This window comes from Bacillus sp. LB7 (genome assembly GCF_030449715.1).
Classification (GTDB): domain Bacteria; phylum Bacillota; class Bacilli; order Bacillales; family Bacillaceae; genus Bacillus; species Bacillus paralicheniformis.
This window is the reverse complement of sequence record NZ_JASGCA010000022.1, coordinates 1-55,758: the sequence shown is the minus strand read 5'-3', so window position 1 is coordinate 55,758 and position 55,758 is coordinate 1. Positions and strand designations below refer to the sequence as shown.

General features: G+C 45.1%; 58 protein-coding genes, 2 tRNA genes, 1 rRNA gene and 1 pseudogene. 1 reads left to right on the top strand and 61 read right to left on the bottom strand.

Annotation, left to right across the window (positions count from 1 at the left end; genetic code table 11):
- Nucleotides 1-284 precede the first annotated feature (284 nt).
- The 47 genes and pseudogenes from lysS to metG form a co-directional block, all read right to left on the bottom strand.
- A complete protein-coding gene (gene lysS, locus QMZ64_RS20355; protein WP_265625142.1) occupies nucleotides 285-1,784 on the bottom strand; it encodes a lysine--tRNA ligase in 1,500 nt (499 codons plus the stop codon).
- 84 nt (nucleotides 1,785-1,868) lie between these two features.
- A complete protein-coding gene (dusB, locus tag QMZ64_RS20350; protein WP_020449833.1) occupies nucleotides 1,869-2,870 on the bottom strand; it encodes a tRNA dihydrouridine synthase DusB in 1,002 nt (333 codons plus the stop codon).
- Nucleotides 2,871-2,886: 16 nt separating this feature from the next.
- Complete coding sequence (locus QMZ64_RS20345; RefSeq protein WP_031304995.1) at nucleotides 2,887-3,096, bottom strand: helix-turn-helix domain-containing protein; 210 nt, start codon at nucleotides 3,094-3,096, stop codon at nucleotides 2,887-2,889.
- Nucleotides 3,048-3,548 carry a 2-amino-4-hydroxy-6-hydroxymethyldihydropteridine diphosphokinase gene (gene folK, locus QMZ64_RS20340; protein WP_265625143.1) on the bottom strand — a complete coding sequence of 167 codons (501 nt, stop codon included), beginning with the start codon at nucleotides 3,546-3,548 and terminating at the stop codon, nucleotides 3,048-3,050. The genes QMZ64_RS20345 and folK overlap by 49 nt, the downstream gene beginning before the upstream one ends.
- Nucleotides 3,545-3,907, bottom strand: coding sequence for a dihydroneopterin aldolase (gene folB, locus QMZ64_RS20335; protein WP_023855968.1), 363 nt, complete (start codon nucleotides 3,905-3,907; stop codon nucleotides 3,545-3,547). Before folB ends, folK begins: the two co-directional genes overlap by 4 nt.
- A complete protein-coding gene (gene folP / locus QMZ64_RS20330; protein WP_265625144.1) occupies nucleotides 3,900-4,757 on the bottom strand; it encodes a dihydropteroate synthase in 858 nt (285 codons plus the stop codon). The genes folB and folP overlap by 8 nt, the downstream gene beginning before the upstream one ends.
- Before the next feature lie 23 nt (nucleotides 4,758-4,780).
- The gene (pabC, locus tag QMZ64_RS20325; protein WP_265625145.1) at nucleotides 4,781-5,632 is read right to left on the bottom strand and encodes an aminodeoxychorismate lyase; all 852 of its coding nucleotides are present in this window, start codon (nucleotides 5,630-5,632) and stop codon (nucleotides 4,781-4,783) included.
- The gene (pabA, locus tag QMZ64_RS20320; RefSeq protein WP_265625146.1) at nucleotides 5,629-6,213 is read right to left on the bottom strand and encodes an aminodeoxychorismate/anthranilate synthase component II; all 585 of its coding nucleotides are present in this window, start codon (nucleotides 6,211-6,213) and stop codon (nucleotides 5,629-5,631) included. Before pabA ends, pabC begins: the two co-directional genes overlap by 4 nt.
- Entirely contained in the window at nucleotides 6,210-7,640 is a 1,431-nt protein-coding gene (locus QMZ64_RS20315) for an anthranilate synthase component I family protein (RefSeq protein ID WP_265625147.1), read from the bottom strand. The genes pabA and QMZ64_RS20315 overlap by 4 nt, the downstream gene beginning before the upstream one ends.
- A gap of 198 nt (nucleotides 7,641-7,838) precedes the next feature.
- Nucleotides 7,839-8,762 (bottom strand): cysteine synthase A, encoded by a 924-nt coding sequence (gene cysK / locus QMZ64_RS20310; RefSeq protein ID WP_265625148.1) that lies wholly within the window; start codon nucleotides 8,760-8,762, stop codon nucleotides 7,839-7,841.
- Nucleotides 8,763-8,837: 75 nt separating this feature from the next.
- Nucleotides 8,838-9,728, bottom strand: a complete 891-nt coding sequence (locus QMZ64_RS20305) for a peptidyl-prolyl cis-trans isomerase (RefSeq protein ID WP_265625149.1) — start codon at nucleotides 9,726-9,728, stop codon at nucleotides 8,838-8,840.
- A 52-nt stretch (nucleotides 9,729-9,780) separates the two neighbouring features.
- Nucleotides 9,781-10,650, bottom strand: coding sequence for an Hsp33 family molecular chaperone HslO (hslO, locus tag QMZ64_RS20300; RefSeq protein WP_265625150.1), 870 nt, complete (start codon nucleotides 10,648-10,650; stop codon nucleotides 9,781-9,783).
- Between the two features lie 11 nt (nucleotides 10,651-10,661).
- On the bottom strand, nucleotides 10,662-11,438 hold the full coding sequence (locus tag QMZ64_RS20295; protein WP_265625151.1) for a type III pantothenate kinase: 777 nt from the start codon (nucleotides 11,436-11,438) through the stop codon (nucleotides 10,662-10,664).
- 200 nt (nucleotides 11,439-11,638) lie between these two features.
- On the bottom strand, nucleotides 11,639-13,558 hold the full coding sequence (gene ftsH / locus QMZ64_RS20290) for an ATP-dependent zinc metalloprotease FtsH (protein ID WP_065644004.1): 1,920 nt from the start codon (nucleotides 13,556-13,558) through the stop codon (nucleotides 11,639-11,641).
- A gap of 96 nt (nucleotides 13,559-13,654) precedes the next feature.
- A complete protein-coding gene (gene hpt, locus QMZ64_RS20285; RefSeq protein WP_003178236.1) occupies nucleotides 13,655-14,194 on the bottom strand; it encodes a hypoxanthine phosphoribosyltransferase in 540 nt (179 codons plus the stop codon).
- A complete protein-coding gene (gene tilS, locus QMZ64_RS20280) occupies nucleotides 14,178-15,608 on the bottom strand; it encodes a tRNA lysidine(34) synthetase TilS (RefSeq protein ID WP_265625152.1) in 1,431 nt (476 codons plus the stop codon). The genes hpt and tilS overlap by 17 nt, the downstream gene beginning before the upstream one ends.
- A 102-nt stretch (nucleotides 15,609-15,710) precedes the next feature.
- Nucleotides 15,711-16,745: a protein kinase domain-containing protein gene (locus QMZ64_RS20275; protein ID WP_265625153.1), complete on the bottom strand. Its 1,035-nt coding sequence runs from the start codon at nucleotides 16,743-16,745 to the stop codon at nucleotides 15,711-15,713.
- Nucleotides 16,714-17,451, bottom strand: coding sequence for a vWA domain-containing protein (locus QMZ64_RS20270; protein ID WP_023855976.1), 738 nt, complete (start codon nucleotides 17,449-17,451; stop codon nucleotides 16,714-16,716). Before QMZ64_RS20270 ends, QMZ64_RS20275 begins: the two co-directional genes overlap by 32 nt.
- Nucleotides 17,452-17,527: 76 nt before the next feature.
- Nucleotides 17,528-20,017, bottom strand: a complete 2,490-nt coding sequence (gene spoIIE, locus QMZ64_RS20265) for a stage II sporulation protein E (protein ID WP_265625154.1) — start codon at nucleotides 20,015-20,017, stop codon at nucleotides 17,528-17,530.
- 210 nt (nucleotides 20,018-20,227) lie between these two features.
- Nucleotides 20,228-20,299, bottom strand: a tRNA-Glu gene (locus tag QMZ64_RS20260).
- A gap of 10 nt (nucleotides 20,300-20,309) precedes the next feature.
- A tRNA-Met gene (locus tag QMZ64_RS20255) sits at nucleotides 20,310-20,383 on the bottom strand.
- Nucleotides 20,384-20,535: 152 nt separating this feature from the next.
- Nucleotides 20,536-20,934 (bottom strand): S1 domain-containing RNA-binding protein, encoded by a 399-nt coding sequence (locus QMZ64_RS20250; RefSeq protein ID WP_003178226.1) that lies wholly within the window; start codon nucleotides 20,932-20,934, stop codon nucleotides 20,536-20,538.
- Nucleotides 20,935-21,013: 79 nt separating this feature from the next.
- A complete protein-coding gene (locus QMZ64_RS20245; protein WP_243944480.1) occupies nucleotides 21,014-21,391 on the bottom strand; it encodes an FtsB family cell division protein in 378 nt (125 codons plus the stop codon).
- Between the two features lie 16 nt (nucleotides 21,392-21,407).
- Complete coding sequence (yabQ, locus tag QMZ64_RS20240) at nucleotides 21,408-22,034, bottom strand: spore cortex biosynthesis protein YabQ (RefSeq protein WP_265625155.1); 627 nt, start codon at nucleotides 22,032-22,034, stop codon at nucleotides 21,408-21,410.
- The gene (yabP, locus tag QMZ64_RS20235) at nucleotides 22,031-22,339 is read right to left on the bottom strand and encodes a sporulation protein YabP (protein ID WP_011197470.1); all 309 of its coding nucleotides are present in this window, start codon (nucleotides 22,337-22,339) and stop codon (nucleotides 22,031-22,033) included. Before yabP ends, yabQ begins: the two co-directional genes overlap by 4 nt.
- A 76-nt stretch (nucleotides 22,340-22,415) precedes the next feature.
- The gene (locus QMZ64_RS20230; protein WP_003178218.1) at nucleotides 22,416-22,679 is read right to left on the bottom strand and encodes an RNA-binding S4 domain-containing protein; all 264 of its coding nucleotides are present in this window, start codon (nucleotides 22,677-22,679) and stop codon (nucleotides 22,416-22,418) included.
- Nucleotides 22,680-22,685: 6 nt separating this feature from the next.
- Nucleotides 22,686-24,155 (bottom strand): bifunctional methyltransferase/pyrophosphohydrolase YabN, encoded by a 1,470-nt coding sequence (gene yabN / locus QMZ64_RS20225; protein ID WP_265625156.1) that lies wholly within the window; start codon nucleotides 24,153-24,155, stop codon nucleotides 22,686-22,688.
- A complete protein-coding gene (locus QMZ64_RS20220) occupies nucleotides 24,145-25,737 on the bottom strand; it encodes a putative polysaccharide biosynthesis protein (protein WP_265625157.1) in 1,593 nt (530 codons plus the stop codon). The genes yabN and QMZ64_RS20220 overlap by 11 nt, the downstream gene beginning before the upstream one ends.
- A gap of 228 nt (nucleotides 25,738-25,965) precedes the next feature.
- The gene (gene spoVT, locus QMZ64_RS20215; RefSeq protein WP_065643997.1) at nucleotides 25,966-26,502 is read right to left on the bottom strand and encodes a stage V sporulation protein T; all 537 of its coding nucleotides are present in this window, start codon (nucleotides 26,500-26,502) and stop codon (nucleotides 25,966-25,968) included.
- Nucleotides 26,503-26,639: 137 nt separating this feature from the next.
- Nucleotides 26,640-30,173 carry a transcription-repair coupling factor gene (gene mfd / locus QMZ64_RS20210; RefSeq protein ID WP_265625158.1) on the bottom strand — a complete coding sequence of 1,178 codons (3,534 nt, stop codon included), beginning with the start codon at nucleotides 30,171-30,173 and terminating at the stop codon, nucleotides 26,640-26,642.
- A gap of 64 nt (nucleotides 30,174-30,237) precedes the next feature.
- Complete coding sequence (fin, locus tag QMZ64_RS20205) at nucleotides 30,238-30,468, bottom strand: anti-sigma-F factor Fin (RefSeq protein WP_265625159.1); 231 nt, start codon at nucleotides 30,466-30,468, stop codon at nucleotides 30,238-30,240.
- A gap of 56 nt (nucleotides 30,469-30,524) precedes the next feature.
- Nucleotides 30,525-31,091, bottom strand: a complete 567-nt coding sequence (pth, locus tag QMZ64_RS20200) for an aminoacyl-tRNA hydrolase (RefSeq protein ID WP_025809572.1) — start codon at nucleotides 31,089-31,091, stop codon at nucleotides 30,525-30,527.
- A 116-nt stretch (nucleotides 31,092-31,207) separates the two neighbouring features.
- Nucleotides 31,208-31,834, bottom strand: a complete 627-nt coding sequence (locus QMZ64_RS20195; protein ID WP_265625160.1) for a 50S ribosomal protein L25/general stress protein Ctc — start codon at nucleotides 31,832-31,834, stop codon at nucleotides 31,208-31,210.
- Nucleotides 31,835-31,914: 80 nt separating this feature from the next.
- Nucleotides 31,915-32,865, bottom strand: a complete 951-nt coding sequence (locus QMZ64_RS20190) for a ribose-phosphate diphosphokinase (RefSeq protein ID WP_043926224.1) — start codon at nucleotides 32,863-32,865, stop codon at nucleotides 31,915-31,917.
- 20 nt (nucleotides 32,866-32,885) lie between these two features.
- Nucleotides 32,886-34,256 carry a bifunctional UDP-N-acetylglucosamine diphosphorylase/glucosamine-1-phosphate N-acetyltransferase GlmU gene (gene glmU / locus QMZ64_RS20185; protein ID WP_265625161.1) on the bottom strand — a complete coding sequence of 457 codons (1,371 nt, stop codon included), beginning with the start codon at nucleotides 34,254-34,256 and terminating at the stop codon, nucleotides 32,886-32,888.
- 301 nt (nucleotides 34,257-34,557) lie between these two features.
- Nucleotides 34,558-34,851, bottom strand: a complete 294-nt coding sequence (spoVG, locus tag QMZ64_RS20180; RefSeq protein WP_003178198.1) for a septation regulator SpoVG — start codon at nucleotides 34,849-34,851, stop codon at nucleotides 34,558-34,560.
- A 179-nt stretch (nucleotides 34,852-35,030) separates the two neighbouring features.
- On the bottom strand, nucleotides 35,031-35,408 hold the full coding sequence (gene ridA, locus QMZ64_RS20175; protein WP_243944467.1) for a 2-iminobutanoate/2-iminopropanoate deaminase: 378 nt from the start codon (nucleotides 35,406-35,408) through the stop codon (nucleotides 35,031-35,033).
- Nucleotides 35,406-36,259 (bottom strand): annotated as a pseudogene (gene purR, locus QMZ64_RS20170) (pur operon repressor); the annotation flags it as partial. The gene ridA and the pseudogene purR, both read right to left, overlap by 3 nt.
- A gap of 56 nt (nucleotides 36,260-36,315) precedes the next feature.
- Nucleotides 36,316-37,185, bottom strand: a complete 870-nt coding sequence (gene ispE / locus QMZ64_RS20165; protein WP_265627874.1) for a 4-(cytidine 5'-diphospho)-2-C-methyl-D-erythritol kinase — start codon at nucleotides 37,183-37,185, stop codon at nucleotides 36,316-36,318.
- A 295-nt stretch (nucleotides 37,186-37,480) separates the two neighbouring features.
- A complete protein-coding gene (locus QMZ64_RS20160; RefSeq protein WP_003178189.1) occupies nucleotides 37,481-37,666 on the bottom strand; it encodes a small, acid-soluble spore protein, alpha/beta type in 186 nt (61 codons plus the stop codon).
- Between the two features lie 156 nt (nucleotides 37,667-37,822).
- On the bottom strand, nucleotides 37,823-38,083 hold the full coding sequence (gene veg / locus QMZ64_RS20155) for a biofilm formation stimulator Veg (protein ID WP_003178187.1): 261 nt from the start codon (nucleotides 38,081-38,083) through the stop codon (nucleotides 37,823-37,825).
- A 225-nt stretch (nucleotides 38,084-38,308) separates the two neighbouring features.
- Entirely contained in the window at nucleotides 38,309-39,190 is an 882-nt protein-coding gene (gene yabG, locus QMZ64_RS20150) for a sporulation peptidase YabG (protein ID WP_243944466.1), read from the bottom strand.
- 159 nt (nucleotides 39,191-39,349) lie between these two features.
- Nucleotides 39,350-40,228, bottom strand: coding sequence for a 16S rRNA (adenine(1518)-N(6)/adenine(1519)-N(6))-dimethyltransferase RsmA (gene rsmA, locus QMZ64_RS20145; RefSeq protein WP_243944464.1), 879 nt, complete (start codon nucleotides 40,226-40,228; stop codon nucleotides 39,350-39,352).
- The gene (gene rnmV / locus QMZ64_RS20140) at nucleotides 40,221-40,781 is read right to left on the bottom strand and encodes a ribonuclease M5 (RefSeq protein ID WP_265625162.1); all 561 of its coding nucleotides are present in this window, start codon (nucleotides 40,779-40,781) and stop codon (nucleotides 40,221-40,223) included. Before rnmV ends, rsmA begins: the two co-directional genes overlap by 8 nt.
- A gap of 167 nt (nucleotides 40,782-40,948) precedes the next feature.
- Nucleotides 40,949-42,145, bottom strand: coding sequence for a G5 and 3D domain-containing protein (locus QMZ64_RS20135; protein WP_165425809.1), 1,197 nt, complete (start codon nucleotides 42,143-42,145; stop codon nucleotides 40,949-40,951).
- Between the two features lie 244 nt (nucleotides 42,146-42,389).
- Nucleotides 42,390-43,157 carry a TatD family hydrolase gene (locus QMZ64_RS20130; protein WP_265625163.1) on the bottom strand — a complete coding sequence of 256 codons (768 nt, stop codon included), beginning with the start codon at nucleotides 43,155-43,157 and terminating at the stop codon, nucleotides 42,390-42,392.
- 85 nt (nucleotides 43,158-43,242) lie between these two features.
- Nucleotides 43,243-45,231: a methionine--tRNA ligase gene (metG, locus tag QMZ64_RS20125; RefSeq protein WP_265625164.1), complete on the bottom strand. Its 1,989-nt coding sequence runs from the start codon at nucleotides 45,229-45,231 to the stop codon at nucleotides 43,243-43,245.
- A 507-nt stretch (nucleotides 45,232-45,738) separates the two neighbouring features.
- Here metG and QMZ64_RS20120 point away from each other — a divergent pair.
- On the top strand, nucleotides 45,739-46,029 hold the full coding sequence (locus QMZ64_RS20120) for a transition state genes transcriptional regulator AbrB (protein WP_085959887.1): 291 nt from the start codon (nucleotides 45,739-45,741) through the stop codon (nucleotides 46,027-46,029).
- A gap of 49 nt (nucleotides 46,030-46,078) precedes the next feature.
- On the opposite strand, the gene rsmI is transcribed toward QMZ64_RS20120, so the two are convergent.
- The 14 genes from rsmI to rrf all read right to left on the bottom strand — a co-directional run.
- A complete protein-coding gene (rsmI, locus tag QMZ64_RS20115; protein ID WP_265627875.1) occupies nucleotides 46,079-46,954 on the bottom strand; it encodes a 16S rRNA (cytidine(1402)-2'-O)-methyltransferase in 876 nt (291 codons plus the stop codon).
- The gene (locus QMZ64_RS20110; protein WP_075752584.1) at nucleotides 46,929-47,222 is read right to left on the bottom strand and encodes a GIY-YIG nuclease family protein; all 294 of its coding nucleotides are present in this window, start codon (nucleotides 47,220-47,222) and stop codon (nucleotides 46,929-46,931) included. Before QMZ64_RS20110 ends, rsmI begins: the two co-directional genes overlap by 26 nt.
- A complete protein-coding gene (locus QMZ64_RS20105) occupies nucleotides 47,209-47,952 on the bottom strand; it encodes a tRNA1(Val) (adenine(37)-N6)-methyltransferase (RefSeq protein WP_243944460.1) in 744 nt (247 codons plus the stop codon). The genes QMZ64_RS20110 and QMZ64_RS20105 overlap by 14 nt, the downstream gene beginning before the upstream one ends.
- 64 nt (nucleotides 47,953-48,016) lie before the next feature.
- The gene (yabA, locus tag QMZ64_RS20100; protein WP_020449795.1) at nucleotides 48,017-48,379 is read right to left on the bottom strand and encodes a DNA replication initiation control protein YabA; all 363 of its coding nucleotides are present in this window, start codon (nucleotides 48,377-48,379) and stop codon (nucleotides 48,017-48,019) included.
- 14 nt (nucleotides 48,380-48,393) lie between these two features.
- Nucleotides 48,394-49,221: a competence/sporulation regulator complex protein RicT gene (gene ricT, locus QMZ64_RS20095; protein ID WP_003178162.1), complete on the bottom strand. Its 828-nt coding sequence runs from the start codon at nucleotides 49,219-49,221 to the stop codon at nucleotides 48,394-48,396.
- Between the two features lie 2 nt (nucleotides 49,222-49,223).
- On the bottom strand, nucleotides 49,224-50,213 hold the full coding sequence (holB, locus tag QMZ64_RS20090) for a DNA polymerase III subunit delta' (protein WP_152850009.1): 990 nt from the start codon (nucleotides 50,211-50,213) through the stop codon (nucleotides 49,224-49,226).
- 11 nt (nucleotides 50,214-50,224) lie between these two features.
- The gene (locus QMZ64_RS20085) at nucleotides 50,225-50,665 is read right to left on the bottom strand and encodes a YaaR family protein (protein WP_003178158.1); all 441 of its coding nucleotides are present in this window, start codon (nucleotides 50,663-50,665) and stop codon (nucleotides 50,225-50,227) included.
- An 11-nt stretch (nucleotides 50,666-50,676) separates the two neighbouring features.
- Nucleotides 50,677-51,006, bottom strand: a complete 330-nt coding sequence (locus QMZ64_RS20080; RefSeq protein WP_003178156.1) for a cyclic-di-AMP receptor — start codon at nucleotides 51,004-51,006, stop codon at nucleotides 50,677-50,679.
- A gap of 74 nt (nucleotides 51,007-51,080) precedes the next feature.
- Complete coding sequence (tmk, locus tag QMZ64_RS20075; RefSeq protein ID WP_265625165.1) at nucleotides 51,081-51,719, bottom strand: dTMP kinase; 639 nt, start codon at nucleotides 51,717-51,719, stop codon at nucleotides 51,081-51,083.
- On the bottom strand, nucleotides 51,716-53,158 hold the full coding sequence (locus QMZ64_RS20070) for an aminotransferase class I/II-fold pyridoxal phosphate-dependent enzyme (RefSeq protein ID WP_265625166.1): 1,443 nt from the start codon (nucleotides 53,156-53,158) through the stop codon (nucleotides 51,716-51,718). Before QMZ64_RS20070 ends, tmk begins: the two co-directional genes overlap by 4 nt.
- Before the next feature lie 130 nt (nucleotides 53,159-53,288).
- A complete protein-coding gene (locus tag QMZ64_RS20065) occupies nucleotides 53,289-54,482 on the bottom strand; it encodes a toxic anion resistance protein (RefSeq protein ID WP_265625167.1) in 1,194 nt (397 codons plus the stop codon).
- Between the two features lie 16 nt (nucleotides 54,483-54,498).
- Complete coding sequence (locus QMZ64_RS20060; protein ID WP_265625168.1) at nucleotides 54,499-55,116, bottom strand: 5-bromo-4-chloroindolyl phosphate hydrolysis family protein; 618 nt, start codon at nucleotides 55,114-55,116, stop codon at nucleotides 54,499-54,501.
- Nucleotides 55,117-55,327: 211 nt separating this feature from the next.
- Nucleotides 55,328-55,519, bottom strand: a complete 192-nt coding sequence (locus QMZ64_RS20055) for a sigma factor G inhibitor Gin (protein WP_020449787.1) — start codon at nucleotides 55,517-55,519, stop codon at nucleotides 55,328-55,330.
- Nucleotides 55,520-55,687: 168 nt separating this feature from the next.
- Nucleotides 55,688-55,758, bottom strand: a 5S ribosomal RNA gene (gene rrf / locus QMZ64_RS23400); the annotation flags it as partial.

The window sequence follows — 55,758 nt, the reverse complement described above, 5'->3', positions numbered from 1 at the left end:
GACTACGCACAACAAATGTGCGATTTATTTAATGAATTAACAGGTACGTTTGTCTTGTTTAGTTTTCAAAGATCATTATTAAAGCGACTTTTATATTATATCCAATCTCGGATATTAAGTCAAGAACTTTTTTTAAGTTCTTTTTTTCTTTCGCCGCCGTTTTGCGGCAACGAATAATAATATACCACCGTATTTATGATTGTGCAATACTTTTTTGAGAAAAAATTTAATTTGTTTTAAATGGGCAGCAGCCGCTTGTTACGCTGCTGCTGCCCAAACGTCAATTAACGATGTCTCATTTGCGGGAATAGTAAAACGTCCCTGATTGAAGGAGAATTCGTCAAAAGCATAATCAGTCTGTCAATACCGATTCCAAGACCACCGGTAGGAGGCATTCCGTACTCCAGTGCTTCGACAAAGTCTTCATCCATCATATGCGCCTCATCGTTTCCTTCTTCACGTTCTTTTAATTGCGCTTCAAAGCGTTCTTTTTGGTCGATAGGATCATTTAATTCAGTAAATGCATTCGCGTGTTCACGGCCTACGATAAACAGCTCAAAACGGTCTGTAAATCGAGGGTCTTCAGGGTTTTTCTTAGCGAGCGGAGAAATCTCCACAGGGTGTCCGTATATAAAAGTAGGCTGAATCAACGTTTCTTCAACTTTTTGCTCGAAGAACTCATTAATGATATGTCCTACTGACATGCTTTCAGAAATTTCAATTCCGTGTTCTTTCGCGAATGCTCTTGCTTCTTCAACCGATACTTCCTTCCAGAAGTCCACACCGGTGGCTTCTTTAACAGCATCGACCATATGAAGTCTCTTCCATTCAGGCTTGAGGTCAACTTCATAATCTCCGTATTGAACGGTTGTAGTGCCATGCACTTCTTGTGCAATATGAGCGATAAGGTTTTCCGTCAAGCTCATAATATCTTTATAGTCAGCATAAGCTTCGTAAAGTTCGATCATCGTAAATTCAGGATTGTGCCGTGTGGAAACCCCTTCATTTCTGAATACACGTCCGATTTCATAGACTTTTTCCAATCCGCCGACAATCAGCCTTTTCAAATGGAGCTCGATAGCGATCCTCATGTAAAGCGGCATATCAAGCGCATTATGATGCGTAATGAACGGACGGGCAGACGCTCCGCCCGGAATCGCGTGCATCGTAGGCGTCTCAACTTCTAAGTATCCGTGGTCATCTAAGTATCTTCTCATCGATTGAATGATTTTGCTGCGCGTAATAAACGTATTTTTGCTTTCCGGATTTACGATCAAGTCTAAATAACGCTGACGGTAGCGCTGTTCGATGTCTTTTAATCCGTGATATTTGTCCGGAAGCGGACGAAGTGCTTTTGTTAATAAATCAAAAGATGTAGCTTTCACAGACAATTCGCCTACATTCGTTTTAAACATGACGCCTGTAACGCCGACGATGTCCCCGAGGTCAGAGCTTTTAAACCATTCGTACTGCTCTTCACCGACACTGTCTTTTCTGACATAGATCTGAATCTGGCCCTTTAAATCCTGAATGTGCGCAAATCCCGCTTTTCCTTTTCCGCGCTTTGTCATCATCCGGCCGGCAATCGTCACTTCAATTGCTTTTTCCTCTAATTCTTCTTTTGAGAATTCATTATACGATTCAATGAGATCAGTTGATTGATGGGTGCGGTCAAAACGCTGCCCGAAAGGATCTTTCCCGTTTTCTCTCAATTGATTCATTTTATCGCGCCTGACTTGCAGCTGGTCGTTTAATTCTTCATGGTTATGCTCTTCATGACTCATCATATATCACTCCGTTACTTTTAGTCTTTCAGGAAAAAAGCAGAAAAACTGCCAGTGAAAACTGGCAGTGAGCAGAGGTCGGATTTATCCTACTTTTGCATCCTGAAGCTCTTTTGCCTCGGCTTCAATCGTAAACGCGTCTAAAAGCTGAACGAGCTCATCCCTCGTTTCGCAATGGTTGATTTCATTCCGGACCTTTGCGTTTCCTCTTATGCCTTTTAGATACCAGGCTGCGTGCTTTCTCATTTCGCGGACCGCAACATTTTCTCCTTTCAGCCCGATTAATCGGTCAAGGTGAAGTTTGCAGACAGACATTTTCTCACGCACTTTTGGCTCATCTTTCAATTCGCCTGTTTCCAAATAGTGAACCGTACGGTAAATCATCCACGGGTTACCCAGCGCTGCACGGCCGATCATGACACCGTCAACCCCTGTTTCATCAAGCATGCGTTTTGCATCTTGCGGAGTTTTGACATCACCGTTTCCGATTACCGGTATTGAAACGGACTGCTTCACTTCTTTGATAATATCCCAGTTCGCCGTTCCTTCGTACATTTGCACGCGGGTCCGTCCGTGAAGAGCGACCGCTTTTCCGCCGGCGCGCTCTACAGCTTTCGCATTCTCAACGGCAAAGATATGGTCTTCATCCCAGCCCATTCTCATTTTGACGGTCACCGGCTTGTCAACGGCCTCCACTACTGCTGAAACCATTTCATAAATTTTATTCGGATCAAGCAGCCATTTAGCTCCTGCATCACATTTTGTGATCTTTGGCACCGGACATCCCATGTTTATATCAATAATATCCGCAGTTGTGTTTTGATCAACAAACCTCGCCGCTTCGACAAGCGTTTCTTTTTCGCCGCCGAAGATCTGCAGGCTGAGCGGTTTTTCACGTTCATCGATATAAAGCATTCCCATCGTTTTTGCATTATTGTAAAGGATCGCTTTATCGCTGACCATTTCGGCGCAGACTAACCCCGCTCCGAATTCCTTAACCGTCAAGCGGAAGGCGGAGTTGCAGACACCGGCCATCGGCGCAAGCACAACCCTGTTTTTTAATTCTATATCACCGATTTTAAACATTTCTAGTCCTCCTTTCTTATTCTTCTGATGGAGATAATTCCTCCACTGTAATATTTAAAGTATTGGCTACATCCCTGAGCATGCTTTCCGACGGCATACGATTCCCGCGTTCTACTTCACCAAGCACAGAAACGGATATACCCAATGCTTTTGCAAACCCTTCTTGAGTATAACCCTTCAGCTTTCGGTATGCACGAATTCGTCTACCCCAGATTTCTGCTTCCATACTCTTACACCTTCTTGATTTTTCGCATGATTGACAGCTCCCTCAAGATCCGGATAAATCTCCAGCAGCGGGATGAGCACAAACAAACGTTCATGCATTCTAGGATGAGGAACGATAAGTTGCTCTGTCTCAATATTTTCACGATTATACAACAAAATGTCAAGGTCTGCAGTTCTCGGCCCCCATCTGATGTCGCGTTTGCGGCCGAGTTCTTTTTCAATACGCTGAGTCAACTCAAGCAATTCAAACGGTGAAAGAGATGTTTTAACAGCTGCAGCCATGTTTAAAAATAGATCTTGTTCTGTATACCCGACAGGATCTGTTTCATAAATCGACGAGATGTCCGTCACCTGTACAGACGGATGTTGATGGAGGAGAGAGACAGCTTTTTTTAAATATTCTTCCCGCTGGCCGATATTCGAGCCGAGCGCTATATATGCCGTGTTGTTCATTGTCGTTTCCTCGTCATCTCGATGGCCACCGATTTATAGTGTCCCGGTATAGGCGGATCAGGCTTGACGACTTTGACCGTACATTCCTGAACCGCTTCAAAATGCTTCAGCACCTTTGCGGCAATCGTTTCTGCGAGGGTCTCGACAAGGTTAACCGGCTCTCCCTCCACAACCTCTTTGCACAGCTTATACAGATCTGCATAGTTAATGGTGGCATCAATACGATCCGTTTTTCCGGCTTCGCTTAAGTCTAGAAAAGCTGTCAGATCAACGCGGAATCTTTGGCCAAGTTTGTTTTCTTCTTTGAAAACACCGTGATATCCATAAAACTCCATGCCCTCTACATACACTTTATCGATGATAAACGCCTCCTTTATCAATCATGGCATCCATCATTTTTGCCATCCTGGAAATTTGCTTGACGTCATGCACCCTGACGATATCGCACCCTTTTTGAATACCGAGGCATACCGTCGCGCCCGTGCCTTCCGCCCTCTCCTCAGGCGGAAGATCCAGGACGCGGCCGATAAATTTTTTGCGTGACGTCCCCAATAAAACCGGGTATCCGAGTTCGCTGAATTTCTCAAGCTGGTTCATGACCGCCAGATTGTCATGATACGTTTTGGCAAAGCCGATACCGGGATCAAGGACGATGTGATGATCTTGAACGCCTGCTGATTTTGCGATGCTCACACATTCCATCAAATCAGACAGCATGTCCGGGATCAAGTCGTTATAATTCCGTTCCTCGCGGTTATGCATCAAGATAATCGGCACATTATGAGCGGCCGCAACCCGGGCCATGTCAGGGTCTGCTTTCGCTCCCCAGACATCATTGATAATCGCTGCACCGGCATTAAGCGCTTCATCCGCCACTTTTGCTTTATAAGTGTCAACGGAAATCGGCACGTCGATTTCCTGAACAAGTTTTTCAATTACAGGTATGACCCTTGACAGCTCCTCATCGAGAGAAACCTTTTCCGCTCCCGGCCTTGTCGATTCTCCTCCGATATCAAGGATATGGGCGCCGTCTTCGATCATTTGCTTTGCATGAATGACGGCGCGGTCGATGCTGTTATATTTTCCGCCGTCTGAGAAAGAATCGGGCGTCACATTTAAAATCCCCATGATCAATGTTTTATCTTCATAAGACAATGTGTATTGCTTTGCGATCAGCTTCTTTGAACGCACCGCTGTTTGAAGCGCCATATCCTTCACCCTTTAATTGAAATTTAGTCTTTTGCTGCTTTTCTATCGTTAGTGTATGCCTCTTGCAGACGTTTCGACAAATTTCCATCCTTTCCCGGAAATTCAGTGCTGCCGATTCTCCGGAATGGAACGATTTCCTGTACGGAATTGGTCATCCATGCTTCGTCCGCAAAGAGAAGCTCCTTTAAAGGGTATACTCCCTGCATGACTTCGATTCCCATATCTTCAAGGCGCTCGATGACATAACGCCGGGTGACGCCGCCTAATATACCGGTATCAAGAGAAGGTGTATATACACAACCGTCTTTTTGCCAAAAAATGTTGGAAATGATCCCTTCGGCTACAGCTCCGCATTCGGTAAGAAAAATCCCTTCTTTGGCAGCGTCTGGTCCGAGCTCTCTTTTTCCGAACAGATTATTTAAAAAGTGATGTGATTTCAAGCGGAACGGACCTTCTGGCGTATTGCGTCGGACCTGTAAAATGACACCCTCCTTTTCAACCGGAACCGATTCAGGATGAAAAGGATTCATCATCACCATAACACCGGGTTTTTTGTATGAATCAGGAAAAAGACCTGAGTCACCGGGACCGGCAGATATATTTAACCGGACCTTGGCATCCAGATTCGGGGGCTGATTCAACTGAAGCAGCCTGTCAAGAATGGCAAGCACTTCGCTTTTTGTCAGCTCCAGCTCAATTCTCAGCTGTTCCAAAGCGTTGTTCAGTCTGTCCATATGCCGGTCTAAAAGGAAGGGCTCCCCTTCATAAAGGCGGAACGTTTCAAATACCCCGATTCCGTATAAAAAACCATGGTCAAAAGGAGAAAGTCTTGCTTCCTCCTCCTTCACATATTGACCGTTCAGGTAAATGATCATGTGTTCACTTTCTTTCGGTAAGTCTCAATAAAATTCTTCAGCATTTCTTTTCCGGAGGCAGTCATAATCGACTCCGGATGGAACTGAACGCCTTCAATGGGCAGTTCTTTATGCCTGATGGCCATAATCTCCCCTTCTTCCGTCCAAGCCGATGTCACAAAACAACCGGGCAGCGTATCCGGTTTGACGATCAACGAATGATACCTCGTGGCCGTAAGCGGATATTCCAAGTCTTTAAAGACCGTCAACCCGTCGTGCAAAATCTCGGAAGTTTTCCCATGCATTAACCGTTCCGCCCTGACAACATCGCCGCCGAAAACCTGGGCGATCGACTGATGTCCGAGACAGACTCCGAAAATCGGTATCTTCCCGGCAAAATGGCGGATCGCTTCAAGGCTGATCCCGGCCTCATCCGGACTGCAAGGACCGGGAGATATCATCAAAAAGTCAGGCGACATATCCTCTATTTCCTGAAGCGTGATCTCATCGTTCCGCTTGACGACTAACTCCTCGCCAAGCTCGCCTAAATACTGAACCAAATTGTACGTAAATGAATCGTAATTGTCGATCATTAGAATCATATCTCAGCTCTCCTCTGCTCTTTTTTCTCTTCTTCACTCAACTGCAGCGCCTTTTTCATCGCCAGGGCCTTTTTAATTGACTCTTTATATTCATGCTTAGGGTTGGAATCGATGACGATTCCAGCTCCGGACTGCATGAACGCCTGGCCCGCTTTCACATAAATCGTTCGGATAACGATATTAAAGTGCATATCCTGATTATATCCGAACCATCCTATAGAACCAGTATAAAGCCCCCGTCTCGTCGGCTCAAGCTCCTCTATAATTTCCATCGTTCTGACTTTCGGCGCTCCTGTAATCGTACCGCCGGGAAACACAGCATGGATGACATCCACGGCATCGCATTCGTCCCTAAGTTCACCGCACACGTTAGAGACGATATGCATAACGTGGGAATACTTCTCAATCACCATGAATTCATCGACCCTGACCGAACCGTACTTGGAGACCCTGCCGAGGTCATTACGCTCTAAATCAACGAGCATCACATGTTCGGCGCGCTCTTTTTCATTCATGATCAGTTCGTTCGCGAGCGCTTCATCCTCCGCTTCATTCGCCCCGCGGGATCTCGTCCCGGCAATCGGTCTTGTTTCAAGCCTGGTGCCCTTTTTCTTAATGAGCAGTTCGGGCGACCCGCAGATGATTTGAAAATCCGGGGTTTCCAAGTAGGACATGTACGGAGAAGGGTTGATTTCTCTTAACATCTTATACACCTCATAAGGAGGCGCAGACAGGCGCTCCGACTGGCGAACAGAAAGGTTCACCTGAAATACGTCGCCGCTTGCAATGTATTGCTTCACTTTCTCAACGGCCTGAGAAAAGCCGGTTTCTGTAAATGAGGCCGCGAATGACGGGCTTTTATTATCATTTGGTTGATGACCGCCAGCGGTCTTCGGATGTTCCGCATTCCACATTTGCTCAAGCCTGTCCAATTTCTCTTCCGCAGCGGCCGGCGTTTCTTCATCGGTGTGGGTAATCACCCAAAGCTGCTGCTGCTTATGGTCATAGACGGCTATATCATCAAATACGAGAAAGAATAAATCCGGCGTTTGCAGATCATCGATAGACAGGATTTTGAATTTCTCAATATATCGGGCATAGTCATAGCTTAGAAAACCGACAGCCCCGCCCTGAAAGTCGGGAAAATCTGCAACCGTCTCCGTTTTCAGCGTTTCAAACCACTGAGAAAACTGCAGAAACGGATCCCCCTCTTTGAATATGATGTCCCCTTTGTATTGAATCGTCGTGATGCCGTCTTTCCCTTTTGCTATTGCGACAGGGTCGAGCCCGGCTATGCTGTATTCTCCGCCTCTCGCGCTTTCGAGCAGAACGCGGTATTGCTTTCCTTTCGACAGGCTTTCAAATTGCTCTAAAAACCTTTGATTGGAAAATGGGAACGCTCTGGCTACAGGCCTTCGTTGTCTCATCATATCATTCCTCTGCCGTTAGTCTAATGTCCTTATTGTAATGCATATCTTTTTTCTAGGAAAAGAGAATTTCATTTCCAATATAGAAAAAAGTCCTTGAGCATGTTCACTCAAGGACACCGAGCTTTTAAAATGGCCTCGTCCGTGAATAACAAAAGGCCGCCGACATCGTCGGCAGCCTCCCGTTTCAGCTGGAGCCTATTCAAATTGATAAAGAGGCGTGCTTAAGTATCTCTCTCCGTTACTAGGAAGCACAGCGAGAACTTTTTTGCCTTTCCCAAGCTTTTTAGCGACTTGAAGAGCAGCATAAATCGCCGCGCCCGAAGAAATTCCTCCGAGAATACCTTCTTCTCTCGCCGCTTTACGGGCAAATTCAAAGGCTTCTTCGTTTTTCACTGTGATGATTTCATCGTAAATTTCCGTATTCAAGATTTTCGGAACGAATCCCGCTCCGATTCCCTGAATTTTGTGCGGGCCTGGTTTTCCACCGGAAAGAACAGGAGAATCAGTCGGTTCCACCGCGAAAATCTTGATGGACGGATTTTTTTCTTTCAGGACTTCTCCGGCACCTGTTATCGTTCCGCCGGTTCCGATACCTGCAATGAATGCATCTAAACCGTCTCCGAATTGTTCGGCGATTTCTTTTCCCGTCGTGCGGCGGTGAACTTCTGCGTTCGCAGGATTGTTAAATTGCTGAGGCATAAAATAGCCGTGTTCCTCAGCCAGTTCTTCCGCTTTTTTAATCGCGCCTTTCATTCCTTCTGCACCCGGAGTCAGCACAAGCTCAGCTCCATATGCACGCAGAAGGTTGCGGCGCTCAGAACTCATTGTATCAGGCATAACAAGAATCGCTTTGATGCCCTTCGCTGCAGCGACCATGGCAAGTCCGATTCCCGTATTTCCGCTGGTCGGTTCAATCAGTGTATCTCCTTCTTTCAGAAGGCCTTTCTCTTCAGCGTCTTCTATCATGGCAAGCGCAATTCGGTCTTTTACGCTGCTTCCAGGGTTCATATACTCTAGTTTCACATATACTTCAGCACTGTCTTCATCAACTAGTCGATTTAATTTAACGACAGGTGTATTTCCGATTAAGTCATAAACAGAGTTTGCAACGCGAACCATTTGAACACCTCAATTTCCGAGTAATTTTATTGGGATTATATCTAATTTATCAATATCAAAATATTTTGTCAATCTTTATTTTTTATCGTCATAAAACCAAGATACTTTCGCATCTTTCCAAAGCGTCTTCACCGAAGCTTTGTCGCCTAATTGATCCATCGCGATCTGCCTTCTGATTTGATCTTTCACTTCGCTGTAAGTGAAAGCTTGCCCCGGGAGCTTTTCTTTGAGCTGGATGATTGCATAGCCCTGGCTCGTTTTAATCGGTTCATCCACCCATTGATTTTCCTTTAGCTGCTGAGCTTTCTCTAAATATTCGGCCGGAATGTTTTCGTGCTGATCATTGACGAACCCGAGGTCGCCGCCGTAAGGAGCCGTGTACCGGTCAGTCGAGTGTTCAGCCGCAGCTGCTTCAAAGCTGGATCCTTCTTTCAGCTCTTTAAGAACTTGTTCTGCTTCGTCTTTATCTTTGACAACGATATGCTTGAGGCGATAAGAATCATCGAATTTATATAAGTCCTTATTCTTGTTATAGAATGACTTCAATTCGCTGTCAGAAATCACAATATCTTTTGTCAGAAGCTCTTCAAGAAGAATATTATGCTTGATCTGCCCTTTCCATTCTTTTTCTGTCGTGTCTTCGTCTTCGTAGAAGGAATTGTACACAGCTTTAATCAGCAGAAATTCTCTTTCAATGTCTTCATCAGACACTTTGATCTTATTTTTTTCGGCCATTTGGGTGACAACGCGGTCGTTGATCATATCTTCAAGCGTTGATTTTCCGTAGCGCTCTTCCATTTCGCTCAGCCATTCTTCACGCGTGATGCCGTTTTTTCCGATATGTGCAATGACTTCTTGAGCGGACGGTGAAGAAGCTGTCTGCGATTTCGTCAGAACATACGCGATCACGATACAATTGACAAAAATCGCACCTAAAATAATCGGCCAAAGTGTTCTTGATTTCAATATGGTGTCTCCCCTTTCCCCATTGTAAAAGACCCGCTACTGCATAGCGGGCTTATATTTCATCTCGAATCGCTTCTAGCTCTTCCTTTGTAAACAGATACGTTTCATTGCAAAAATGGCATTGAGCCTCAGCTTGGTCATCTTCATCAATCATCTGTTGAATTTCATCTTTGCCAAGACCGATGATGCCTCTTGTGAAACGCTCTTTTGAACAATTGCATGTAAACTGGACAGGAACGGTTTCCAGTACTTCCGGTTCTTCTCCCAATACCGCAGCCAGCACTTCCTCAGGTGTCAGACCTTTCTGTATCAGCTTTGAAATGGGCTCCACTTGAGAAAGGTTTGTTTCAAGCTTCGTGATGGTTTCATCGTCCGTGCCCGGCAGCAGCTGAAGGATAAATCCGCCTGCAGCTAAAATCGTATTGTCGGGATTGACGAGCACCCCTACACCCACCGAAGAAGGAACCTGTTCAGAAGATACGAGATAATATGTAAAATCCTCGCCGATTTCTCCGGAAACGATCTCAACCTGGCCTGTAAATAAATCGCGGAGACCGAGATCTTTTACTACGCTTAGTGTGCCGGACGTGCCGACGGCTCTTCTGACGTCCAGTTTGCCGTGTTCATTTAAGTCGAAATGAACGTGCGGATTGGACACGTAGCCCCTGACATCTCCTTTTGCATTTCCGTCAGCGACAATCGCGCCGATCGGTCCGCCTCCTTCAATCTTGACGGTAAGCTTGTCTTCGCCTTTCAGCATGGCACCGAGCATGACAGCCGCCGTCATCGTTCTTCCTAAAGCGGCGGAAGCGGTAGGCCATGTGTTATGCCTTCTTTGGGCTTCATGAATCGTTTCTGTTGTATTCGCTGCATATGCTCTCACTTTGCCGTCATATGCGATGGCTTTCACTAAATAATCCATACCTCATCCTCCTATACACTTTCAACACGATTCCGTTCATAAATAAGCTCTAGTCCCTTCAACGTAAGGAACGGGTCAACGATATCGATGCATTCCGATTCGTCTGCTATCAATGAAGCAAGACCGCCCGTCGCAATGACTTTCGGATTTTTCTTGGACTGCCACTTCATCCGTTTGACAATGCCTTCAACCTGTCCGACATAACCGTAAAGGATTCCGGACTGCATCGCGCTGACCGTACTTTTGCCGACAATATGATCTGGCCGTGCAATTTCAATTCTGGGAAGCTTGGCAGCTCTCGAATAAAGCGCTTCAGTTGAAATCGTGATGCCCGGCGCGATCGCACCGCCCATGTACTCCTTGCGCTCGTTAATATAACAGTACGTTGTAGCGGTTCCAAAATCAACGACAATCAGGGGGCTTCCATAGAGATGAATAGCCGCCACTGCATTTACAATGCGGTCTGCTCCGACTTCTTTCGGATTATCGTATTTTATGTTTAATCCTGTTTTCATTCCCGGACCGACAATCTGAGGCTCGATCTGAAAATATTTAATACACATTCTTTCGAGGGAGAACATGATCGGAGGTACAACTGATGAAATAATAATTCCTTCGATCTGGTCAAACATCAGTCCGACATAATCAAATAAAGAACGAAGAAGCATGCCGAATTCATCTTCCGTTTTATGACGGCTTGTCTCAATCCGCCAATGATATTCGAGCTCTCCCTCGTGGTAGATGCCGAGGACGGTGTTTGTATTTCCCACATCTATAACAAGCAACATTCTGATCACCACTTTTGACTAGTTTCTCTTACTTGGGCATAAAACATTCTACCATCATACAATACACGATGCCGATTCTGTTTGTAAACGAATCAAATCATAGTGAACAAAGATTTTCCAAAGAGGTTTTTTCAACCATAAAAAAGAAAACTGCCAAAAGCAGCGCTTGGCAGTTTTCTTGAAGAGGCGGAATAGAGTCGTTACTCTTTTTCATCCTCGTTTTTCTCTTCGTCATCTCGTTTATTGATGTTAACTTTCACATCGTCTGTCTTTTCCTGATCATCAGAATATGTGCGATCAGGAAGTCTTCCGTGCTCAGACAAATGTTTGATTTGCTCAGCGTCGAGCGTTTCAACTTCCAGCAACGTTTGAGCGATCAGCTCAAGTTTGTCGCGATTTTCCGTAAGGATTGTTTTTGCACGTTCATAACATTCCTTAATGAAGCGCTGAATTTCTTTATCGATTTCATACGCAATCGCGTCGCTGTAGTTCTGGTCATTGTTGAAATCGCGTCCTAAGAACACTTGCCCGCCTTGCGATTGTCCGAATTGAAGAGGACCGAGCTTTTCAGACATACCGAATTCGGTTACCATTCGTCTGGCAATGCCTGTAGCGCGCTGGAAGTCGTTATGGGCACCCGTGCTGACCTCACCGAAGATGATTTCTTCAGCTACACGGCCTCCAAGCAAGCCGACGATCTTATCAAGAAGTTCGGGTTTGGTTTGGAAATAACGGTCTTCCTTAGGAAGCATGACGGCATATCCGCCCGCTTGGCCGCGCGGTACGATCGTTACTTTATGCACCATATCCGCTTCATCCAAGACAAGTCCAATTACGGTGTGTCCCGCCTCGTGATAAGCCACGATATTGCGTTCTTTTTTCGAAATTACCCTGCTTTTCTTTGCAGGTCCGGCGATGACGCGGTCTGTCGCTTCATCGATGTCTCGCATATCGATCTTTTTCTTATCTTGACGCGCCGCTACGAGAGCCGCTTCATTTAGAAGGTTTTCAAGGTCTGCACCTGAGAATCCAGGCGTCCGCATCGCGATCGCTTTTAAGTTTACGGATTCATCAAGCGGCTTGTTTCTTGCGTGTACTTGAAGTACAGCTTCACGGCCTTTGACATCTGGGCGGTCAACGGTAATTTGACGGTCAAAACGTCCCGGACGCAGCAATGCAGGGTCTAAAATATCGGCGCGGTTTGTCGCAGCGATAATGATGATTCCTTCATTGGCGCTGAATCCGTCCATTTCAACAAGAAGCTGGTTGAGCGTCTGTTCACGTTCATCGTGCCCTCCGCCAAGGCCTGCTCCCCGCTGGCGTCCGACAGCATCAATTTCATCGATGAAAATCAGACAAGGCGCATTTTTCTTGGCGTTTTCGAACAAGTCGCGAACACGTGATGCACCAACCCCGACGAACATTTCAACGAAGTCAGATCCGCTGATGCTGAAGAAAGGCACCCCAGCTTCACCGGCACAAGCTTTCGCCAGCAATGTTTTACCGGTACCCGGAGGTCCGACCAAAAGCACGCCTTTCGGAATCCTTGCTCCGAGTTCGGCGAATTTGCGGGGATCCTTGAGGAAATCAACGACTTCCACAAGCTCTTGCTTTTCTTCATCCGCTCCTGCCACATCTTTGAATTTGACGCGTTTCTTTTCTTCTGTATAGAGCTTCGCCTTGCTTTTTCCAAAGTTCATAACACGGCTTCCGCCGCCTTGAGCCTGATTAAGCAGGAAGAAGAAAAGAATGAAGATAATAACAAAAGGGATGATGGTGGTAAAGAACGTCATCCATCCATTTGCTTCCTGTGCAGGTTCTACTTGTATCTTCGTTTTTTTCACTTGATCAATGATTTGATCTGCCCCTTTTCCTTCAGGAACATGGGTCAGGAAATATTGATCTTTCTCATAGGTCGTCAGCTGTCCCCGAACCTCGTACACACCCCTGACAGGCTGGATGGAGACATTTTCAACCTTCCCGTTATCTAGGTTTGAAACAAAGTCACTATACGTCATATTTTCTGTTTTCGGATTTGCGGTTTGGAAGTAGCTCACAACTCCGATCACAACTAATAAAATAAGTAAATAAAAAATGGTATTACGGAAGACCCGATTCATTCCTTACCTCCTCCCACAGTAAGCACAACTATGTTCAATAGTATCATAGAAAATCGTTCCAATACAACAGATATCCCTTTCGCTAACAAGCCCGAATCAGCTCTCATAAACCGCAGGTTTCAGCACTCCGATGTACGGAAGGTTACGATAGCGTTCAGCATAATCGAGACCGTATCCGACAACGAAAGCATCGGGAACTTCAAAGCCGACGTAATCCGCTTTGATATCCGCTTTTCGCCCGCTTGGTTTATCAAGAAGGGTTACGATCTTAATCGATTTAGCTTTGCGGTATCGGAAAAGCTCTACAAGATAACTCAAGGTCAGCCCACTGTCGATGATATCCTCAATAATTAAGATGTCACGGCCCTCTACAGATGTGTCCAAATCCTTAATGATTTTTACCTCTCCGGAAGAAACCGTTGAACTGCCGTAGCTTGATACATCCATGAAATCCATTTCCAAATATGTATCAATATGCTTCAAAAGATCAGCCATAAACGGCATGGCTCCCTTTAACACACCGATTGCCAGCGGAAACTTGCCGCTGTACTCTTCTGTCAGAGTCGCGCCCAGCTCCTTGACTTTCTTTTGGATCTCTTCTTCTGAGATCAAGATATTTTCAATATCCTGTTTCATTCTTTGCTAGCCCCCTACACTTTTCATGCTGTCTATATTGTAATACAATGCGATCATTGTTTGTAACATCAAGTTCCTCAAAAATGGTTTTTTTCAGACCAGGTATCCAAATAATGTTTCCAACCGCGTCTGTTACAATGGGCCAGCTGTCTCTTTTCGCAAGAGGCACTTTTTCATCAATAAATATATCTTTAACCTTTTTTGAGCCGTTCATCCCTTTAAGTTTGACTCGGTCTCCATTTTGCCTTGTCCGTACATAAAGGGGAAATTGAACCTGCTTGGGACTTGTTGCAAAAACATCGTTTCCTTGCAGCTTCCGGGTTGAACCGGATCCGCTCACATGAAGGGAGGAGCCGTCGGGAAGCATCAGTTCTTCTTCGTCTGCCCCGCTTATTTCATAATGATAGGAAACATTTTCACATTGTAAACGCTGAAATGTAAACAAACATGTATGATAAGATTTTGCAACTTTTAGCCCATTCGGAAAATCAAGGGAACCGGATGGTCCACCTTGTGAAATCCAATCCAGAAACACTTGAATATGATGGGCTGAAAACGCTGATGGAACGTTTTCATAAAGATAGTTTAATATTAGATGAACTCCCCTTCTTTGTAAAGGCATAGGGAGTGCAAGAAGCCGATCGATGCTGATTTCGACACCGGAACTTGACTTGCTTGTGATTACTGTATTCATTTTATCTTTCGTTAATGCCTGTAAGTATAATTCGTCTTCTGTCAGGATTTCACTGACGGATTGAAACCTTTTATGGACATCTTCCGACTCTTTCTTCAGAAAAGGGAGAACATGGTGCCTGAACCGGTTCCTGGTGTAATCATCCTCACTGTTGCTCGGATCGGTTCTATACGGTATTCGATTCTCTTTGCAGTAAGCCAAAAGATCATCCTTTGACAGCCTTAGAAACGGCCTGAGCAGCCAGCCGCTGTCAAAACGGCGCTTTGGCTGAATTCCGGCAAGCCCGAGCCCGACAGTGCCTTTTGCCATCTTCATCAGCATCGTTTCCACCTGATCATCTCCGTGATGAGCCAGAACCAGATATTCAGCCCGGCGCCTTTTCATTAACTCTTGAAAAAACGCATACCGGCATTCTCTCGCAGCAGCCTGTTTATTCAAATTGTTTTCCGCGGCAAATGTCAGGACATCGATTTGCACCGCCTCGCATTGTATGCCTTCCGCCTCGCAGTAGTCCTGAACGAACCGCATATCCTGCTCAGACTCTTCGCCTCTGAACATATGATCGACGTGTGCGGCAATCAGCGTCGCCGAGTCAGGAACCGTACGGTGCAGAGCATGCAGCAGAGCCATCGAATCAGGCCCTCCGGAGACACCTGAAACCAGTGTCGCTCCATCAAATGACAGTTCGTATTTTTTCATGAAATCTTCAATACTTTTCACAATGTCCTCCCACTAAGAGCAGGGTGTATTTCAAAAGATATAAATATCCTAACACTTTCAATCGGTCCCTGCAAAGAAGAGCTATCCGCCGGCAAAGCAGAGCTAAATAAAAAAGAGAACGATATACGCAAAGTAAAGGGCAAGAACGCTTACGACGATTAGCAGCGTTTCAAAAACACCGCCGGATTTAGAACTGTTTCTTTGCTTTCTGCGCCCGCTCCTTAACCTTTGCTGCTGAGGCGTCCCCCGCTTATGCCGCGGGCCTTGAGACGGGGCGGATGCCGATGAAGAACGGGCGGTTCTCGACTGGCGGCTGCTTTGCATTCGGGCCGGCCGGCCGATTTCCAGGAGGTCTCCCTTCATTTCATCAGCTGTCCGATAGCTTCCTTTTAAAGCAGAAGCAAGAACCGGCTTATACCGCTTTAAAAACGGATGTCCGTCGATGACTGACATAAGCTGTTCCTGAGGTCTTGCTGTCTTTTTAAATTCTTTTTTCACCGCACAGTTCACCATAATCATGGCGACTGAAAACAGATCATACGACGGCTCAGCCTTACGGGTTCCGAATTCCCAATAGCCTCTGTCAAAAAACTCTGTATATTCCTTGATTGCCCGGCCTTCTTTTGTCGTCCCGCCCACATCAATGCAGCGGATTTGCGGCGGCGGGCCCGTCACGATTAAATTCTCGGGCTTTAAATCCCCAAACACCCATCCTTCGCGATGAATGGCCGACAGACTTGAGAGAAGCTGGCTGATCAGCACCGGGATCCATTCCTCGCCTTTTTCGTTTACATATCTTAGAAGAAGCGGACCTTCAATATATTCCATCACATAAAATGAGAGTTTTTTGCCCGTGCCCGCAACCACCATGTCATCCACATCAAAAAAAGAAGGCCCCATTGCTTTTGCCTGGGCCTTTGAGAAAGATTTCAGAACATTCACTTCCGAGGTAATGGACAGGCTGTCATCGCTCACTTTTAATGCAACGCGGCCCTTTCCTGAATCGGCCAGATACACAACGCCATTCGCCCCTTTTCCAAGCTGTCTGATGATCTTGTAGGAATGATTGTTCCACTTTCCAACAACGGCTGCACCCGGCTTTAGACTAGCCGCCAAACTCGTCGAAGCGTTTTTCATCGTCTTCTAACATTCTCCTTCTTGAGCCGATTTTGTTAAAATGCTGAATCGCCTCTCGTATTGCGGGTCCTGTCGGCGTAATGCCGCCGGCTGAAAGCTTGGAAAATATCGAAGAAAGAGATTCAAACTTCGGGGTCCAATCAAGCACAAGCTCGACCTCTTGTTTTTTCCCGGGAAATATAAGCATCGCAAATTCGTTTTCGCCGATTCTTGAATTGAGACTGATGGAAAGGTCTATCAATGCTTCTTTAACGGTCGGCAGCTTCGGATTCATGCTCGCGCTTGTATCGACAAGAACCAATACATGAAGATGTACGGTCTCGCCGAGCTCGTCTACGACTTCCATGACTTCACCGCGTTTATCAGGAGGCAGTTCATCCATTTCGGTATGCTTGCCGAGAATTTGTTTGAGCTCACTATTAACAACGCCTTGAAGGGTTTGCGTCATCGCCTTTTTTGTCACCATTTGTACGGTCTGCGACAGCTGCGACGCGTAAACAACCTGGTGAACTCCCCCGCCTGCGAGAGCGATCCCTTCAACTTCTTTCATCGCCTCCTGATCCATTTCATGCTCGTCCATAATCCCAATCACATTCACGGTAATCCCCTGCTCCTTCGCAAAAGCGGCCATGGCCTGCGGGTCTTCGCCGCGGTTTGAACAGCCGTCCGTCAAAAGCAGGATTTGATTCAAGTGCCCCTTTTTCATCGTTTTTATTCCTCCTGGACAAAGATATCTTGATTTAGTTCCATCATCGCCAGAAGAAATTTGATTTATACGAAAGCTAAGAAATCTCTTGATTCTTTTGGAAAAAAGACGGCGCCGGAATGGAGGCCCACTTTGGCGTATTATGATCCAGCTTGATAACAATCACCGTCATATCGTCCTCAATCAGACCCGACCTTGTCCGAATCACTTCTTCCATGATCAAGTCGGCGATTTCCTGCGGCTCCTCGGTTTTCAGAGATTTCAATTTCCGCTTCATCCACAGATCATGATTTTCAACATGTCTAGGCCCTTCAAAGATTCCGTCGCTCATCATGATCAAAAGGTCTCCCGCTTTTAATTGCTCGCTGACTACATCAACATCGAATTCTGTAATGATGCCGATCGGCAGATTGCTGGCCTGCACTTTGATAATCTGATCGCCTCTTTTAATAAAGCTCGGGGTAGAGCCGATTTTCAAAAACTTGCAGCTCGCATCCTGAAGATCGATGACCGATAAATCCAATGTCGAATATATTTCATCTGTCGTCCTTAATGAAAGAATGCTGTTGATCGTTTTAATCGCCACTTTTTCGTCGATGCCCGACTGAAGAATCTTTTCCAGCAGCTTGATCGTCTCATTGCTTTCAAAATGGGCCCTTGCGCCATTTCCCATACCATCGCTGATGGCGGCCGCATATTTGCCGGTGCCGAGCTCCATCATATTGTAGCTGTCGCCGGAGACAAGCCCTCCTCCTTTTGCTGCATGCGCGGCTCCCGTCACCACCCTGTATGACTTCGCCGAACCGAAAGCAACATGACAATATCCATTCGGATGGCCGGCACACTGTTCCGCTTTGACGATAATTTGTTCTTCCAAAATATCGGACAGCATCGGAGCGATGATTTTTTCACACTCCCCGTGGCCGTTGCAATACGGGATACTCATTTCGATATCGATGTTGCCCTGCTCAAGACTGTAAATTTCGACTTGTTGAATTTCAATGCCGAAATGCTGCAGCGCATCCCGAATTTGTTCTTCTTGAATAAAATGCTGCTCCCTCTCCCTTTTTATTTCCCGAGAAAAGTCCGCCATAACCTGAGAAACTCCGAGCAGCTGCTCTGCGACGAGACGCCTGCTGTCATGCACCTTTTGTTTTAATGTCTGGTTTGCCCTAAAATGAGACAGCTCGTCTTCCATCAGCGCTTCTACTTGCTTTGATTTGGAGCAGTGCTGATGAAACTCCTTTTTCAGCTTGCGGTTTTTAAAATATTGCTTTTCTTCTGTTTCCTGCATAACTCGTTTCATCAAGTCATATGTTTTATCAAAGTTCTGAACCCAGCACTTGTTTTTCTTATAACAGGACTGGCAGGAGTGTTCTGTTACAGTGCTCAAAAACAGATCGATCTCTTTTTCTTTTCCTTCATCATCTGGAACCGAATGATAAAAGGTAGCGAAGCTTTCGGATAATGCGTGAAAAACACTCGAAAACTGATCGACCTTCTGCGCGGTGACATCGCGGATTTTTCTTGCATACTGCTGCTGTTCCTGAGCGTGTTCAGTCGTTCCCGGTATATACTTAGCCACTTTTTTCGTAATCGACTGAGGGGTTAAAAGGAACAGGCCGATTGCAATCAGTGATTCATAAAGCGTCGGCACAAGTTCTGCTGAACCTTCTCCGTACAGAGAAATCAATAGAGATCCGATCAATAAGCCGACCGCTGCACCGAACTTTTTTCCTTCTTTTAACAAACCGCCGAGAAGACCTGAAAAAGCCAGCAGGCTCATCTGATATAAATTGCCGATATTTGAGAGGCTGAGGATCAGCCCGGTCACAACTCCGACTGTACAGCCGATGCTCGCGCCCCCGATGAACGCGAAAGCGAGCACGACATAACGGGCCAATATCAGTTCAGCCTGCATGCCTTGAAAAGAAACGCCTGTCAAACCTGTGAGAACAGAAGCGATTAAAATCATAAAACAAATGATCTCTTCGATTTTCAGCGACTGTTTCGCCCGCTTTGAGGTGACAATCGGCAGGCTTTGCAAAAAAATCAGTGTGAGGATAAACGATAACCCGGCTTCAACAAAAGCCATAATATAGTGATAACCCGAAACCGTTCCGTATTCGGCATATACGAATCCGCATCTTGTCACAGCCATCGCCAAAAAGACAACGACAGGCAGCGTTCTGACGCGGTCTTTTATAATAAGAGACGTCATTTTGGAACATATCGCAAATGCAACCAGAGCCGCAAGCACGAACAGCGAATGCTGAGGCGATATGCTCAGAGCTCCGGCAAGAAGCGCCAGGCATGCAAGAAAAGCTTTATCTTTTTTAATTAAAAGCATCGCTCCGAAAAATGGAAGAGCAAAGGGAATGACCTCTGACAGAATGAAGGCTCGTCCCAATAAAAAACCGATGACCATATAGATCAGCCCTTTATAAAAAAAGAGGGAATATAAATGCTGCATCACAAGCTTCATCGTGCTGCCAAACCATGAATACAATTTTTGAACAGCAGGTCCAGCTATTGGGCTGTTCACTCTTCTTTCCGCTTTTTCCATGCTCTCATCTCCCACTCGTTTATTCGTTGCTTGCCATTATAGCGAAAGATGAAATAGGATTTTGTCAAAAGAAGGTAATGAATTCAAAGAACTGTTCGACGCTTTTTGTAGCATGCTTCAATCACTCTTGATAAGTCGAGTCCATTCCCGTTATTTTGCGTATTTTTATGCAGCAAAAAAACCGGCTTCAGAAGAAGCCGGTTTCCGGAATGACCCGTACGGGATTCGAACCCGTGTTACCGCCGTGAAAGGGCGGTGTCTTAACCACTTGACCAACGGGCCTTCATATAAGTAGCGGCGGAGGGGATCGAACCCCCGACCTCACGGGTATGAACCGTACGCTCTAGCCAGCTGAGCTACACCGCCATGTTGTTGATTTCTTTTAACGCACAAGTTCTATAATACAAAGGATTGTTCTATCCGTCAATAGAAATTTTAATAAAAATTTTATGAGAGAAAATAAAAAGGCATCCGTTGGGATAAGACGAATGCCTTTCGTATATATAGAAAGCAGCAAGTTAACCTCTTCTTGCTCCGCGCCCTCCACGTTTTGATTCCGTGTTGCGTTTTAGAGACGATAAGCGATCTTCACTGTCTTTTAAAAACTTATTCATTTTCTGTTCAAACGTTTCTTTAGAGCGGAAATCATTTTTAGGTCTCGCAGGTCTTGATGATTGAGGACGGTCTACAGCCTTTTTGATCGACAAGCCGATTTTCCCATCTTTCTCAACATTGATGACTTTAACTTCTACTTGATCACCAACCTTCAGATGATCATTAATGTCCTTCACGTAGTTATCGGCTACTTCGCTAATATGAACAAGACCTGTTGATCCTCCAGGCAGTTCAACAAACGCTCCGAAATTTGTAATACCTGTTACTTTCCCTTGCAACTTGCTGCCAACTTCAATCGACATAAAAAAAGTGCTCCTCCTTAGACTTAAAAAAGATCATTTGTTTAATTATACATAAAGAAAAAATTAAGTGTCAACAAGGCTACTTGCTCTTATCTTCAAACTTGAAGATGATTTCGCCATCTTTTGAGAGGTAATAATCCTTTCTGGCAAGCTCTGCAACGTAGTCCTCATCCTTTAATTTCACGATCTCGTCTTTCAAATCCGATTTTTTTGCTTCCAGTTGTTCCAATTGTTTCAAAAGCTCTGCTTTCTTCTCTTGCTTCGCGCTGATATCCGAAGTCTGCGACCAAAGCGAACTGACAATCACAATCGCCGACAGCAGCACAACGGCGCCGAAAACAATCAACCGTCTGTATAGACCGCGTCTTTTTCTTATCAGCTGCTGCTGTTTTCGCTCCATCTGCTCTTTGTATTCGTTCTGTATTTGCGATATGTTGCGTCTCGTGGGATCATTCATTCCAGACGGCCTCCCTTCATTTTTTTAAAAGTTTTGCCTTAATGGTTATGAATAGTTTCTTCCCCTTTTCGAAAAATCCTGCTCCTTTTTGCAAAAAGCGTCTCAACAATCCCCGAACCGGGGCGGGAAGAAGCCTGCAGCATTGATATAGTATTAAATAAATCGGATATCCTGCAAATTTTAATATCTTATATAAACATACCGCAAAAAAACGAAAAAGAACATAGATATTTCTCATTGTAAAGAGAATGATGGCTAAAATAGCTTGAAACGTCCATACAACAGGCCGAAACACCATCATCCGCATCATCTTTGAGACCAGCCTGGAGATGAATATAAAAAAGGAAATCATCCATTCCAAAAGCTTGATATAGATCTGCTTAAAAAGGCTTTGATAAGCGGCAAATCCAAGCATGACCGCCAGAAAGATATAAATTCGGAATTCCCCTTCATTCACGCTCAGCAAAACATAGAAAAAAAGGAGACCTTGTACCACCCAAAACAAAAAGTCATGGAGAAACAACAGCCACCTTGCTGTTTTCGAGCGAACGACAAAACGGGTGTAGGTGTCAAGGGAAGCGCCAAGCCATGCCCCCATTCCGGCCATGGCCAGCATCGTATAGAACTGCGTGGTCAGCGTCATTTAAACAACTTGCTAAAAAATCCTTTAGCTTTCTCCCCCTGCTGCTCATCCAAATAGACGAGATCAAGCACTCTTCCCTTGATGGAGACAACGCCTTTTTCCACATCGAGATTCTTCATTTGCAGGTTTTCGCCTCTGACCGCCAGCATGCCCATGACCGTCTCAAGTAAGAATTCCTCATTGTCAAAGCTCTCGACCTGTTTGACACCGGATATATCCAGCAGCTTGCGGCCCTTCATCGTCACATTATGTTCAGGACCAGATGCCCCGCCGGAAGGGTTGTGCTGATCATAATATACATTCATCGATTCATCCCCCATATCCTCATACTAAAGATTCGATACTGCATTGTATGAGACGGGGGATTTTTTTAGAACAAGCCTATTCTCCTCCCAGCTTCTCTTCTTTGAGAACGGTATACATATCAGCGGCTTCTTCTTTTTTTGTCGTATCCTTCAATTCATTGACTTTGACGGTTACAAGCTTTTGGCCGAAACGCACCGCAAGCTCGTCTCCCGCTTTGACAACAGAGCTTGCTTTCGCCTGCTGGCCATTGATCGAAATTCTTCCCTGGTCAGCCACTTCTTTTGCAAGCGTCCGTCTTTTAATCAGCCTTGATACTTTGAGAAATTTGTCGAGTCTCATCACTTGTCAGCTCCTTTCAATGTCTTTCGCTTCATTCCACAATTTGTCCATCTCTTCAAGCGTCATACTTTCCAGATCCTTGCCCATGCGCTTTGCAGATTGTTCAATATGCGTGAACCTTCTGTAAAACTTGGCATTTGTCATCGCAAGGGCCTCTTCCGGTTCAATTTTATAAAACCGGCCGATGTTGACGAGCGCGAATAAAAGGTCGCCGAACTCTTCTTTCATTTTTTTGCTGGTCTGTTCGGCTTCGGAAATTTCTGAAGAAAACTCTTTCATTTCCTCGTGGACTTTATTCCAAATATCCTGGACATTCGACCAGTCGAATCCGGTCTTTGCCGCCTTTTTCTGAAGCTTGTTCGCTTTTGACAAAGCGGGAAGCGGCTTTGGAATGTCGTCGAGGAGGGATGGATCGTCCGCTTGTTTCTCCTGCTTCTTGATCTCTTCCCAGTTTACCATGACGTCGGCCTCATCACGAACAGATACTTCTCCGAAGACATGCGGATGTCTTCTGATCATTTTTGCGGTGATCCCGCGAATCACATCGTCAATTGCAAAAAGGCCGTCATCCTCGCCGATCTGCGCATGCAGCAGAACCTGGAGCATCACATCGCCGAGCTCCTCAACAAGGTGGTCCGGATCTTCTTCATCAATCGCCTCGAGCACCTCATAGCATTCTTCAATTAAGTATTTTTTGAGCGATTCATGGGTTTGTTTTTGATCCCACGGGCAGCCGTCCGGTCCGCGCAGCTTCCTGATGACGCTGCGGAACATCGAAAATTCCTGGTACAGAATTTCTTCGTCTTTGACAGGCGGAACGTAGACGCTCGTTAAATTGTTGATACCCACGCTTCTGTCCAATTCGTAAAGAGGCACTGTCCGAATGTCTTGCATACTGCTTCCTGCCGCTGTGACAATGACGACTTCATAGTCATCAGGAAGCTTTTCCATCAACGTCAGTTTAACCTCTGATGCCGTCATTTGATTATACACCTGGCAAATAATCAAATGATGACGGAGCTCGACTTCGTCAGCGGAAAACCGGATGGCGTCTACAAACTGAAACCCGTCAATCGGATCGATCTGCAAAGCATTTAACGTCGCATCAATAAAGCTGTGGCCTCCCTCGACAACGACGTCGGCCTGATGAGCGTCCCGCCTCTCAAGCAAAAGCTGGACCGTTTTTTCAGCGACGAACGGATGGCCCGGAACGGCATAGAGCACATCCCGCTGCTTCGCCTCCTCAAACAGCCTATCTACGATCTCCTCGTAAACATCTTCGAATTGATCATGCTTTTCATAGACCTCATCAAAAAAATGAATCTCCGCTATTTCTTTTTTCAAGTCTTCTATTAATGGATGGTCTTTCGTCCTGACAAAAAGAACCTCCGCTTGTGTAAGCCGTTTATAAACACCGAGGGTTAATTGATTCATATCGCCTGCCCCCAGGCCGACTACCGTGATTTTACCTGCCATGCCTGCCGCCCCTTTCTCGTTTTAATGTCAGGAGCTTGCTGCCAAAAGGTACAAGCTCAAGTTCTTTTTCTGAAAACACGCGTAATGTGAAGATACCGGACAAAAAGACAACGCCGCCGACGAAAACGGCGCTAAGACTTTCCGCCGCCGCGATCCATCTGCTTTTATGAGGTATGGCTGCTTCAAAAGCAAAAAGCCACACCGCCAGCGCGGCCGACATGATCACAGCCGACAGCAAAACACTGGCTATCCTGTATTCAGGCAGCTTGATCCAGCCTTTCCTTTTCAGCTGAAAAAAATTGAGCCCAGCGACAGCGGCGAATGACATCATAGTCGCAAAAGCGGCGCCGGAAATGCCGAAACCTGGGATCAGGAGCTCGTTCAATACGGCTTTCACAAAAAAGCCGCAGCAGACGGAAACAGCCGGAAGGCATGTATGGCCGAGCCCTTGCAAAACAGCAGTCATCGTGATCGCCAACGATGCAAACAGAATCGACACGCTGAAAATTTGAAGCGCAGCCGTTCCATCGCTGTTCTTAAACAGCATGACATTCACCGGCTCCAAAATGCATATCAGACCGGCGGCTGCTCCAGTCCCGATGACGAAGCTCATTTTTAGCGAATACCGGATCTTTTCCTCCAGAACCGCCGTTTCTCCCTTTTTCTTCGCTTTTGTAAGGGACGGGACAAGAGCTGTCGCAATGCTCGCAGCAAAAACGGTACCCAGCTGCAAAAGCGGCTGTCCCCTGTCATACACACCTTTTGTATGTTTCGCCTGAAGTTCGTCCATTCCTTGTCCGGCCAGCAATGAATACAAGTTCAATGCGTCGACGAGCTGGATGAGAATCAGCATGAGGCCGGCGGTGCAAATCGTAACCGAGTACAGACACAGCTGTTTCAAAATATCGCCTGTACCGGCCTCTATCCCGGCGGCCGCGGGATGCTTTTCACGCTTGGCCCAAAACACGGCGAGAATGGAAAACGCCGCAAGGCCGCCGACAAGGGAGCCAATAGCAGCCCCTGCCCCGGCGTCATATAAGGAAAAGCCGTTTTTGACGAGCCACCACGTTAAAATGAGGATCGCCCCGACCCGGAGTGTCTGTTCTCCAATTTGAGAAAGTGCCGTCGGAAGCATCTGTTCGCCTCCTTGAAAATAGCCTCTCAGCGAAGACACGAACGGCAGCAGCAAATAAGAAAACGACACGGCGCGGATCACCCCGGCAAGGTCGGGATCACCCATAAACCCTGCGATGGCTTCGGATCCGGCAAACAAGAGAAGAAAAAAGCCAAGGCCCACAGCCGATAAAAAAAGCATAGACACCCGGAGAATTTTTGCCCGGTTTGCCGACCCGTAATCATTCAACAACTTTGAAATGATGACCGGGAACCCGGCGGTGGCAAGCATCACAGATATTCCGATCATCGGATACACCTGCTGAAAAATATAAAAACCGACATCTCCAACTATATTTTGAAAAGGCACTCTATATACAGCGCTTAATATCTTTGATAATATCCCCGCCAATGATAATACAAAGGCACCTTGCCAAATCCATTGTCTTTGGCCTCTTAAAAACCCCATTCCTTTAAGCTCCTTCCAATGCGCTTTCTCTCCGCTTTCTAAAAAGCGCACGAAACGTGCTTATTATACCATATTCAGGGCTCATACCCCGCCTGCAACTGTGAACTAAAAAAGAACAGCCCAAAAGGTGCTGTTCCAACTGCTGATGCTGATTCAAGCTGAGAAAAACGCTTTCGGCATTCCAGCTCATTCGTTCGAGCAGGAATGTCAAAATAAAAGGAATGAGACCTATTGTTCCATTTGACGGGCCAAAAAACCGGCGGCGGTTTCAACCGCTTTATGTTCCACTTCGCCGATTGACTGGTCTTTCGAAAAAATGACAACCGCTCCGATCGGATCACCGTTTGCAACAATCGGACCGACGGTATAAGAAGCAACCTCTTCGTCAATACCATCAATAAGCTGAATTGTCTTCGCGTCTCCTTCCAAAACAGAACTGCGTTGATCCATCGCCTTTTCGACCATGTCGCTGATTGATTTGTTTAAATAGTCTTTTTTAGACCCCCCGGATACTGCGATATACACATCCCGGTCGCAAATCAGCACGGAATGGCCCATGCTGTCATAAAGCGCATCAGCATACTCCTTTGCAAAGTCGCCGAGCTCGCTGATCGGAGAATATTTTTTTAAAATAACCTCCCCATCCCGGTCCACAAATATTTCCAAAGGGTCTCCTTCACGAATGCGCAAAGTTCTGCGGATTTCCTTCGGGATCACGACCCGGCCTAAATCATCAATTCGACGTACGATACCAGTTGCTTTCATCTCTGCTGCCTCTCTTTCATTTGATGATATATCTGGTGGATATAAATAGAGCTGTGTACTTATGTAACACTCTCCACTCTTGATTGGTTTTAGTATCCTTCACATCAAATGTAATATACGCGAGAAACAACAAATTTTTATGATGAAGCGATCGTTTGCTTTTTAACGTTTTGAAGGCCTTTCAATATTTCGAGAAGCGTTTCAAGCCACTCTTCCGGTTGTCGGTTTTTCACTTGAATCGAAATTTTCAATTTCTTCCCTTCCATCCCGAGGCCGATTTGTCTGCCGTACTTGCTGCCGAGTTCAAACAGTTTTTGGCCGTCAATTTCGGCACTCGCTTTTTCGTCAATCGTCAGTCTGACGGCGTCTTTATCCTGTTTGATCAGCTCGACGCGTTCTGTGATGGCATATACCTTCGCCTCTGCGATGGCGAATAAATATTCGACTTCTTTCGGGTATTCGCCGAAGCGGTCGATCATCTCATCTTGAAGCTCGCTCTTTTCTTCAATGGTTGAAATCGCTCTGAACCGTTTATACATATCTATTTTTTGCTTGCCGTCTGTCACATAAGTCTGCGGAATATATGCGTCAAGCTCCAAATCGATTTCCGGCTCAAATTTTTCAGCTTGCGGTACATCTCCCTTGCGAGCTTCTATTGCTTCCTTGAGCATTTGCGAATATAAATCGAAACCGACAGAATCGATGAACCCGTGCTGCTGCGCACCTAAAAGATTTCCGGCGCCGCGGATCGTCAAATCGCGCATCGCGATTTTAAATCCTGACCCGAGTTCAGTAAATTCTTTAATCGCCTGAAGCCTTTTTTCGGCCACTTCCGTAAGGACTTTGTCCTTCCGGTACGTAAAGTAAGCGTAAGCTACACGGTTTGAGCGGCCCACGCGGCCCCTCAGCTGGTACAGCTGGGAAAGCCCCATCTTATCTGCGTCAAATACGATCAGGGTATTGACGTTTGGAATATCAACGCCCGTTTCAATAATCGTTGTGCTGACGAGCACATCCGATTCTCCCTCTAAGAAATTCAGCATGACCGATTCGAGTTCGTTTTCTGTCATCTTCCCATGGGCATAGGCCACCTTGGCGTCAGGCACAAGCATCGAGATTTCTTCCGCTTTTCTTTCAATATCCTCCACCCGATTGTACAAGAAGTAAACCTGACCGCCTCTGGCCAGCTCGCGTTCTATCGCTTCTCTGACCAGGGCTCCGTTGTATTCGACAACGTACGTCTGTACCGGGAAGCGGTTTTCCGGAGGCGTTTCAATGACTGACAAATCTCTGACACCGAGCATGGACATATGAAGGGTTCGAGGTATCGGAGTTGCCGTTAATGTCAAAACGTCGACATTCGCTTTAATGCGTTTAATCTTTTCCTTGTGCGTGACACCAAACCTTTGTTCTTCATCGATGATAAGCAGTCCAAGATCTTTGTACACGACATCCTTGGACAACAGTCTGTGAGTGCCGATTACGATGTCAATCGTTCCGTTTTTCAAGCCCTTGATCGTTTCATTTGCTTCTTTTCTCGTCCGGAACCGGCTGAGCAAACCGATATTAATCGGGTAGTCCTGGAAGCGTTCCAATATCGTTTCATAGTGCTGCTGTGCGAGGATCGTAGTCGGCACAAGGAGCGCGACCTGTTTTCCGTCTGCAATCGCTTTAAAGGCGGCGCGGATCGCCACTTCGGTTTTGCCGTAGCCCACATCGCCGCAAAGGAGCCGGTCCATCGGTCTTTCTTTTTCCATGTCTCTTTTAATCTCATGGATCGATCTCAGCTGATCCTCTGTCTCCTGATAAGGAAAAGCGGCTTCAAACTCACGCTGCATTTCATGGTCTGGAGAAAACGCGTAACCTTTGCTTGCTTCCCTTTCGGCATAAAGCTTGATCAAGTCATCGGCGATATCCTGGACAGAGCTTTCAACTTTTTTCTTAACCCGTTTCCATTCGCTTCCCCCGAGCTTATAAAGCTTCGGCTCTTTGCCTTCGGATCCGACGTATTTTTGCACCTGATCAATTTGGTCAACCGGTACGTAAAGCTTGTCGCTTCCCTGGTAGTGAATATTCAGGTAATCCTTATGAATCCCGTTGATCTCCAGCGTTTCGATCCCTAAATACTTTCCTATACCGTGGTTCACATGGACGACATAATCGCCGATCTGGAGCTCCGAGTAGCTTTTGATCCGTTCGGCATTGGTCAGTTTTTGTTTGCGCGCCTGCTTTTTGACACGCTTTTTAAACAGCTCTTCCTCGGTAATGACGGCCAGCTTGATCATCGGAAGTTCAAAGCCGGATTGAAGGCCGCCTTCCATAATGTAAATCTGGCCTTGGGCAAGCGCTGCATCCTGGTCGGCCTGGGCGGCTTCGATGTCATAATCGGACAATACTGACGCAAGTTTTTTGACGCGCTCTTTGCTGTCCCCTAGAAAAACCGTTGTATATTTCGATTTCTTAAACCGTTCAATCTCATTTTTGAGCACATTCATTTGTCCGTGAAAGCTCTGCATTTGCTTGCTTGAAACATTGACGATGTTTTGCGGACTGGTGTGCTGCACATGCCTTAAAAACAGCGAGTAATACAAAATTGGGCGGGACTGTTTTGAAATGAGGCTGTGAAAAGGAAATGACATTGCCGTATCATGAAGGATTTTCCCTTCTTCCAGCAGGCTCGTCACCCATTCTGCCTCTTCCTTTTGCAGCTGGTCTTCCATTTCATGAATACGGCTGATCTCATCTAGTATCAGCAAAGTATTTTTCGGGAAATAATCTAGTAAACTAGCAGGCTTCTCATAGAAATAAGAAAGGTATTTAACCATTTCCTGGCCGATATGCCCTTCCTTGAGCCGCTCTTTATCTACAGCAATATTTTGGTCAAGAATTTCCTTTTGTTTATCAAGCTTCAGCTTTTTAAGACTGTTGGCAAGGCCTTTATCGATTTGTTCAAGCGCTCTTTGCCGATCTTCATCCCGCACGATCAGTTCCTTCGCAGGGCCGATCGTTACTTCATCGCGCGTTTCCAGTGAGCGCTGATCATCCGTATTGAATATACGAATCGAGTCAACTTCTGTATCAAACAATTCAATCCGGACAGGGTTTTCTTCGGTCAATGAATAGACATCGATAATCCCTCCGCGAATGCTGAATTCGCCTGGAGCCGCCACCATATCCGTACGCTCATACCCCATTTGAACAAGCTTCTGAAGCAGCTGTTCCGGGTCGATGTCGCGCCCCGTCTCAATACGAATCTGACTGTTTTGCCATACTTCGACAGGGGGCAGCATTCTTCTGACGGCTGCTGCCGGAGCAATCACGATTGGCGTTTCACCGCTTGCAAGCCGATTTAAGACATCAAGCCTTTGCGAGCGCAGCTCAGGGCTTGCCACCGCAATTTCAGAAGAAATCAATTCGTTGACAGGATATAAAAGGACAGGCTGATCTTTTATCAGCCCTGTCAAGTCATCTGTAATTTTTTGAGCCTGATAAAGGTTATGCGTAATTAAAAATACCGGCCGTCTCGTTTCTTTTGTAAGAGCGGCTGTAAATAACGACCGGGCAGATCCGGAGAGCCCCGCAAGCAGCTGTTCCTTCAGCCCTTCGTTTAAGCCGTTGACGATGGATTTAAAATCATCGCTTTGTGTAATATAGGATTGAATATTGTTCAAATGAGCCCCTCCTCTCTTCCTCAAATAGAAAAATGCTTTGGTCTAGTCTCTACACCAAAGCTATTTATTGAATAAACGATTGATATTGGTGATAATCCGGGTTTCGCTCAAGCGCTTCTTGACAATCTTCACATATCGTCTTTACGTATAAATCCCCATTATCCATATAAGAAATCATATCGTTTCTTTCATCGTTTGTTAAGTGGTTAAAGCCTAACTGTTCACTGTTTACATAAGAATGGTCAAGACTTCCGACTTTAACGCCGCAATGCCGGCAATAATAATGTAAAGCCATAAAGGAACCTCCATACCGAGTCTTTTTAAAACTAGTATGTTCCGTTCCCGTTTGCCTTATACCTTTGCATTAAATTCATTCATAACTTCTAAAAAAGGTTTTTCCAAAGAAGCTTCACAGGCCTTGGCCGATTGTCTGACGGCCTCTTGTATCGCCGGCTCTTCTTCATCCGTAAAAGCGCCAAGCACATAATCGACGATTTTCATGCCGTTGACCGGACGGCCGATTCCGATTCTGATCCGGTTAAATTCCGTTGTTCCCAGATGCTGAATCATCGATTTGATGCCGTTATGGCCTCCTGCGCTTCCTTTCGTCCTCAAACGGATTCTTCCGGTTGGAAGATCCAAGTCATCGTAAATCACTTTCAAATTGTCAACAGGGATCTCATAATAGTCCAAAAGCGGCCTCAAACATTCTCCCGATAAATTCATATATGTAAGCGGCTTAACAAGTAGAACCTTTTTGCCGGAAACAAATCCGATTCCGTATTGACCGTTGAACTTTGTTTTATCAAGCGGAATGTTCCACTCTTTTGAGAGCTCGTCGATTGTCATAAATCCTACATTATGTCTCGTATTTTCATATGTTTTACCCGGATTGCCCAATCCTGCAAACACAAGCATTATTCTATATCCTCCCTTAAGCAAAACCCTGCCTCAGCATACTGAGGGGGAGCATCCTAATTTCCCCTCATTCTAGCACAAAAGACGTAACCGCGGGAGGATTACGTCTTGCGTATTTATTCTTCTTTTTCCTCTTCAGTGCCTTTTTCTGGTTCCTCAACGTCTTGAGCGGCTGATTCGGCTTCCGCTTCTTCCTGCTTTTGAGGAGGAAGAATGGATGCAACAACTTCATCAGGCTCATGGTTGTATGAATAATCGCCTTTAGACGGAATATCGCCGACGGTTAGAACATCGTTGACTTCGAGACTGGAAATATCGACCTCGATCGTTTGCGGAATGTTCTTCGGCTTCGCTGTGACAGACAGCTCGTAAAGCGGCTGCTGAAGAACACCGCCCTGTTTAATGCCCTCTGCTTCACCCGTAAGGTTTACAGGAACCGTCGCCTCCATTTCCGCTTCCATATCAACCACTTTAAAATCAGCATGTACGATTGAATCTTTTAATGGATCCGTCTGCAGCTCAGTCACCATAACAGAGTGCTGGTCTCCGTTTATATCCAAGTTGATAATCGTATTTTTGCCCTCAGCGCGCAAGATTTTTAAAAGCTCGATACTGTCTAACGCAACGGATTTGTTTTCCAGGTTTCTTCCGTAAATGACACCCGGCACATACCCGGATTGCCGGATCTTCCTTAAAGAAGACCGTCTGGAATCCGTTCTTTCTTCCGCTTTTAAAATTGCCATGTTCAGCACCATCCTATCGTTAGATTGGTCTTTCTAAAACCATACCCATAACGACAAAACTTTAAACCAGCATCAGCAAATTAATCGAACAGGAAGCTGACAGATTGTTTTTCATGCACACGAATAATCGCTTCTGCCAGAAGCGGTGCAACAGAAAGCTGCTTGAACTTCGCGATTTTCTTTTCTTCAGGAAGCTCAATACTGTTGGTCACAACGAGCTCTTTAATTTTCGAATTGTCGATTCTTTCGATTGCCGGACCGGAAAGAACCGGGTGTGTACAGCATGCATACACTTCCTCTGCGCCGCTTTCGACGAGCGCATTGGCCGCTAGCGTAATCGTTCCTGCCGTATCAATAATATCATCAATTAAAATGGCAGTTTTCCCTTCAATATGTCCGATGATATTCATAACCTCGGCTACATTCGGCTTAGGTCGGCGTTTATCGATAATCGCAATCGGCGCTTTCAAGCGGTCTGCCAATTTCCGGGCACGCGTCACACCGCCGTGGTCAGGGGACACGATCACGACATCCTTGAAATTTTTCTCTTCAAAATAATTACCTAAAATCGGAACACCCATTAAATGATCGATCGGTATATCAAAGAAACCTTGGATTTGCGGCGCGTGCAGATCAAGTGCAATCACACGGGTAGCTCCGGCAGTTTCCAGCAGGTTTGCCACCAGTTTTGCTGTGATCGGCTCACGGGAACGGGCTTTACGATCCTGACGGGCATAGCCGTAGTAAGGCATCACGATATTAATCGTTTTCGCAGACGCGCGTTTCAGCGCATCCACCATGATCAAAAGCTCCATGATATGCTCGTTCACCGGCGCGCTCGTCGATTGGATGACATAGCAGTCGCAGCCGCGGATGCTTTCTTCAATATTAATTTGGACCTCACCGTCGCTAAAGCGTTTAACAGAACTCTTTCCCAGCTCAACTCCGACGGCATCTGCGATTTCCTTCGCAAGACCCGGATTTGAGTTTAAAGAAAAAATCTTCAAATTGTCGTCTTCATATTTAGACATGGTAAACCTCCGATTTAGGATTATTTTTTGTGTATGTTCTCAGCGTAGTCTTCTTTGTTGACTTGTCTTGCTCTGGCAATAGACAAAGCCCTGCCTGGTACATCGTCGGTAATCGTTGAACCCGCGGCTACGTATGCGCCTTCGCCGATTGTCACCGGAGCGACCAAATTGGAGTTGCAGCCGATAAATGCCCCATTTTCAATCTTTGTTTTGAACTTATGTTTCCCATCATAATTTACGGTAATCGACCCGCAGCCAAGATTGACATCCGTTCCGATTTCCGCGTCCCCTATGTAGCTTAAATGAGATGCTTTGCTGCGATCACCAAATTCCGATTTTTTCACTTCGACGAAATTCCCGATCCTTACCTCATTGCCGATCTTTGAATCGGGTCTGATATGAGCAAACGGCCCAATCGTAACATCGTCACCGACTTCACTGTTCACGACAACGGACTGCTTAATAACCGTTCTGCTGCCGATCGTACTGTTTTCCAGTTCGCTGTTCTGTCCGATGACCGTGTCCTCACCGATGACAACCCGCCCTTTAATAACGGTGCCGGGATAAATCACGGTATCCCTGCCGATGACGGCTTCCGGTGAAATATATGTGTTGTCGGGGTCGATTAAGCTGACGCCGTTTCGCATGTGGCGTTTATTGATCCGCTGCTTCATATAGATTTCCGCTTGTGAAAGGGCGACTCTGTCATTGACTCCGAGCGTTTCCTGGAAGTTGCCAGTCTGATAAGCGGCTACAGTTTCACCTTGTTTTTTCAAGATCTCAATGACATCCGGAAGATAATATTCCCCTTGTACGTTGTCATTGGAAACCTGCTCGATCGTTTGAAAAAGAGCTTCGTTGTCAAAACAATAAGTTCCTGTGTTAATTTCTTTGACAAGTCTTTCCTCGTCTGTTGCATCTTTATGTTCGACAATTTTTGCAACATCGCCGTTTTCATTGCGAATAATGCGTCCGTAGCCTGTCGGGTCCTCCGCTACAGCGGTTAAAATCGTCACCTTTGCTGCTTTTTTCTGATGCTCCGTGAGCATGGCTTCCATCGTTTCGGCAGTTAAAAGCGGGGTATCTCCGCAAATGACGATTGTCGTTCCTTTTTCGCTTCCAAGAATCGACTTGGCCTGCTTAACGGCATGGGCTGTTCCGAGCTGTTCAGCCTGCAGGGCATATTCGCTTTTTTCCCCGAGCTGTTTTTTGACATCTTCCGCACCATGTCCAACTATTGTGACAAGTTTTTCTAATGATAGCTTGCAAGCTTCATCGACAACATGCTCGACCATAGGCTTTCCGCAAACCGGATGAAGAACTTTATAAAGCTTTGATTTCATTCTTGTTCCTTGACCAGCTGCTAACACAACTGCAAACCGCTTATCCATGTATTGGCCTCCATTATCCCTATTATCCATAGAAAAATATATCCTAAATATGAGTTGATTTCAAGCAAGCCAAAATGAGAAATCGGGAAATCAAGACAGCATATTCTGGATATTCAGAGTATATTTAGGATTCACTGATCAGGGAGACAAATTGATTCCTTTGGGATGGGGGATTCTCAAAACGTCATATGTTTTACCTTCTGTTACTGTTATACGCAATCTCCAACCATATATTGTCATTTTATTATGATAAGATTATTTTTTTCAAAACAAAAAGGGCTTATCCATAAGCCCTTCTTTTTTAAGAAGCTCCAGCTTCTTCATATTCTATTTCCTCAACGTCACCCAAACGATGATATTCATTTAACACCGCGTCCTGAATTTTTCCGCGGGTGCTTGAGTTGATTGGATGAGCGATATCACGAAATTCTCCATCAGGTGTACGCTTACTTGGCATCGCAACGAAAAGACCATTGTTTCCATCAATTACACGAATATCATGCACTACAAATTCGTGATCCAGCGTGATGGATGCAATCGCTCTCATGCGACCATCGGTATTCACGCGGCGTAATCTTACGTCGGTAACTTCCACAGTAGTTCACCACCTTTTCCCAATATAAAAACATTAGTGTAACTATTCAACGGTTTTTTTTGTTTTCCTGCATAATTAAAAATATTTTTGTAATATTGGGATAAAAAAACACTGAATTGACAAATTTTCCAAACAAAAAAGATGATTTTGAGATCAAAACCATCTTTTCGGGTTTTTTTCTATTTCACTAATGCGATGACTTCTATTTCAACGAGCGCGTCTTTCGGCAGCCTTGCCACCTCAACGCATGATCTCGCCGGTTTGTGGGTATCGAAGTACTGGCCGTAAACTTCATTCACCTCTGTGAACTGATTCATGTCCGCTAAAAACACGGTTGCTTTGACGACAGTCTCCAGAGAGGCGTTCGCTTCTTTCAGCACAGCTTTTAAATTGCGGAAAACTTGATGCGTCTGTTCTGTGATGTCTCCAGTCACCATTTCACCCGACGGGGTCAGCGGAATTTGCCCTGAACTGTAAAACATATTATTGACAACAATTCCTTGTGAATACGGTCCGATCGCCGCCGGTGCTTCTTTTGTCTGAACAACCTTTGTCATCTCAAACTCCCCATTTCCTATTCATTGTCTGCAAAAAAACGCTGAAAGTTTCCGTTTTGTATTTCCACCTTTTTTTCCTTCATATCAATTTCAGAAAGAGTCAAAAGGGACATATACTCATCGACCAGCCGCTCCTTGACTCCCTGAGCCTCGACAAGAACACCGATGCCCGCTACATGGGCATTGAATTCCTCGAGAAGATTGATCATACCGTTGATCGTTCCTCCCGCTTTCATAAAGTCGTCTATAATCAAAACACGCGAGCCCGTCTGCAAGTTGCGTTTTGCAAGAGACATCGTCTGAATGCGGTTGGAAGATCCAGACACATAGTTAATGCTGACCGTTGAACCTTCAGTTACCTTATTGTCTTTTCTGACGACCACCGTCGGCACATCAAGGTAGCTGGCTACCGCATATGCCAGAGGAATACCTTTTGTCGCCACCGTCATCACGACATCGATCTCCCTGTCTGAAAAAGCTGAAGCAAATATCTTGCCGGCCTTCGTTAATACAGAGGGCTTGCCAAGGATATCGGTTAAATACAAATATCCGCCGGGCAATATCCGTTCCGAATCGATCAATGACTCACCGAGCGACTTTACAAATTCCTCCGCTTCATCTCGTTTTACCTTTGGAATGTATTTAACGCCGCCTGCTGCTCCCGGCACGGTCTGAAGCGTCCCAATTCCCTGCTGCTCGAAGGTCTGCTTAATAATGGTTAAATCTTCACTAATGGATGATTTAGCAGATTGATACCGTTCTGAAAAGAAGGTTAATGGCACTAAGACATGCGGATGGGTCAACAAATAATTTGTCAGATCCACCAATCTGCCGCTTCGACGAAACTTCATGCACTTACCTCCAAAATCCGAATATTTTTAAAAATAATATAACTTAACATACGGATTTAATCAAGTTCATTTTGTTCTCCGATCATCCGCACCGCATAAACTTGATCGCAAAACCCTCTTAATCCGTTATAGATTCTTTGTACTTTTGATTCGTATTGAACCAATCCGAACACGGTGGGGCCGCTCCCGCTCATCAGCACAGCATCGGCGCCGAACCGCTTCATTTGATTTTTGATCATCGCGACTTCGGGATGCATATTCAATGTAACAGATTCGAGAACATTGCCGAGTTTGTCGCACATTTTTTGAAAACTCTTCTCTTCGATCGCAGAAATCATACCTTGAACATCCGGATGTTCAATCTCGTCGACTTTCAGCTGCCTGTACACTTCTGCAGTTGATACGCCGATCGTCGGCTTTGCCAGCACAACCCAGCAGTGCGGCGGAGTCTCGATATGACGGATTTTCTCTCCCCTCCCCGTTGCAAGAGCCGTTCCTCCATGTACGCAAAAGGAGACATCAGACCCGATCTCAGCGCCAAGCTCAGCCAGTTCATTCATCGAAAGCTTCAAATCCCACAGCCGGTTCAGCCCTCTGAACACGGCAGCCGCATCGCTGCTTCCCCCCGCAAGCCCCGCAGCAACGGGAATCACTTTCGTAATAAATATAGAAACACCTTTTTTAATGCCGTATCGTTCTTTCATGAGCATTGCAGCCTGATAAGCAAGGTTTCGCTGATCGTCGGGAACAAAGCGGTTATGCGACGAAACCGTTACTTTATCTTCTGCCAGCTCGGTTAATTCAATCCGATCCGCCAAATCAATTGTCGTCATGACCATCTCTACTTCATGATACCCATCTGGACGTTTGCGGCGAACGTCGAGCGACAAATTAATTTTAGCCGGCGCCTTCTCTAAAATACGCAATCCATTCACCTACTTCTCCATCTAAACATAAGTATCCACATTGTAACATATTTTGAAGTACAGGACGTACAAATGCATGCGTTGCGGCAGGACGCCGCGATCTTAGCATGCGGTCCTTCCCTGCAAGTACAAATGCATGCGCCCGTGCAGGACGTCGCGGCTTTAGCATGCGGCCATTCCGGCAGATCGCGATTGCCCTCTGCCGTGAATCCTCAAGGCGCTTGCAGCACCTGGTCGGCTGAAAACGGATCAATGAAAAAAACGGAGGACAGAAGCTCCTCCGTATGTCACTGTTTTAATGATTTTGCTGATTTTGAGCCATATGCTGTTCGGCTAATTCAATGGCCCTCTTCACCATGTTACCGGCGTCTCTGGCCCGAATTCCGCCCCAGCCCTCGGTTTTTACCGTGTCGTAAAATCCAAGATCCTTAGCCAATTCATTTTTGAATTCCTCTGACATGATGCTTCGACGTCTGCCCATGCGAAACAGCCCCTTTCAAGTATCATACCATCCGTCTGACTCATCATAAAACAAGTGACATGTATTAGCTTTGCTCGATTTGTGCAGAACTTCCCCGAAAAATTCTGGATAAAAAAAGGCAAAACAAAAAGCAGCAAACATAAAGTCCACTGCTTATTAAAGGGCTACTGAGCTGGTTTTATCATCAGAAAATCTCAATTCAACCGTCTCAGTAAGAATATCCGCATAACTGTATGAAACTCTTTCAAACGAATTCTCGTCTTGGTCTAGTTGTATCACAAAAACAGAAGGGTACGTCTCAGCTAAAATGCCCGAACGCTCAATCGTTTTTCGGCGGCCACCGTTTGCTTTTAACGTCAGCCTTTTTCCCAAATGTCCATCAAGCGATCTTTTAATATCGGACAACGTTTTCGCCATTGCATCCACCTCACTATATTCAGTATACACCAGAAGCCCATTTTTGTCAAATAAAATTTAAATTATATCAACGTTCATAAGCCTCTGTCAATAAAATATTTGTGACAAATTATACGCCGACTTTCCCTTATTTTCCTCATTTTTCGTTTCATTATGTATGTTTTTTAAAAAAAAGGTAAAAAACATTCGGCTGCATGGCAAAAACCCGCCATCCGGCGGGCTCGTTTAATCGTTTTCTTTTGTTTTATATGGCATTCCGATTCGCAATACGCCGCGCGTCTCAATGCCTCCGAGTCCCTTTTCCCTCGTCAGTGTGTTTCTGAGCACTTCCCAGACGTTAATGCGGTCCATAAACGGAGTGAAGCTGATTTTCGCGACGATATAGACCGGATCAAGCGCATGGATGTTGACTCTTGACGGAGAGCTTGCAAAATTTGCACCGGCTCTGATCAGTGATTCAAAATGGGACTGGCATGCGCCGGCAAAAATGACAAGCTGATCAAGATGGGGAATTTTTTTTCTCGCTTTTTGAACGGTTTCGATAAAATCTTTTGAATGCCTGTAGGCATCCAGATTGTTAATATCACCCTTCTGCTTAGAATAGGCATCGTGTCCGGTGATGACGAGAAGATCCGGGCGGTACTCATCGATCAGTTCCTCAATGACCGATGACATTTTCTTTTCATAACAATGAATACCGTATACAGGAACCCCGATCTTTTCATAGAGCGCCAGACATTTTTTTAAATAAGCCGAATCCCCGTCTAAATGAAGGACTCTTCCGGGCATATGAAAGTATTGCTGTTGATTGTTATATTGGTTTGTGGCGCGGTACTCATGTTTATTGTGAAGGAGTTTGTAATCCTGGCGGAGAAGATCGAGGGATTCCTTCATTCTCGATTCTTCTTCCTGCTTTCTCATCTGCCGCTCAGCCTCGCGGACGATCTCCAGGTCCGTTAAATGCGCGTCAGCGATTAATCTGACCTCATCTCCGTGCAAAACAGCCACAGGTTCTCCATTTGCCAATTGATCAATTCGTATGATTCGAAATAAAATATCTCTTCGATAAGATTTTCTGACGACCATATCGCCTATTTTAAATTGCATGCTTTTCACTCCACACATAGACTAAGCCCCATCCTGATGAATATAAAGCAATGAAAAGTAAAGGTGCTTCTTTAGCCTATGTGCCCGCCCTTCAAGTGGTGAACGGATGACAAGCCTGATCAGGCTTAAAGCCCGGCTTCAAATAAAAAAAGCCCTCCATTAAAGAAGGACTGCTTTCAAGCGGTCAGATATGACGGCGAACTCTTCAATGCTCAGCGATTCCCCGCGTCGCTTTCCGTCGATTTGTGAATCCTGAAGCGCTCTTTCAATTTCTGATTTCTTCTCTTTGCCATTCGGCAGGTTGTTAACAAGGTTGTTGAAAAGTGTTTTTCGGCGCTGTGCAAAGCTTGATTTTACGACTTGAAAGAAAAAGGCTTCATCTTGAACCGCGACAGCCGGTTCCCCCCTCAGCGTCAGCCTGATGACCGCGGAATCCACGTTAGGCTGAGGGACAAATACAGTCTTTGGCACATTCATGACCGTTTTGGCTTCCGTATAAAACTGAACCGCGATAGAAAGTGACCCGTATTCCTTTGTAGAAGGTTTCGCAGCCATTCGGTCCGCCACCTCTTTTTGAAGCATGACGACGATCCCTTTCAGCGGCAGATTTTCTTCTAAAAGCTTCATAATGATGGGAGTCGTGACGTAATACGGGAGGTTGGCGACAACCATCACCTCATCGCAGTCTTGAAACTGCTCGTCCATTACCGCCCGGACATCGGCTTTCAGGACATCCTGGTGAATGACAGTCACATTATCATACGGAGAAAGCGTATCTTTTAAAATCGGCAGGAGCCTTTGGTCGATTTCGAAGGCTGTCACTTTCTTCGCACGCTTTGCCAGCTGCTCGGTTAATGCCCCGATCCCCGGACCGATTTCAATCACGCCGGTACGCTCCGTCACCCCGGCATGGTCGACAATTCTGTCCAATATGTTCGTGTCAATCAAGAAGTTCTGCCCCAAGCTTTTTTTGAATGAAAATCCGTATTTATTGAGAATTTCCTTCGTTCTAATTGGGGTGGCGATATCTTTATTCATGCTCTTCCTCCCGCAGCACAACATCCAGTGCGCTTAAATAATCACTCTTTTTGATCTGAAACATTTGCAGCCGCTTTTGAAGCTGTTTCCCATTTGTATAGCCGATATTCAATATCTCGCCGAGCCGCTCCCGCCTTTGTTTTGCCAGAGGGCCTCCGATCAGGCCGGCTTCGATTAAATCCCGAGCCTCAATCTCAGGTTTCGTCGTCTCCATTTCCTCCTGAACGGTTTTTAAGCATTCGCGGATTGCCTCAAGCGAAGCATGTTCAACACCGATTCCGCGCTTATTTTTAGGCTTTGCCAAATGCTTGGGCAAAAATGCATGCTTGCAGCCGGGGACTTTTTCTGCAATCGTTTTTCTGATTTTTTCCCCCGGGAAATCAGGATCGGTTAAAATAATGACCCCGCGCGTTTCCTGGGCAAGCCGAATCCGTTTGATGACATCTTCCCCTATGGCAGATCCGTTTGTTTCAATCGTATCAGCATCAACAGCCGATTTGATTTTTGCTGTGTCATCACGGCCTTCGACAACAATGATTTCTTTAATCTTCATTTCTTCCTCCGTATGGTGAAAAACCTTTTATTACATTTTTAAAATGATTGAAACCTTTTTGTAATAAAACCGTCTAATTTATTAGAAAACAAGATGGATCTATTATAACCAAAAAAACAGAGGGCGCAAAATCCCTCTGCTTATATAAGAAGCATAATAAATGATATTTAGTTCAACACCTTGATTTTAACTCTTTTGTTGCCCCAGCGGTAAGCTGTAGACTTACTCGGAAAGAATACATCGATTTTACGGCCTTTGATGGCTGAGCCTGTATCCGCTGCAACCGCGTAGCCATATCCTTCTACATGTACTTTAGAACCCAGCGGAATGACGCTCGGATCGACAGCGATCACTTTAGCGCCCGGATTATTTTTTAAGTTAACGCCGGTCGCAGTGTGGCCAGAGCATCCGTTGCAGCTTGCCGTATAAGCTGTAGAGGATACATAAAATTCTTTTCCTGAGGATTGATTTCCGCGCGATACATTCGCGCTGACTGTAGCCACTGCGGCTTGCTTTGTACCGACAGCGATGATTTTGGCTTTGCTTTCAGCTGCTGTTTCCTCTTTAACCAGTTCTCTGGAAACTTCCTTGCCGTTTTTCATCACAACGGCATAGTGCTTTTTAAGCTTGCCATGTTTACCGTCCTGTACAACTTTTTCTTTCCCCTTTTCAAGTGAATCGTCCTCTTTTTTCCGGACTTCAAAAGGGATGTTCTCTTCCACTACATCGGTGACTTTTTTGATACGAGTAATGTGAATCGCCTGATCTTTTGTCAGCTTTTTATCAAGCGCAGGCTTAACTTCATCATCGCCTTTTATGCTGATCTTATGATGTTTTAAAAAGTCAGCGACCGTAGTCGAAGTCGTCCATATATCTTTATGTTTTCCGGCATCCTTTACGGTTACTTTAAAAGCCCTTTGCAAAGTCAGCTTCATATCTTTCGTTATTTCTTTATCAACTGAGGGTTCAATTTGATCGTGTTCCGCCAACTCTAGATTTAAATCTTTCAGCAGTTTGCCGACAGTACCCGCTGTTGTCCAGATTTCTTTTTCCTGTCCGTCGACCGCGAAATGAACAGGTTTTGCGGCAACATACTCAACATTCATGTTCGCCGTTAATTTTGTATCTTCAGCGGGAGAGATGTGATCTTCTTTCCTCGTCTCGATGTCTAAGCTTTTCAGCAGTTCACCTACGGTTTCAGCATTCGTGCGAACATCCTGCTTTTTCCCGTTTATCGAAATGGTGACTTGCTGTTTAGCGAGCTCATGTGCTCCGTAAGCAGTTCCGCTTCCTGCGACAAGCAGTCCAGCAGCAATCAGTATCCATCTGCTTTTGCTAAGCTTTACGGAAAACAGCTTTTTCATTTTTTGTATGATGAAAAACGCCTCCTTCTCCTCGGGGAGATTATATAGAGTATCTACAAGCCTGTCAACCCTCCTCTCTATTTCTCCGCAAGCCCGCCATCTCTTTTATTATGGGAAAACCACCTCATAAAAGAAAGAAAGACTTGTCGACAAAGATATCCTATGAGTGCAAACAGACATGTAGAACTTTTTAGAACCGTCCCCCGAAGAGACAAGCTTGAACAAGGCTCGATATCAAATCGTGTCAGCTGATGCCGAAAAGTTTTTTTGCATTTTCTGTGGTGACGGCCGCTATTTCTTCATAAGTCATCCCTTTCAATTCAGCAATCTGTTCGGCGACAAGCTTGACATAGCTTGGTTCATTCCGCTTTCCTCTGTATGGATGCGGCGCTAAATACGGGCAGTCCGTCTCAATTAAAAGTCGGTCATTTGGTATTTGTTTGACCACTTCCTTCGGCTTTTTGGCATTTTTAAATGTGACGGGTCCCCCGAAAGATAGGTAGAAATTCATATTAATGCACTCTTGTGCAATTTCGGCGCTTCCGGTATAACAGTGCATAATTCCGCCGACTTCCTCAGCCCCTTCTCCCCGCAAAATGGAAACGACATCCTCTGTTGCATCACGGTTGTGAATCACAATTGGCAAGCCGACTTCTTTTGCCAAAGCGATCTGTTTTCTGAACACCTCTTTTTGAACGTCCTTCGGCGACTTATCCCAATGATAATCAAGTCCCATTTCACCGATCGCCACAACTTTCTCATGGGCTGAGAGGTCTTTGATCCAAGCCAAATCTTCATCGGTCATATCAATTGCATCAACCGGATGCCACCCGATGGCAGCATAGATAAAATCGTATGCTTCAATCAATTCCATTGCGCGCTTGATCGTCGGACGATCAAACCCGACAACAACAATGTGCTCCACTTTTTCTTCCTTTGCCCGAGCAATGACTTCTTCCAAATCCTCATTAAATTGCTCGGCATTTAAATGTGCATGTGTATCAAATAACATCAAAATGCCACCTTTTTTTAGATATTGTCGAAAAAACAAAAGGTGTTCGACGAAATGTTACACGTGGAACACCCTTTGCCAACATTTATTTGATTCGCGTTCCGTTTGATAATGAACTGTCTACCGCTGCAAGCGACAGAACGCCGTTGTCTTCTCCAGCCAATATCATGCCTTGAGAAAGTTCTCCTCTTAGTTTGACCGGTTTTAAGTTTGTTACACAAATGACTTTCCGGCCGACAAGCTCTTCAGGTTTGTAGTGCTTGGCAATTCCTGAAACGACCTGGCGTTTTTCAAAACCCAAATCAAGCTGAAGCTTTAACAGACGGTCCGCTTTTTTGACAGGTTCGGCATGGATGACTTCAGCCACTCTCAGCTCCGTGCTCATAAAATCGTCGATCGTGACTTCCGGAAGTCTTTCAGTTGCTTGTTCCTCTTGCTTCGGTTCTTCTTTTGGAGCCGTCCCCTGCATTTTTGCTTTGATATAAGCGACTTCGTCTTCGGCCTCTAGACGCGGGAACAACGGTTCTCCTTTTTGAACTTTTACCGATTTCAGCTGGCCGAAGCTTTTAATGCTGTCCCAGGTTTTCAATGACGCATCCGTAACACCGAGCTGTGCAAAAATCTTTTCAGGCGTCTGCGTTAAGAACGGCTGCAGCAATACAGCAGTGATACGCAATGACTCTGCCAAATGGTACATGACCGATTGAAGATCTTTTTCTTTGTCCTTATCTTTTGCCAGTACCCATGGGGCCGTCTCGTCGATGTATTTATTCGTTCTGCTGACAAACTGCCACAATGAAGAAAGCGCTACAGAAAACTCCATATTTTCGATCGCCTGTTCGTACGCTTCAATTGTCTTTTGCGAGAATGATGACAACGGTTCGTCAAAAGCGGTAACCGGGCCTTCGTACGACTGAACCTGGCCGTCAAAGTATTTGTTGACCATGGCGACCGTTCTGTTCAACAAGTTGCCTAAATCATTCGCTAAATCATAGTTAATCCGTTCGACAAATCCTTCCGGTGTAAATACGCCGTCAGAACCGAACGGCACTTCGCGTAGAAGATAATAACGCAATGCATCAAGCCCGTATTTGTCGATTAATGTGACTGGATCGACCACATTTCCTTTTGATTTAGACATTTTTCCATCTTTCATCAGCAGCCATCCGTGGGCAAAAACTTTTTTCGGCAGCGGAAGGTCCAATGCCATCAGCATAATCGGCCAGTAAATGGTATGGAAACGGACGATCTCTTTACCGACAAGATGAACGTCTGCCGGCCAATATTTTTGATAATTTTCATCGTTTGCCGTATTAAAGCCAAGTGCCGTAATGTAATTAAACAGCGCATCTATCCAAACATAGATGACATGCTTCGGGTTGCCGGGCACTTTTATTCCCCAGTCGAACGTCGTCCGGGAAACAGCCAAATCTTCAAGACCCGGTTTGATAAAGTTGTTGATCATTTCGTTTTTGCGGGATTCAGGCTGGATGAATTCAGGATTTTCTTCATAGAAAGCGAGCAGCCGGTCCGCGTATTTTCCCATGCGGAAGAAGTAAGATTCCTCTTTGATTAACTCAACGGGATGGCCGCTGTCAGGACTTTTTCCTCCGGTCACCTCGCCTTTCTCGTTTCGCTCAACATCAACGAGCTGGGTTTCGGTGTAAAACGTTTCGTCAGGTATGCTGTACCAGCCTTCATATTCGTCAAGATATATATCACCATTGTCAAGCAGCTTCTGAAAAACCTTTTCGATCACGTTTTTATGACGTTCCTCTGTCGTCCGAATGAAGTCGTCATTGGATATGTCGAGCTTTTTCCAAAGCTGCTGAATGTCTTCTGCCGCACGATCGACCAATTCCTGCGGAGTGATATTTTCCTTCTCCGCTGTTTGCTGGATTTTTTGTCCGTGCTCATCTGTACCTGTTAAGTATCTGACATCAAAGCCTCTCAGTCTTTTATACCGAGCCATCGCATCACCGGCAACGGTTGTGTAGGCATGTCCTATATGTAGCTTTCCACTCGGGTAATAAATGGGTGTAGTGATGTAAAACGTATTTTTTTCTTGCGGCATGATGGAACCTCCCAATTAAAATGTCAAAAAACTCCCGCCCAAAGGACGAGAGCGGCATGTGTATTCATTCAGTATATACTCAATATATAATCCCTCTTTATATGATACCATCTTAGCCTTCAAGTTCAAGAAAATATACATTGTCGATCCATCATGAATACGGTCGATTACAAATTTTTTAACAGAAAGAAATATTATACTTCGACAAAAAAATGCTTTCATTGTCGAATAATGTCGTATATAATCGATATGAGGAAAAACCTTAGTTCGAAAGTCTTGATTTAAGGGCTTTTTTTTGATTGATCCTACTGTTTTATCATCTTCATTTCCCTTGTTACATCAGTTCTTCCAAGGTCTTTTGACTATATGATCTAATTTTTACAAACAATAGAAAAGAAAATGATTGACGTTTATTGGAAACCTTGTTATGCTAGGACTGTAAGGATTTTGTCGAATAATGACGAAGATAATAAACACCTATAAAAATAACAATCTTTCGGGAGGAGAATGAATATGAAATCTACAGGTATTGTACGTAAAGTTGATGAGCTAGGACGCGTGGTGATTCCGATCGAACTTCGCCGTACGCTTGGAATCGCGGAAAAAGACGCTCTTGAAATCTATGTAGATGACGAAAAAATCATCTTGAAAAAATATAAACCAAACATGACTTGCCAAGTTACAGGTGAAGTTTCTGATGACAACCTTAAACTTGCAGGCGGTAAATTGGTTCTTAGCCCTGAAGGCGCTGAGCAAATCATTAACGAAATTCAAGCACAACTTCAATCTCAAAAATAATTATATTGATTATACAAAAACCGCTCTTGCCGAAGCAAGGGCGGTTTTTTTAGTTTTGAATATGATAAGCGTCATAAATTTTCCGTTTCGGAACGCCGCGGTCTACCGCGGTTTTTTTAATGGCTTCTTTTGAATGATATCCTTCGCTGATATAATGCTCGACATGTTCTTTTTCTGAAAGGTGCTCCCACCAGAACGATTCTTCGATCGTTTCTTCACGGCTTCCCTCGATCACAAGGCAAAACTCTCCGCGCACCTGTTCCTGTTCAGCCCATGTGAGCGCTTCTTCTATCGAACCTCTGATAAATTCTTCGAATTTTTTCGTGAGTTCCCTTGTCAATGCGATTTGCCGGTTGCCGAATACCTCTCTGATGGCTGACAAGGTTTCTTTCAGCCGATGCGGGGACTCGTAAAAAATCATCGTCTCCTGTCTGTTCTTCAAAGCCTCGAGCTGTTTTTTCCTTTCCCGTTTGTTACGGTCCAAAAAACCGAAAAAGAAAAACGGCTGCGGGGCAATGCCTGAGGCAATCAGTGCGGTCAAAGCGGCATTTGCACCGGGCAAAGGCACGACATAGCCGCCCATTTCGATAAAATCGCGGACGATTTCAGCCCCGGGGTCAGATATTGTCGGCATTCCGGCGTCACTGACCAGCGCGACATTTTTACCTTCTTTCAGCCATTCCAAAATTTTGTGTCCGCTGCTTTCTTTATTGTGTTCATGGTAGCTGACAAGCTGTGTATCGATTTCGTATACATGGCACAATTTCTTCGTCTGCCTCGTATCCTCCGCAGCGATAATTTCCGCCTCTTTTAACACAGAAACCGCTCGAAATGTCATATCCTCCAAATTGCCGATGGGTGTCGGAACGAGATATAACATACCCATGTCTGATTTTTGGTCAAAGCTCTTTTGCCGGTTGATAATCAACACCCTCCCGTCTTTTTTCTTCTATATAACGTTCTTTGTTCTTTCTCGATAATTTTTTAAAATAGTACTCGGCCTGCATCGCCTCTCGCTTCGTTGAAAAGCATTCTGCATAATGGAGTTGAACCGGCAGCCTTGCCCTCGTATACTTCGCGCCTTTCCCGTCATTATGGGTTTTCAGGCGCTTCTCGATATTGTTTGTATAGCCGGCGTACAAGCTGCCGTCCCGGCACGAAAGCACGTAAAAGTAATGGCTACTCGTCTCCATATAAAATCTTCCTTATTTCAGGTGTATATTGATCTTGTTCATCATACACGAATAAAGGAGGCAGAATTTTCAGGTCAGGCCGGCCGTCTTTTATTCCTTCCACTAAAATGGTGTTGGCTTCTTTGCTTTTTTTCGGGTAAACAAATTGGACCCGTTTCGGCTCGATTTGGAAGGCTTTCATCAATTCAAAGATTTCGAGCAGCCTCCCCGGCCGGTGAACGAGAGCAAGTTTGCCGCCCTGCTTTAAAAGCTTGCTGCTGACGCGAATGACGTCTTCAAGCGTGCAGTAAATTTCATGTCTGGCAATGGCCAGATGTTCATTTAAGTTTTGCTCTGTTTTTTGCGGCGTCTTGAAATAAGGAGGATTGCATGTGACGACATCAGCCTTATTGTATCCGAGCACCTGCGGCATATTGTTCAAGTCGTCCCTGATGAGATGAATCTGTTTTTGCAGATTGTTGTATTCCACGCTGCGGAGGGCCATGTCATACAGCCTTTCCTGAATTTCCACCCCGGTAATGGCGGCTTTTGTGCGGGTGCTGAGAAGCAGCGGAATAATCCCGTTCCCTGTGCACAGATCAATGATGTTTCCTTTTTGTATCGGAACATATGCAAATTTCGACAGCAGAACGGCGTCTAAGGAAAATGCAAAAACTGTCGGGCTTTGCACGATTTTCATATCTTCAGCAAGTAAATAATCCAGTCGTTCATCGTCTTTTAGTTGAATCATGTCTTTTCCCTTTCCTAAACACATTGTACCGTTAAAAAGGCTTCCGTTCCGCCGGAAGCCTTTCTTATTTTTTATTTAAGAACGAGAGGCAGAACAGGCAGTCTCCTTCTTTGCGAACACTTCCGTAATGGATATTGCAAATATGGAAGCCCTCCTGATACAGGCGCGCCAAATTATCATGGCCTTCTCCAATATCAGCATGCCCTGTCTTTTCTGCTTTTATCTCTTTTTCATCGGATTTTGCGTTTTTTAGCCTCTGATCCGTTTCTTCCAGCCTCTTGCGCAAATGCTCGTTTTCAAGCTGTAAATGATTGTTTTCTTCAATCATTTCCCCGATATGCTGCTTGAGATCTCCAAGCTGGCGGTAAAGAGACCCGATTTGTTCTTCTAAACTTATCACTGTATCAAACAATTCTTTTTTATCCAAGGTTTCACACCTCGTTAATCTGTGGTTTGTGCAGATACGACACCTTCTTGCAACAGCTCATCCCACGTATATTCAACGACTTTGTCACAGTCTGTCAATTCGACTTGAAGAATGCGTTCGAGAATATTCAAGCCGACGACTTTTGCCGGGCCGCTGGACGTGGCGATCACTTCCCCGATATCCGGAAGCTGTTCTTTTGCTGTTTCGTATTCATCGTTTTCATATTTCAGACAGCACATCAGCCGTCCGCATAGTCCGGAAATCTTCGTCGGATTCAGCGACAGATTTTGATCCTTTGCCATTTTAATAGACACAGGCTCAAAATCACCTAAAAATGTGGAACAGCAAAGCATTCTTCCGCACGGTCCGATGCCGCCCAGCATCTTCGCTTCATCCCTGACGCCGATTTGCCTCAGTTCGATTCTCGTTTTAAAGATAGATGCCAAATCTTTGACGAGTTCTCTAAAATCGACTCTTCCGTCAGCCGTAAAATAAAAAATGACTTTGTTGCGGTCAAAAGTGAATTCCACATCGACCAGCTTCATCTCAAGGCCGTGCTCGTTAACCTTTTTCTGGCAGACATCAAAGGCGGACAGCGCAGCTTCTTGATTTTCTTCAACGATCAGGCGGTCGCGCTCATCAGCAACTCTGATCACTTTTCTTAAAGGCAGCACGACATCGTTCTCGTCTACTTTCTTGTTGGCGATGACAACCTGCCCGTATTCAACACCGCGAACCGTTTCGACGATCACACAGCTGTCTTTATCTATCTGAAATCCGTTCGGATCGAAATAATATATTTTGCCCGCTTTTTTAAAGCGGACACCAATAACGTTGTACAAGCTTATCCCTCCTGCAGCATTAAAACCAAGTGCTCCATTAATCCTTGAGCATTCACATTGGAATAAAGCCGTTTTTTTGCTTCTAAAACAGCAAGTATCTGGTTTGTCACTCTTTGTTGTGTTGTTTGCAGCGCATGCTGTTTTAATGATTGGAATAAGTCCTGAAATAGTATTTTATCTTCATGTCCCAACTGAATGGACAACACGTCGCGATATATAAATAAAAGCATATCAAGACCCATTTCTTGATGGTCTTTCTCCTTGAAAAAGGGCATCCACTGATCTTGAATATAGAAAAAAGCATGTCCTTTTCGCTGGTGTAAGACTTCATACAATTTTATCACTTTCGCTCGCGACTCTGCAAACTGATCATTTCGACTCAATTCGAGCGCTTCCGATAAATTATTTGTCATATTCGACAAAAGGGCTGCCATATTCGGTGAGACCTCTTGTTTGATCAGTTCTTTTTCAATTGATTCGGGCTGCAACGACTGAAAGGATAAAACCTGGCATCTCGATATGATCGTATCGAGCAATTTTTGCGGCTGTTCCGTTAAAAGAACAGCGATTGTATCGCTGCTCGGCTCCTCTAAAAACTTCAGAAGGCTGTTCGCCGCATTGACCGTCATTTGATCCGCATGGGAGATAATGTACAGCTTTTTATGCGATTCCAAACCGGTCTTTGAAAACTCTTCCTGAAGCGCCTGAATTTGTCCCTTTTTAATGGAAAGTCCGTCCGGATGCACAACGTGAACGTCCGGATGGTTTCCTGATTCAATCCGCTGGCAGTTCCTGCACGACTCACATGGCTCCGCTCCGTCTTCAAGGCAAAAAAAGCTTTTTGCGAGAAGGGTTGCTGCGTCTAATTTGCCCGTCCCTTTGCGCCCTTCAAATAAATAGGCGTGGGCGAGCCGGTTTCTTTCTATACTATTTTGCAAAAGCTTCATGACACGTGGCTGAAGCTTCTGCATTTCTGTCCAGGTTGTAGCCATACCATCACTCTCTATGTGTAAAGGTTTATCAGTAAACCCTTGATTTCGCCAATGCGTTCTAAAAGTTCGATAGAGGATTTTTCTTGGTCCATCAGATCCTCTGTTAATTGCACAAGCTTTTCGTCCAGTTCTTTTACAATGCTCAATGTCCTGCTGTTTCCGTACAGATCGAAGCTTCTTGAATTCTCCACCGTCAGACCGTTTTCAACGGTCTCTTTTACAAATCGTTTGATCAAGCCTTTGAACCTGGCCAAATCTTTGAAGTTTCTCGACTTTGACAGGCGTTTTCCGAACGCTTCAATATCTGTTAAAAGCATTGTCAGCTGTTCAACTCGAAGCTTGCCGCTTTGTATATTCATCTTCTCTTTAAATGAAGCAGAAACGTTTTCTCCTCTTGCAGGCGGAGTCTGTTGTTTCTCTATCATTGTACGCAGTTCTTGACTTATTTTCATATCCTCAACCCTTAAAATTGATGGAATTGCTCGATCGGCAGTACAAAAACGGTTGCCCCGCCCACTTCAACCTCAACGGGATAAGGAACATATGAATCGGCATTTCCGCCCATTGGAGAAACAGGGGCAATCAGCTGATCGCGCTTGCTTCCGTTTTCTTTTATCAAGCTTAAAGCTTTGTCTACTCGAATATCATCTACACCCAACATGAAGGTTGTGTTTCCCGATTTCAGAAAGCCGCCGGTTGACGCCAGTTTAGTCACGCGAAAATTGTGATCGGTCAAAGCCTTTAAAAGCCGGTTGCTGTCTTGGTCTTGAACAACAGCGATAATTAACTTCATTTGAAAAGCCCCCTTTTGGATGGAAACACTTAAGGATACTCTTGCTACCATTATAACAATGAATGGTAAACAGGTCACAACTGATTTTCTTTTAATGCTTCCTCAATGATGTTATTTACCCTTTTTAACACATGTTCAACATTCTGACTGGCATCCACGATCCGAAATCGGCCCGGAAACCGGTTCATAACTTCTTCATAGCCTTTTTGAACAAGCTGATGAAAATGGAGTTTTTCCAGATCAAGCCGGTTCTTTTCTCTGGCATGATTTAAATTGATCCGCTTCATTCCCTCTTCCGGGTCGATGTCGAAATAAATCGTCATATTCGGCATCATACTGCCGATCGCAAATTGATTAACAGAAAATACTTCATCAATGCCAAGTCCCCTGGCATACCCCTGATAAGCAAGCGAGCTGTCGATGAACCGGTCGCATAAGACGATTTTTCCTTCTTCAAGCGCCGGTTTTACTTTTTCGACAAGGTGCTGCCTTCTGGCGGCTGCATATAATAAGGCTTCTGTTTTCGGGTCCATAGCCGTATGACTTGGATTTAAAATAACCTCGCGAATTCGTTCAGATATTTCAATGCCGCCCGGTTCTCTTGTCGCAAGAACAGAATAGCCGTTTTTCGTCAATTGGTCTGCCGCAGCCTGAAGGATTGTCGTTTTCCCCGCACCTTCAGGCCCTTCAAAAGTAATAAATAATCCGTTCATGATTTCTCCTCTTCTATATATACAGTTAATTGCTTTTGTTTGAGCTGATTGCTGCCCTGAATGTGTACATTCAGATCGACGAGCCGCGTCAGCAGGCTGATCGTCTCTTTTGTTATTCTCTCACCCGCCATGATCAACGGAATACCCGGAGGGTAAGGTATGACCGGTTCTGCGCTTATTCTGCCCGCGGCTTCCGCAAAAGGCACCGATTCTTTTTTAAAGGCTGACAACTTGCTTTTCCGGTAAGGCACAGCTGTGACTTTTTCAGAAGGGATTCCGATTCCGGCAGGATGATCGTGTTGAACAGCTGTATCTTTGATTTCTTTGCCGATTGTTCTGATCAGTTCCGGCGCAGGCTTATTTTTTCCTTCAAGCGGCAGGACCAGCAGGACTTGCCTTTCATCTGCCAATTCAGGATGGATGCCGTTTGCTTCAAATATGGATTTCAGTTCAAAACCGGAGTGGCCATACGCTGATCTGACAGACAGCTTAAGCGGATCTTGCTGGATACCGGCATCAGCCGGCTCGACGATCTCGGCTCCGTTCATTTGAGAAAAGACTTCTCTCATGTTGATGAGCTCTTTCTCAATATCGGCTGTTCGATTTGTTTTCATGATATCTTCGGCGTATGCCCTGGCTATATCCAAAGATGCCATGATTGGGTAGGAAGGACTACTGCTTTGAAGCACGGAGAGATAGTATGTTAGTCTGTCCCTGTTAATCCTGCGGCTGTTCATATGCAGATAAGATCCCATTGTCATCGCCGGGAGCGTTTTATGCGCAGACTGAACGACAACATCGGCGCCCGCTTTCAGCGACGACTGGGGAAATGGATGGCCCAGCACAAAATGAGCGCCGTGAGCCTCGTCGACTAGAACGGGAATGTCATGTTGATGGGCCTCTTCTATGATCGGCTTCAGATCAACAGCATGTCCGTAGTAATTGGGATATGTCAACACGATTCCATTAGCGTGCGGATATTGTGAAATTGCATCTTTTGCCGTTTCATACAGTATATGTGTGGGAACGGCCATCGCCTCATCAATTTCCGGCGTCAAAAAAACCGGATGGGCGCCTGAAAGTTCAATCGCATGAAATACAGACTTATGGCAGTTCCGCTGAACCAGTATCGTGTCGCCCGGCTGACAAACAGCCAGGATCATCGCCAGATTCCCGACGGTCGAACCATTGACGAGAAAAAAACTTTCTTCCGCGCCGTAAAGCCGCGAAACTAAATCCTGCGCTTCCTTGATGACGCCAGATGGTTCATGTAAATCATCCAGTCCTGTCAGTTCAGTCAGATCGACTTTGAGAATCGTTTCGAAAAAAGTTTTCGCTTCATCAAAAAAGACATCTCCATTGTGATGTCCCGGAACGTGAAAAGAATAATGGTGTCCTTCAGCATGGTTCACCAATGCTGTATATAAAGGTGTCTTCATATAAACCGATCCTTTAGTCATCTTCTCTATTTTCTTCGTCACCCGTGTGACGGTATGACATTCTGCATTTATTATACCCTTCAAGGCGGATTACATAAAGGGAGGACGTTTTGGTAAATGTTTATCTTGCTTATGATAAACGGTTTTGGTTTTCTTTCATGTCCAGCAGCTTAGCCTTGAGACCATCTTCCATTGCCCTTATTTCTTCTTCTGCCTGAACGCGCTTGGAACGGCCTTCTTCTTGAATTTTAAGCGTCTCCTCAAGTGTTCCGATCAGATTGTCCTGCACTTTTTTCAATGTTTCGATATCGATAAAACCGCGCTCATTTTCCTTGGCCGTTTCGATCGTGTTGGCCTTCAGCATCTCGGCATTTTTCAAGAGCAGTTCGTTTGTAGTGGCTGACACCTGTTTTTGAGCTTCTACGGCTCGGCGCTGCCTCAACAGAGTGAGCGCAATAGCAACCTGATTTTTCCAAAGGGGAATTGCTGTCATAATCGAAGATTGGATCTTTTCCGCCAGCACTTGATTTGTATGTTGGATCAAGCGGATTTGCGGGGCGCTCTGCAGCGTAATTTGTCTGCTCAATGTTAAATCATAAACCCGCTTTTCGAGCCGGTCGGCAAACTGAATCAAATCATTTACATCCTGCACGGCCATATGATGATGTTCTGTTTTCGATTCCTCTTTTAATTCAGGAATGGTTTGATGTTTTAACTCTTCAAGCTTCAGCTGACCGGCTGCAATATAGACATTCAGCGCTTCATAATATTCTTTATTTTTTTCATACAGCCGTTCGAGCATCTTATTATCATTGATCAGCGCGCTTTTGGAATGCTCAAGTTTTACGCTGATTCTGTCTATTTGGGCGCCGGTTTTTTGATACCTTGATAAGACTTCTTGAACAGAATGGGATACTCTTCCGAAAAAACGGGAAAAGAAGTTCCTTTTTTCAGTTTTCAATTCATCAGGGCTGACCTGTTCAAGCTTTTTCATTAGGTCGCTTAAGACCTGCCCAATTTCACCGATATCTTTTTTTTGGACGTGCTCAAGCATCTCTTGTGAAAAATTCAAGAGCTTGGATTGAGCTTGCGTTCCATACAGAGTCATGCTGTCATGTTGTTTTGGATCGATCTGTTCGGCCAGTTGGAATGCCTGCCGGCGTTTTTCTTCGGATAACGTATCAACCAGATTTACTTGCTGGCCGCTGTGTTCTTCCTCCATGCCGGTGACAGACTTTTCTCCTTGTCCAAAAGGATCGGAAAGCAAATCATCAATTTCAAGCTGTACGCCAGTTTTGTGTAACGATGGTTTATATTCGCTCATTTTCAGCTTTCCTCCATCAGTCTGTTTTCATTGAATGCTTCGCGACGTCCAGTTCAAACTCCAAGTGATCAATGTCTGTTTTCAGCAAGTCATAAAGGTCGTCTTCCAATTGCTTGGCAAGCTTATCGATCATCATACGCGTTTCGCTTAAAGAAACTTCAAGCTTCGCATTACGCTTTGGCTGTGACGCCAAAAACGCATGCTTTTCCGTCAGTTCAACAATTGAATCAAGACTTTGATAATAAAAGCGTTCAACCTGGTAAAAACGCTTTGGTTCGTTCTTTGTGATGCTGTAAATTTTTCTGACGATACGAAGGATTTCTATATTTTGTTTAATCATTTGAATGTTTTTGACTGCGAATAAGGCTTTCCTTAACCGGGCGATTTTCAGCTTAGCTTCCCGCAGATTCTGCTTTATATAGGCATATTCCCGCCGTGTAAGCTGGTTTTCTTTTAAAAACAAATAGGTTCCGTACCATTTCCCGCCAAGATAAACGGCAACCCAGGTTCCTGCTGCATAAGCGGAAGACAGCAGAAAAGTCTGGTTAAGCGCGAAGAAGCTGGTGAACCAAAGGAGCACGGACAATGCACTTGCAGCAGTTGCACGAAGCATAAAATGAAGAATCGGTTTCATTACACCACTACTCCTAATATATAAATTTCTTTTTTATGATAAAGCGGTCGTTTCTTTATACTACTTTCTAATACGGATATCAGCTAAACAAAGTTTCAGCTCGAAAATCGTGTGTATAGCAAAAAAGACACCTTAACCGTGTCTTCATCACTTTCATTATACCTTTCATCCATACAGACTAAAAGGCTAAAAAAAAAAGACCTGAAACGGTCTAAGAATATAATGGCGGCGTCCGGAGACTCTTTAATTTTTTGACATAGTCAGAGTACTCGGGGTCTGATGTTGATGTAGATATAATCTTTTTCTCACAATCCGAACATAAAAATTTCGTATAAAGGTGAATGCCTTCGGTTTTATTTTCCTCGCAAATGATACACGTTTCCCCATGATTAGACTTACTCATCCATTCCACCTCCATGGGTTTCAGTATTCCCAAAGAACAACATTTGTATACAAAATTAAGAATGTTTTTGAAGGTTAGATTAGTATATGTAGCCGGGAAGTGTTAGGTGTTTGTATCAATGAAGTTCCGACAAAAAAGACCAGCTTATATAAGCTGGTCTTTTTAAGCGCTTGGCGGCGTCCTACTCTCACAGGGGGAAGCCCCCAACTACCATCGGCGCTGAAGAGCTTAACTTCCGT

Bases quoted from the DNA above. Each gene is read 5' to 3' on its own strand.
- QMZ64_RS20135 (WP_165425809.1), bottom strand. From the start codon at position 42,145: ATGAAAAAGCTGTTTTCCGTAAAGCTTAGCAAAAGCAGATGGATACTG.
- QMZ64_RS20110 (WP_075752584.1), bottom strand. From the start codon at position 47,222: ATGGAGACGAGTAGCCATTACTTTTACGTGCTTTCGTGCCGGGACGGC.
- QMZ64_RS20275 (WP_265625153.1), bottom strand. From the start codon at position 16,745: ATGAAAAACGCTTCGACGAGTTTGGCGGCTAGTCTAAAGCCGGGTGCA.
- yabN (WP_265625156.1), bottom strand. From the start codon at position 24,155: ATGGCAGGTAAAATCACGGTAGTCGGCCTGGGGGCAGGCGATATGAAT.
- yabP (WP_011197470.1), bottom strand. From the start codon at position 22,339: ATGAATGTATATTATGATCAGCACAACCCTTCCGGCGGGGCATCTGGT.
- QMZ64_RS20085 (WP_003178158.1), bottom strand. From the start codon at position 50,665: ATGAAAATAAGTCAAGAACTGCGTACAATGATAGAGAAACAACAGACT.
- pabC (WP_265625145.1), bottom strand. From the start codon at position 5,632: ATGATCATTTACCTGAACGGTCAATATGTGAAGGAGGAGGAAGCAAGA.
- QMZ64_RS20245 (WP_243944480.1), bottom strand. From the start codon at position 21,391: ATGAATGATCCCACGAGACGCAACATATCGCAAATACAGAACGAATAC.
- QMZ64_RS20270 (WP_023855976.1), bottom strand. From the start codon at position 17,451: ATGAAAAAGGGGCACTTGAATCAAATCCTGCTTTTGACGGACGGCTGT.
- pth (WP_025809572.1), bottom strand. From the start codon at position 31,091: ATGCTTGTGTTTGCAGGATTGGGCAATCCGGGTAAAACATATGAAAAT.
- QMZ64_RS20295 (WP_265625151.1), bottom strand. From the start codon at position 11,438: ATGTTGCTTGTTATAGATGTGGGAAATACAAACACCGTCCTCGGCATC.
- ftsH (WP_065644004.1), bottom strand. From the start codon at position 13,558: ATGAATCGGGTCTTCCGTAATACCATTTTTTATTTACTTATTTTATTA.
- holB (WP_152850009.1), bottom strand. From the start codon at position 50,213: ATGGCTACAACCTGGACAGAAATGCAGAAGCTTCAGCCACGTGTCATG.
- QMZ64_RS20160 (WP_003178189.1), bottom strand. From the start codon at position 37,666: ATGGGCAGACGTCGAAGCATCATGTCAGAGGAATTCAAAAATGAATTG.
- cysK (WP_265625148.1), bottom strand. From the start codon at position 8,762: ATGGTTCGCGTTGCAAACTCTGTTTATGACTTAATCGGAAATACACCT.
- QMZ64_RS20195 (WP_265625160.1), bottom strand. From the start codon at position 31,834: ATGGCAATTTTAAAAGCGGAAGAAAGAACGGATTCCAGACGGTCTTCT.
- pabA (WP_265625146.1), bottom strand. From the start codon at position 6,213: ATGATTCTAATGATCGACAATTACGATTCATTTACGTACAATTTGGTT.
- yabQ (WP_265625155.1), bottom strand. From the start codon at position 22,034: ATGACGCTGACCACGCAGTTCTATACGATGCTGGCCATGGCCGGAATG.
- veg (WP_003178187.1), bottom strand. From the start codon at position 38,083: ATGGCGAAAACGTTGTCCGATATTAAAAGATCGCTTGATGGACATTTG.
- hslO (WP_265625150.1), bottom strand. From the start codon at position 10,650: ATGGATTATTTAGTGAAAGCCATCGCATATGACGGCAAAGTGAGAGCA.
- QMZ64_RS20120 (WP_085959887.1), top strand. From the start codon at position 45,739: ATGAATATGAAATCTACAGGTATTGTACGTAAAGTTGATGAGCTAGGA.
- metG (WP_265625164.1), bottom strand. From the start codon at position 45,231: ATGCCGCAAGAAAAAAATACGTTTTACATCACTACACCCATTTATTAC.
- fin (WP_265625159.1), bottom strand. From the start codon at position 30,468: ATGGCTTTACATTATTATTGCCGGCATTGCGGCGTTAAAGTCGGAAGT.
- QMZ64_RS20065 (WP_265625167.1), bottom strand. From the start codon at position 54,482: ATGAGCGAATATAAACCATCGTTACACAAAACTGGCGTACAGCTTGAA.
- lysS (WP_265625142.1), bottom strand. From the start codon at position 1,784: ATGAGTCATGAAGAGCATAACCATGAAGAATTAAACGACCAGCTGCAA.
- QMZ64_RS20080 (WP_003178156.1), bottom strand. From the start codon at position 51,006: ATGAAGTTAATTATCGCTGTTGTTCAAGACCAAGACAGCAACCGGCTT.
- rsmA (WP_243944464.1), bottom strand. From the start codon at position 40,228: ATGAATAAAGATATCGCCACCCCAATTAGAACGAAGGAAATTCTCAAT.
- QMZ64_RS20345 (WP_031304995.1), bottom strand. From the start codon at position 3,096: ATGGAAGCAGAAATCTGGGGTAGACGAATTCGTGCATACCGAAAGCTG.
- folP (WP_265625144.1), bottom strand. From the start codon at position 4,757: ATGGCGCTTCAAACAGCGGTGCGTTCAAAGAAGCTGATCGCAAAGCAA.
- hpt (WP_003178236.1), bottom strand. From the start codon at position 14,194: ATGAAACAGGATATTGAAAATATCTTGATCTCAGAAGAAGAGATCCAA.
- dusB (WP_020449833.1), bottom strand. From the start codon at position 2,870: ATGTTTAAAATCGGTGATATAGAATTAAAAAACAGGGTTGTGCTTGCG.
- QMZ64_RS20250 (WP_003178226.1), bottom strand. From the start codon at position 20,934: ATGTCGATTGAAGTTGGCAGCAAGTTGCAAGGGAAAGTAACAGGTATT.
- QMZ64_RS20070 (WP_265625166.1), bottom strand. From the start codon at position 53,158: ATGAAGACACCTTTATATACAGCATTGGTGAACCATGCTGAAGGACAC.
- folK (WP_265625143.1), bottom strand. From the start codon at position 3,548: ATGAACAACACGGCATATATAGCGCTCGGCTCGAATATCGGCCAGCGG.
- spoVT (WP_065643997.1), bottom strand. From the start codon at position 26,502: ATGAAAGCAACTGGTATCGTACGTCGAATTGATGATTTAGGCCGGGTC.
- glmU (WP_265625161.1), bottom strand. From the start codon at position 34,256: ATGGATAAGCGGTTTGCAGTTGTGTTAGCAGCTGGTCAAGGAACAAGA.
- rnmV (WP_265625162.1), bottom strand. From the start codon at position 40,781: ATGAAGATTAAAGAAATCATTGTTGTCGAAGGCCGTGATGACACAGCA.
- ridA (WP_243944467.1), bottom strand. From the start codon at position 35,408: ATGACAAAGGTTGTTCAGACAAAAGAAGCACCGGCGGCGATCGGACCG.
- QMZ64_RS20130 (WP_265625163.1), bottom strand. From the start codon at position 43,157: ATGTTATTTGATACACATGCACATTTAAATGCCGAGCAATTTAATGAG.
- yabG (WP_243944466.1), bottom strand. From the start codon at position 39,190: ATGCAATTTAAAATAGGCGATATGGTCGTCAGAAAATCTTATCGAAGA.
- QMZ64_RS20220 (WP_265625157.1), bottom strand. From the start codon at position 25,737: ATGGGGTTTTTAAGAGGCCAAAGACAATGGATTTGGCAAGGTGCCTTT.
- tmk (WP_265625165.1), bottom strand. From the start codon at position 51,719: ATGAACGGATTATTTATTACTTTTGAAGGGCCTGAAGGTGCGGGGAAA.
- QMZ64_RS20060 (WP_265625168.1), bottom strand. From the start codon at position 55,116: ATGAAACCGATTCTTCATTTTATGCTTCGTGCAACTGCTGCAAGTGCA.
- QMZ64_RS20055 (WP_020449787.1), bottom strand. From the start codon at position 55,519: ATGAGTAAGTCTAATCATGGGGAAACGTGTATCATTTGCGAGGAAAAT.
- QMZ64_RS20230 (WP_003178218.1), bottom strand. From the start codon at position 22,679: ATGAGACTCGACAAATTTCTCAAAGTATCAAGGCTGATTAAAAGACGG.
- spoIIE (WP_265625154.1), bottom strand. From the start codon at position 20,017: ATGGAAAAAGCGGAAAGAAGAGTGAACAGCCCAATAGCTGGACCTGCT.
- QMZ64_RS20105 (WP_243944460.1), bottom strand. From the start codon at position 47,952: ATGATTCAACTAAAAGACGATGAACGACTGGATTATTTACTTGCTGAA.
- QMZ64_RS20190 (WP_043926224.1), bottom strand. From the start codon at position 32,865: ATGTCTAAATATGAAGACGACAATTTGAAGATTTTTTCTTTAAACTCA.
- QMZ64_RS20315 (WP_265625147.1), bottom strand. From the start codon at position 7,640: ATGAGACAACGAAGGCCTGTAGCCAGAGCGTTCCCATTTTCCAATCAA.